Here is a 56466-nt window from a genome sequence, read left to right on the forward strand (position 1 = left end):
ACCCCCCCCCGGCCCCGTGGCCGCCTGCCCCCGCGGCCACCAAACCCCCCGCGTTTCCGGGGGGCGGCCGCCCCGTCGTCGTGCCATGCCGCCGTGCGTGCGGCCGTCCTCGTCCGCGTCAGTGGACGACCGTGAAGCTGCGCCAGGGCAGCCTGTCCGGGGCGATGGTGTCGGCGCTGTTGGTCGCCACGTACGTGGAGACCCGCCCGCTGCAGTCCCGGGTCGGGTACAGAATGATGTCGACCAGCGTGTTGTTCTCGATCCTCTTCACGCCGGCGGGCGCAAGCCGGTGGCAGCCGTTGACCGAGGGGCTCGTCACCGTGACGAGCACGTCGCGTTGGGTCTCGTACGTGATCGTGCCCACGGCGCTGCGGCCGAGGTCGGAGCAGCCGGCGACGGCGAGGGGCAGGAGCGCGGCCGCGGCGGCGAGGCCGAGGCGCCGATGAGTGGACATGGCGGATCCTCGTCTGTGTGCTGGGTCGGGACGGGTCGGGACTCCTGGCCACCATGTCGCGCCCGGTACGGCCTGTCACGCGGTGCTGGGCCGCCCGGGCTACGCCGCGTCACCGGCCGTTGTCAGTGCTCGCCCGTATGGTCGGAAGTCCAAGTCGTCGATCCGTCGCGGACCGGGAGGTGAGCAGGTCATGAGCCCCGCATGGCACAGCTGTGCCGCCGTCTTCCTGCCCGCCGCGCTGCCGCGCGAGGGACGGGTCGCCTTCTGGTCGCCCGACGGCAGCGCCCTGCCCGAGCCTCCGGACGGCACCGGGACCCGCACCGAGATCACGGTCGCCCGCCGGCACGGCAACGGGGCCCGAGGCCGTACCGTCCCCGCCGTCGTCCTGCCCGTCGGCGAGGCCCTGCCGCGGCTGGTCGCCGCCCGCCGGCATCCGGCCGCCCACCCTGCCGCGGCCTGCTGGGGCGCCGCCGCCCTGCACGCCCTGCAGCTCACCGCCCGGGGCCGGCTGCTGCCCGGACTGACCGCCGACGACCTCGACGCCTGGCGGGCCGGCCCGCTCGACCCCGCCGACATCGCCCACCTGCGGGCTGTTGCCGCGGCCATGCCGTACGAGGCGCACGCCGTGCCCGTCCCCGGGACGGGCCCGCTGCGGCTGCCCGACCCCGAGGCGCTGGTCCGCGCCTTCCTCGACGCCGTCGCCGACACGCTGCCGCGCAGCCCGGCGGCCGCCCACGCCGCGGGCCGGCCCTTCGCCGCCCCGGAGCCGCAGCATCTGCCCGGCGCCCGCGCCTGGGCGGCGGAGGCCGCGGCCGGGATGGACGCCGGGGTCCGGGTGTCGCTGCGGCTCGACCTGTCGGGTTTCGAGCTCTTCGACATCGCGGAGGAGGGCGGCGAGGAGCGCCCGGCGGCCGCCGCGCTGCTCCAGGTGCACAGCCTCGCCGACCCCACCCTCGTCATCGACGCGGCCGCCCTGTGGACGGGCCGGGGCGACGAGGCCTTCGGGCCGCGCGCCCGGATCGACGCGGTCCTCGCGCTGCGCCGCGCCGCCCGCGTCTGGGCGCCGCTCGCCCGGCTCCTGGACCGGGACGTCCCCGACGTCCTGTCCGTCACCGAGGACGAGCTGTACGAACTCCTGGGCCCGGCCGCGGCATGGCTCGCCGACGCCGGGGTCGCCGTGCACTGGCCTCGCGAACTGGTCCGCTCGCTCACCGCGACGGCCGAGGTCCGCCCCGCCCGGTCCGCGCCCGGCTCCGCCACCGACGGGACCTCGTTCTTCGAGGGCACGGAACTGCTCCGCTTCGACTGGCGGCTCGCCCTGGACGGCGACCCGCTGACCGAGCAGGAGATGGACGCGCTCGCGGAGTCGCACCGTCCCGTCGTCCGGCTCCGCGACCAGTGGGTGGTCGTCGACCCCGCCCTGGTCCGCAAGGCCCGCAAGCGCGAACTGGGCCTGCTGGAGCCGGTGGACGCGCTCGCCGTGGCCCTCACAGGCACGGCCGAGGTCGACGGCGAGACCGTCCCCGCGGTGCCCGTCGGAGCGCTCGCCGAGCTCCGGGACCGGCTCGCGGCCGGGCCCGGCACGGTCGCCCAGCCGGCCGGCCTGGACGCCACCCTGCGCGACTACCAGCTGCGCGGCCTCGCCTGGCTGGACCTGATGACCTCCCTCGGTCTCGGCGGCTGCCTCGCCGACGACATGGGGCTCGGCAAGACCGTCACCCTCATCGCCCTGCACCTGCGCCGCGCCCGCAGCGCCCCCACCCTCGTCGTCTGCCCGGCGTCGCTCCTCGGCAACTGGGAGCGCGAGGTGCGGCGGTTCGCCCCCGGCGTCCCCGTCCGGCGCTTCCACGGCGCCGAGCGCTCACTCGACGGCCTCGACGGCGGCTTCGTCCTCACCACGTACGGCACCATGCGCACCAGCGCGGCCGAACTCGCGGCGCGGGACTGGGGGATGGTCGTCGCCGACGAGGCACAGCACGTCAAGAACCCGTTCTCTGCGACGGCCAAGGCCCTGCGCACGATCCCCGCACCCACCAGGGTCGCGCTCACCGGCACTCCCGTGGAGAACAACCTCTCCGAGCTGTGGGCGCTGCTCGACTGGACCACCCCCGGACTCCTCGGCCCCCTCAAGGCGTTCCGCGCCCGGCACGCCAGGGCGGTGGAGAACAACGAGGAGATCGAGCACCGGGAGGCCGTCGAACGGCTCGCCCGGCTGGTCCGGCCGTTCCTGCTGCGACGCCGCAAGTCCGACCCCGGGATCGTGCCCGAACTGCCGCCCAAGACCGAGTCCGACCACCCCGTGGCGCTCACCCGGGAACAGGCCTCGCTGTACGAGGCGGTGGTCCGCGAGACCCTGGGGCGGATCGAGGACGCCGAGGGCATGGCCCGCCGCGGCCTGGTGATGAAGCTGCTCACCTCCCTCAAACAGGTCTGCAACCACCCCGCCCAGTACCTGAAGGAGCCCGCGGCACGCGGTGGTCACCGGCTGGCCGGCCGCTCCGGGAAGCTGGCCCTGCTCGACGAGCTGCTCGACACGATCCTCGCCGAGGGCGGCTCCGTCCTGGTCTTCACCCAGTACGTGTCCATGGCACGGCTGCTCTCCGAGCATCTGGCCGCCCGCGGCATCACCGCCCAGCTCCTGCACGGCGGCACGCCGGTGGCCGAGCGGGAGCGGATGGTCGACCGCTTCCAGTCCGGCGAGATCCCGGTGTTCCTGCTGTCGCTCAAGGCCGCGGGCACCGGCCTCAATCTGACCCGCGCCGGCCATGTCGTCCACTTCGACCGCTGGTGGAACCCGGCCGTCGAGGACCAGGCCACCGACCGCGCCTACCGCATCGGGCAGACCCAGCCGGTGCAGGTGCACCGACTGGTCGCCGAGGGCACGGTCGAGGACCGCATCGCCGAGCTGCTGCGCTCCAAGAAGGCCCTGGCCGACGCCGTCCTCGGTTCCGGCGAGGCGGCGCTGACCGAGCTGACCGACCGTGAGCTGGCCGACCTGGTGTCCTTGAGGAGGTCGTCGTGAACGCCCGCCGCTTCCCCGCCGAGCGCCGCGTCCCGGCCGGCCGGCCCGGCGCGGCGAACCGGTCCGGCCCGGCCGCCCGCCACGACGACCGGCGCCGCACCTTCCCGCCGGTGCCCCCGCGCGCCGCCCCCGACGGCCGCTTCGCCGCCACGTGGTGGGGCAACGCCTGGGTGGAGGCCCTGGAGGACACCGCCCTCGACCCGGCCCGGCTGGCCCGGGGCCGGGCGTACGCGGGCCGCGGCCAGGTCGACGCGATCACGGTCGCGCCCGGCCGGGTCGTCGCGTACGTGCACGGCAGCCGGCCCCGCCCGTATCGCACCGAGATCCGGCTGCGCGTCCTCGGCGACGACGACTGGGAGCGGTTCCTCGACACGGCCGCCGACCGCCCCGAGCACATCGCCGCCCTCCTCGACAAGGACGTGCCGCACGCGCTGGCCGCCGTCGCCGACCTGCTGCCCGCGCCCGGCGACCTCGTCCCCGACTGCTCCTGCCCCGACGACGGCTTCCCCTGCAAGCACGCCGCCGCCCTGTGCTACCAGGCGTCCCGGCTGCTCGACGAGGACCCGTTCGTGCTGTTCCTGATGCGCGGCCGCGGCGAGCAGGAGCTCCTTGCCGCGCTCACCCGGCGCAACGCGGCACGCTCGGCCGCCGAGAGCACCACCGCGGCCCCCGAGATGCCCACCCTGCCGGCCCGCTCCGTGCTCCCGCCGAGCACCGGGGGACGCGCCCTGCCGCCGCTGCCCGAACCGCTGCCGGCACCCGCGCAGCCCGGCCGCCCGCCGCTCCCGCCGCCGGACCGGGACGCCCCCGACCCCCTGGCCCTGGACCTGCTCGCCACCGAGGCCGCCGCCCGGGCGTACGCCTTCCTCGCCACCGGCACGGACCCGGTGGCCGCACTCAGCCCCTGGCAGGACGCCGTCCGGCTGGCCGCCGCGCACCCCGGCTCGGGCCTCACCGCCTCCACCCGGGCGCTCTACCGCGACCTCGCCGACGCCCTCGACCGCACCCCCACCGATCTGGCCCGCGCGGTCGCCGCCTGGCGGCAGGGCGGCGCGGCCGGACTGGAGGTCCTGGAGGAGCCCTGGGATCCGCCCGCCGGGCCCTTCGACCGGGCCAGACCCGCGCTGCTCGCCGCCGACCTGCCCGCCTTCCGGCCCTGGCGCAACCGGCTGTCCACCCGCACGCTCCAGCTCCGCCTCGGCCGCGACGGCCTCTGGTACGGCTACGAGTCGGACGCCGACCGCGAGGACTGGTGGCCCCGGGGCGACCCCGACGCCGACCCGGTCGGCGCCGTCACCGCGCTCATGGGCCGCTGACGGCCGCGCCCCGCCCGGCCGCGCCGCCGTGCTCGTACGCCCAGCGCGTCAGGGTCCGGAAATCGGCCTCCCGCAGGCCGCGCCGGGGATGGATCCGCAGCAGCAGCGCCGGGGCGTCGTGGCGCGCGGCCACATACGTCTCGTCGCGCCGCGTGATCATGTCGTCGACCCAGGCGAACGGCCGCCCCGCGGCCCACTCCAGGAGCGGGCGGGTCTTCCAGTACAGGCCGTCGTCGTTCTTCGCGAACAGCTCGGGCCATTCGATGACCGGCAGGTCGGAGGGCAGCCCGACGACCGGGGCGATCATCTCGTTCGCCTCGTGCATCCAGGTGGTCGCCCAGGCCAGTTCGTACGGCAGCGTCCGCAGCCGCGGCCCGTGCGCCGGGTTGAGCACCACCTTCAGGCCGCGCCGCAGCCGGCGGGACCCGGGGGCCTGCCGGGACGACCAGTTCGACGGCCGGAGGCGGTGCGCGGTGTAGCCGCGCAGTCGGGGGAGCCGGGCCGCGTACGGATTGAGCGGCCCGTCGACGTCGAGGAGGAGGAGCGGACGGTCGGTCATGCCAAGAGCGTTACCCCGAACGGCCCTCGACAAGTCCCCGGACGGCCGCGCTCGGCCCCGTGACCACGGGGTGCGGGCACGAAGGGGTGCCCCGTCACGATCAACTCCACTCCACCCGTTCGGGTGAAACCGGCGACGGGCCTCATCCGGACGCCCGCGGTGGGCGTTATTTCCGGTACGGGCGCATGCCCGTGCATACCTCCGGAAGGCAGGAAGCCATGAGGCAGATTCGCCGAAGTGGTCTGGCCACACTGATGGTCACGGGCGGCGCGCTCGCCCTCTCGGCGGGCTACGCACACGCCGACTCGGCCGCTGAAGGCGCAGCCGTCGGCTCACCGGGCGTCGGCTCAGGCAACGCGGTCCAGCTGCCGGTGCACGTCCCGGTCAACGTCTGCGGGAACACCGTCAACGTCGTCGGCGTGCTCAACCCGGCGTTCGGCAACGGCTGCGCGAACGGCTCCGGCGGCTCGCACGCCGCCGGCGGTGGCGCCGGGGCCCACAAGGACCTGCCGGGCACCACCCGGTCCGGCGGCGGGCAGGCCGGTCACGGCGGCCAGAACGGCCACAGCGGCGGCGGGCACCAGGGCGGTTCGACGAACGGCGGCGGCGCGAACGCCGACGGCGTCGCGAAGGGCTCGCCCGGGGTCCTCTCCGGGAACGGGATCCAGCTGCCGGTCGACCTCCCCGTGAACGTCAGCGGGAACTCGGTCAACGTCGTCGGCATCGGCAACCCCGCGTTCGGCAACAGCTCGGTCAACGGTCCGGTCACCCCCGAGACCCCCGAGGAGCCGGCCGCCCCCGGCGAGCCCGAGCCCGCGCCCGGCAAGAACATCGTCGTGCCGCCGGCCCACGAGCCGCATGGGGAGACCGAGGAGCTCGCCGAGACCGGCGCGAACCTGGCCGGCTACGGCATCCCCGCGAGCGCGGCGCTGCTGCTCGGCGGCGCGATCCTCTACCGCCGCTCCCGCACGGCCGACGCCCGCGTCTGACGCCCCGGTCGGACGCACGCGTGTGACGCCCGCGTCCGACCCCCGCGCCCCTTCCCGGGGGCGTCGGCGTTCACCCCCGCCAGGCCCGGAGCACCGTGTCGATGACCGGCGCCACCCTCGTCCGGGCCTGGTTGCGGGGCACGCCCCGCATCAGCAACGCGTCGTACTCCGTGTCCACATGCCGTACCGACGCGCGTACCGCGGCCGTGACCGCACCCCGGTCCAGGGACCGGCCCGCCGCGGTCCGCCCCACCCGGCCGCTGCCGCGCTGCGAGGCGTGCGCCGCGATCTCGGCGACCCGGTCCTCGGGGCAGCGCGGGAAGAGCCGCCGGATCTCCGCGGCCAGCGTCTCCCGCACCCGCACGTCCTGGGCCGCGCGCCGCACCGCGTCCCGCGCCCGCCGCCGCGCCCGGGCCTCCGCGTCGGCCAGACAGGCCTCCTCCGCCGCGGCCAGCGCGGCCTCCTCCACCAGCAGGCCCTGCCGCTCGTAGCGGGTCCGCCGCCGGTTGTGCCGTACCACCAGCGCCCACAGCTCGCTCGCCTCGCGCGCCCGGCGGGTGAGGGCCGTGTCGCCGTGCGGCAGGAAGACCAGATGGCCGAGGTCGGCGCAGTCCAGACAGAGCGGCGCGTTGAACTCCAGCACCATCCGCTCCAACGGCCCCGCACCGCACTCGGTACAGCGCCGGCGGCGCAACGGCTCGACGACGACGGGCGCGACGAGCTCCATGACGGCCTCCCTCGCTCGGCGGACTCCGCTCAGCGCACCCCGGGCGCGGCGGCCTCGATGAACAGCGAGATCGCCTCCTTGGCCTGCGCCCCGCGGTTCGCCCGTTCCTCCTCGTCGGCCGCCTCGTGGATGCAGTTGGTCACCTCGTAGGCCTGCTCGGCCAGTTGACGGGTCTTCGGATCGTCGCAGACCAGCTGGACCCGGAAGAGTGCCTGGCTGGCGGCGCGCCGCCGCGCGTACGAGGTGTAGCGGGCCGCCTCCGCCGTCTCCGTGCCCGGCACCTCGAGCGCCCGGAACCAGCGGTCGTTCTGGCTGTGCCGGTAGTCGACCAGTGCTCCGGCGAAGGAGCTGTACGCGGTGATCCGTTCCTGGCGCAGCTGCTCGTCCCGGGCGAGCACCGCGGAGCGCTCGGTGGTCCGGCTCTGGAACCAGTGCGTGGCGGCGACGCCGAGCAGGGTTCCGAGGACGGCTATCAGCGCCGCATCCATGTCTGCGTACTCCTTCGACTCGGTCGGGCACGATCCTGCGATATTCGTTCGAGGCGTCGCCCGCGGACGCGTTAGGGTCGGTCGCGTGGCAACGAAACTCAATCAGATCATCGCAGTTGAGAAGGGCGTCAAGTCCAAGGCTCAGCAGGACCTGACGGCCGCGCACCAGGGACTGCAGAAGCCCGCGCTGCTCGCCGGCATCGCCCGGACCTACCAGCCCAAGGACGAGGAGGGCGAGCAGCTGCCGCCCGAGTCGACGCTGGTGCAGCTGAAGGCCGAGGAGGTCCTGAAGGACACGGCCAGGACGCTCACCCGGCTGTTCGATGTGACCGCCACGAAGGACTGGGCCAACGGCGAGGCCCGCGCCGATGTCGTCGTCGACGGCCGGGTCGTGATCGGCCAGGCGCCCGTCTCGTATCTCCTGTTCCTGGAGAAGCAGTTGGCGGAGCTGATGGCTTTCATCCGCAGGCTGCCGGTGCTCGACGCGGCCGAGTCGTGGACGCAGGACCCGTCCACCGACGCCTGGAAGACCGAGGCGGTGCGCACCGTCCGGACGAAGAAGGTGCCGCGCAACCACGTCAAGGCCGAGGCCACGGACAAGCACCCGGCGCAGGTCGAGGTGTACTACGAGGACGTGCCCGTCGGGTACTGGACGACCGTGAAGTTCTCCGGCGCGCTGCCCGCCCGCCGGGTCAACGAGCTGGTGGACCGGGTGGAGAAGCTCCAGCAGGCCGTGAAATTCGCCCGCGAGGAGGCCAACTCCACCGAGGTCGTGGACCAGCGCGTGGGCGACGCCGTCTTCGGCTACCTGTTCGGGTAGCCTCATGAACTCCCCGGCCGTGCAAGGCGGTCGGGGTGCGCGAGGAGCGCAAAGCTGAAACTGAAGCTTGTCGTGAATCCGCGGCCCCGTCGACCGGGGGCGCGGTCAGACTCAGACTCTTGCTCCAGACTCAGCATTCGCCGTTCATCGCCGGACGACCGGGCCCGGGCCCGAACGTCGAGTTGCTGGTTCGAATCCAGCCCGCGGAGCTCGATCCGCGGTGGCCCAAAGGAAGGGCGCGGCGTCATCAGACTGACCCGGAGCCGCATGCCGTCCGGCGTGTGATCGTGAACGGCATCCACAGGGCTCGGGGGTTGGCTACGCCCCCGGGCCCGCTCCTTTTGCGGTGCTACTGCTTGTAACCGCTCAGGAAGCGGCCGATGCGGCTGATCGCGGCGTCGAGGTCGTCGGCGTACGGCAGGGTGAGGATCCGGAAGTGGTCCGGCCGCGGCCAGTTGAAGCCGGTGCCCTGCACGACCTGGATCTTCTCGCGGAGCAGCAGGTCCAGCACGAACTTCTCGTCGTCGTGGATCGGGTGCACCTTCGGGTCGAGCCGGGGGAAGGCGTACAGCGCGCCCTTCGGCTTGACACAGGAGACGCCGGGGATCTCGTTGAGCTTCTGCCACGCCTTGTCGCGCTGCTCGTACAGCCGGCCGCCGGGGGCGGTGAGCTCATGGATGGACTGCCGGCCGCCGAGCGCGGCCTGAATGGCGTACTGGGCGGGGGCGTTGGCGCACAGCCGCATGGAGGCGAGCATGGTGAGCCCCTCGAGGTAGCTCTTCGCATGCTGCCGCGGGCCGCTGACGACCAGCCAGCCCGAGCGGAAGCCCGCCACCCGGTACGTCTTCGACAGGCCGCCGAAGGTGAGCACGACGAGGTCCGGGGCGAGGGAGGCGGCCGGGTAGTGGACGGCGTCGTCGTAGACGATCTGGTCGTAGATCTCGTCGGCGAAGACCATCAGTCCGTGCCGCCGGGCCAGGTCGAGGATGCCCTCGACGATCTCCTTCGGATAGACGGCGCCGGTGGGGTTGTTGGGATTGATGATCACGACGGCGCGGGTCCGGTCGGTGATCTTCGCGGCCATGTCGTCCAGGTCCGGATACCAGTCGGCCGACTCGTCGCACAGGTAGTGCACCGGCTTGCCGCCGGCCAGGGCGGTGACCGCGGTCCACAGCGGGAAGTCCGGGGCGGGGATCAGGACCTCGTCGCCGTCCTCCAGAAGCGCCTGCACGGCCATGGAGACCAGCTCGGAGACGCCGTTGCCGAGGAAGACGTCGTCGACGTCGACGTCCGGCAGTCCCATGGCCTGGTAGCGCTGGGCGACCGCGCGGCGGGCGGAGAGGACGCCTCGGGAGTCGGTGTAGCCGTGCGCCCTGGGGAGCATCCGGATCATGTCCTGGACGATCTCCTCGGGGGCCTCGAAGCCGAAGAGCGCGGGATTGCCGGTGTTGAGGCGCAGGACGCTGTGGCCCGCCTCCTCCAGGGCGTTGGCGTGCTCGATGACCGGGCCCCGGATCTCGTAGCAGACCTCGCTGAGCTTGCTCGACTGCCGGAACTCCATGCGACTGCCTCCCCAAAAGTGCTGTTGCTTGGTTTTACCAAGTTCGGGCTTGGAAAGTCCAACGACAATCTGTCTAGACTGCGTCCCATGCCACGTCAGCCCAGCCGGCCCCGCCGCCGGAGCTACGACCAGTACTGCGCCGCCGCCCGAGCCCTCGACGCCGTCGGCGACCGCTGGACGCTGCTGATCGTCCGTGAACTCCTCGCCGGGCCACGCCGCTACACCGATCTGCACGCCGATCTGCCGGGCGTCAGCACGGACATGCTGGCCGGACGGCTCAAGGACATGGAACGCGACGAGCTGGTGACGCGCCGCCGGCTCCCCGCGCCGGTCTCCGCGTCCGTGTACGAACTCACCGAGCGGGGGCGCGCCCTGCTGCCCGTGCTGCGCGCCCTCGCCGAGTTCGGCGCGCCCGACCTCGGCGAGCCCCGGCCGACGGACGCCGTCCGCGCGCACTGGTTCGCCGTCCCGCTGCTGCGGGCGCTGGAGGGGACGCCGGGACGGGTGGTCCAGGTGACGCTGGACGCAGGGGAGTTCCACGTACGTGCCGGGGACGAGGGGCCGGCGTACGGCGACGGCCCGGCGGCCGACCCCGACGCGTACCTGCGCACGGACACCGCCACCTGCCGGGCGCTGGCGAGCGGCGAGCTGAGCCTCGCGGAGGCGGTGGCGGCGGGCCGCGCCGAACTCACCGAGCGGGTGAGGAGCGCATGACCGCGGCCCGGGACCTGTGGGCGGTGCTGCCGCCGGAGGTGCGCGAGGAGGTCGACGCCTGGGTCGTCCGCCGCGGCATGGTGCAGGCGATCCACGTCGTCCGCTCCTCGCGCGAGGGCGCCGGGACGGGCATCCACGCGGGCGTGGATCTCGTCGCCTGGCGCATGGAGGTGCTCGGCGACCGGGTCGAACCGCTGCCCGCCGACGACCTGGAGACGCTGGCGGGCCGGGCCCGAGAGCTGCCCGGCGGGCCGCCGGCCGCGCTCAGGCTGGAGTGGGACGGGGACTCGTGGGGCTGGATGCTCGTGCTCCGTGCGGTACTCGACGCCGGGGACGACCGGCCGCCGGTCCTCGCGGTGTGGCGGGGTACGGACTGGGCGGAGCCGCCGGCGACCGCCGCCGCGCTCGCCGGGCGGCTCGGGGTGCCCCTGCACGGTCCGGGTGACGACGGACCGGCAGGATGGGACGGGTGAGATTCGAAGCGATCACCTGGGCGCGGCTGACCAAGGCCGTCGCCGGACGCCTTGACGCCGCCGAGCCCGGCGACGGCAGCGCGTGGCTGAAGGTCGGGATCGACGGCGCACCCGCAGCGCCGACCGGGGAGACCGCGGAGCGGATCGCGCACGCGCTGCGGCTGCGCGGCCGTTCGGTCCTGGTCGTCGGCACGGACGGCTTCCTGCGGCCCGCCTCGCTGCGGTTCGAGTACGGCAAGCAGGACCCGGACGCGTACTACAGCGGTTGGTTCGACACCGGGGCGCTGTGGCGTGAGGTGTTCCGCCCGCTGGAGGCGGGCGGCACGGGGCGGGTCCTGCCCGACCTGTGGGACCCGGTCAAGGACCGTGCGACCCGCAGCCCGTACGCGGAGCTACCGGCCGGCGGCGTGCTGGTGCTGCACGGGCCGTTTCTGCAGGGGCACTGGTTCCCCTTCGACCTGACGGTCCATCTGCGGCTCTCGCGCGGCGCGCTGGCCCGCCGCACCGAGGACGCCTGGACCCTTCCGGCATTCCAGCGGTACGAGGACGAGGTCGCCCCCGCCGACTCCGCGGACGTCGTCGTCCGCACCGACGACCCCCAGCACCCGGCATGGAGCGGCCTCCCGTCCTGACGGCGGGCTGCACCCCTCTGACGGCGGGTTGCACCCCTACGGTCTCCCTCTACGGTCTTCCTCTACGGTCTCCCTCCCACCCTCCCCACCGCCTCCGCTCCCGCCCGGCAGCCCGCCTCCGCCGCCGCCGACGGGGCGGCGCCGCTCAGGCGGGCGGCGAGGAACGCGCCCGTGAAGGCGTCGCCCGCGCCGGTGCTGTCGACCGCGCGGGCGGAGGGCGCGGTGACACGGGCGGTCACCTCGCCCGACTCCGCGACCAGCGCGCCCGCCGCGCCCAGGGTCGCCGCGACGAGCGGGAAGCGGCGGCTCAGGGCGCGGGCCGCGGCCTCCGGCTCGTCCAGGCCCGTGAGCAGGCGGGCCTCGTCCGCGTTGGGAAGCAGCACGTCCACGCCCTCCGCCGCGGCGAGGAAACGCGCCACCCCCATCTCCTTCAGAAACCCCGCCGACGCCGGGTCGACGCTCACCGGGACGCCCGCCGCCCGCGCGTCGCGCAGCGCGGCCCGCACCGCGCCCCGGCTGGTGCCTCCGAAGAAGAGATACCCCGACAGGTGAAGGTGGCCCACACCCTCCAGCAGAGTTGGCGACCAGTCGCCAACCGCCAGCCGCAGCGCCGCCCCGCTGTCGGTGAGGAACGTGCGCTCGGCCGTCGGGTCGACCAGCGCCATCACCGTGGCCGTCGGGGCGGTCCCGTCGACGACCAGCAGCGGCCGCACACCCGCCCCGCGCAACGCGTCCTCGTGCCAGGACGCGTCCCGGGCCCCGACCCGCCCGAGCAGCCGTACGTCACGGCAGCCCGAACGCGCGGCCCAGCAGGCCGCGTTGGCGCCGGCACCGCCCGGCAGCGTACGGATCTCGGCCGCCGTGTCGGTCCCCGGCGCGAGCGGCTCGCGGTGCCGGGCCACCACGTCGGTGACCACGTCCCCGACGACGAGCAGCGCCCCACCCGTCACGCGTACGCCGCCGCGATCCGTGCCGCCAGCCGCACGTTCCCGCGCACCGCCGCCAGGTTCGCCTCGAGGGATGCCCCGGCGGTGTGCGTCATCAGGTACTCCAGCAGGAACGGCGTCACCGCCTGCCCCGTGATCCCGCGCTCCGCGCAGGCGTCGAGCGCCGCGCCGAGGACCCGGTCGTGCACCCCCGGGTCCAACTGCCGGTCCTCCGGCACCGGATTGGCCACGATCAGCGCCGCGTCCGGGCCGCCCAACCCGTCCTGGGCGCGCAGCACCGCCGCGACCTCCTCGGGGGAGTCCAGCGTCCAGTCGACCGGCTCGCCCGACGACGTCAGGTAGAAGCCGGGGAACCGGTCCGTCCGGTAGCCCACCACGCCCACGCCCAGTGTCTCCAGGCGCTGCAGCGTCGCCGGTACGTCGAGGATCGACTTCACCCCCGCGCACACCACGGCGATCGGTGTCCGTGCGAGCAGCCGCAGGTCGGCCGACTCGTCCTGGGTCTCGGTCCAGCCGCGGTGCACCCCGCCCAGGCCGCCGGTCGCGAAGACGCGGACACCGGCCCGCGCGGCCAGGAACGCCGTCGCGGACACCGTGGTCGCCCCGCTGGCGCCGGTCGCCAGCGCCGGCGCGAGATCGCGGTGCCCCAGTTTGCGCACCGAGGGATCCGCCGCGACGCGCTCCACCTGTTCTTTGCCCAGGCCGACGAAGGCCGTGCCGTCGAGGACGGCGATCGTCGCGGGGACCGCGCCGCCCTCCCGTACCAGCGCCTCCAGTTCCTCCGCCACGGCGAGATTACGCGGCCGGGGCAGGCCGTGCGCGATGATCGTCGACTCCAGGGCGACGACCGGCCGCCGAGCGGCCAGCGCCTCCCGCACTTCTTCGGACAGTACGACTGTGGTCTCAGGCATGTCCCATCCCTGGCGCGGTCGATCACCCCGCAAACCTCTGCCGTGCCGCGCCGTCCGAAACCTCAGCCGCAGCCCGGCAGCCGACCTCAGCCGCAGCCCGGCAGCCCCGGCAGCCCGTCCGAGCGCACCACCTGGATCACCGCCCGCGCCCCGGCCGCCTTGGCGTTCCCCTCGCTGTACGCCACCGCGAGCGAGCCGCCGGCGCCCTGCGCGTACCCGTACGGCGGCGTGATCCGCGTGTACGAACCGGCCGTCGGCTCCAGGGCGTACGAGGTCTCCGGGGTGCGCCAGGTGACCAGCCGGCCGTTGACCCGGACCTGGTCGACGCCGTCCGCGCCGGGGGAGCCGGTCACGGCCGCCACCGGCCGGGCGTCGCCGGTCCGCCACACCATCAGCCGCTGCTCCGCCTCGCCGGCCACCCAGGCCCAGGTCGTGCCGTCGGAGGCGACCGCGCGCACGTCCCGCAGCGCGGCGATCGGCGCGGGCAGCGCGGCCGGCCGCAGCGACACCCGGTCCACCGCCGTCAGCCGGGTGCCCGCGCCGGCCGCCTCGCGCCAGACCAGCAGCCGGCCCGCGGCGAACGGCGCGTCCAGTACGCCCGTGTGCACCGACCGCCGCGGGCCCCCGGCGGCCGGGACCGCGTACACGGTCGCCCGCCCGTCGCCGACGCCCTGCGCCCAGAAGACCGTGGCGTCGCGCAGCACCGGCCGCGGCAGCGGGCCCGGCCGGTCCGCACGGGCGAGCCGACGCGCCGCCCCCGTGCGGGAGTCCCACGCGTACAGGCTCCACGGGCTGTCGAGGGTCCGGCCCTCCAGGACCGCGAAGACGGCGTGCCGGCCGTCGAAGTCGGCGGCGAGCAGCTGGTGTTCGACCGGGTCGGCGAGGGTGAGCAGGGTGCGGGGCGGTGCGCCGCCGGCGAGCAGCGCGGCCCGCCGCCGTCCGTCCTCGGTGAGCTGGACGGCCGTCCAGCCGGGCCCGGCGTCCGCGAGCACCGCCCGCGCGCCGCCGGGGGTGCGCAGCGCGCCCGCGTCGAGGGCGGCCCGCCAGGCGGCCGGCAGCGGGACCTCGCAGGCGTCGGCGAGGGTCCGCGGGGTCGCGAGCGGGCGCGGCGGCGGTGCGGGATCGGGCCGCGGCGCCGGACCCGCCGGGGCGCACCCCGCGGCCGGGGCGCCCGCGAGGAGCAGCGCGGCCGCCCACAGGACCCGGCGGCTACCAGACGTAGCCACGGCCGCCCATGATCGTGGTGATGGTGTCGGAGGAGATCCGTGCCGACTTGGGGACGCCGCCCGCCCACGAGATGACGCTCGTGCTCACCCCGCCCACCGGGTCGAGGTAGTTGACCTGGCCGGCCGCGGTGTCGGTGTTGTAGCCGTCGATCGAGACCCAGTGGAAGATCTCGATGTTCGGGTGGCCGACGAGGTGCGGGCCGCCGGGCACCTCCCAGGCGTTGCCGGCGATCGCGTAGTCGTTGTCCGTGTTGTGCGTGATGTGGGCCTTGAAGTTGGCCTTGTCGGTGGACGTCGGGGTGTACGGCAGTGCCTTCGGCACGTAGCCGGAGCCGGGGAGGCGCTGGTTGAGCGCGTCGGCCATCGGATAGCCGGTCGGGTTCGGGACGTTGATGTTGATGCCGTACCAGGCGGTGCCGCCGGTCGTGGTCTTGAGCAGCGTCGCGGCGTCCTGCTGGGACCGGCCGGCCACCTCGTCGCGGGCGGACTGGGTGATGACGAGGGTCGCGGGGCCGCACCAGTAGGAGGTCTTCTGCGACTGGTGGACGCCGCCGGAGAGCTTGTACCCGGCGAGTGCGCGGACCGGGGCGGTGCGCAGCCGGTCGTACGCTCTCGCCGCCTCGGCCTGCTTCTTCGCGGACAGCGCGCGCTGCCCGGCGGTGAGGCGTTGTGCGGGGAGACGGTCGTGCGCGGCCTTGTACGCGGCGCCCGGCGTGGGCTCGGCGGTCGCCGCCGTCGCGGGGGTTCCGAGGGCGGCCGCGAGGAGCAGTGGGGCGGCCAGGGCGGTCGTACGGGCGAGGGGGGAGGTCATCGCGGGCTCCAGCAGGTGTGTGGGGGAGCTGAGAGAGGCCTTCGAGAGGGGGCTCTGACCGCGAGTTTGACCTGTGCACGCCATGAACGGCAGGGCTGCGGCGGCCCCGCGACGAGCAACATTGGGCGTACCAAAGGCGCTCGCCGCGACCTGCGCCGTCGCCGCTCGGCACCACGCGCGGCGGGCGCTGTTTTCGGCCGCGAGGGCTCGAAACGGCGGTTTGCCGGGGCTGCGGAATCCGTGGCTCCCACGCGAGGCGGACGGGCGCGGACGGGGCGGGCCGCGCGATGACCAGCCGGGGTGCGGCGCGTGCCCGCCACGGAATCCGTAGCCGTGTGAACCCGCAGGTCGGAGGGGTCGGTTCGGGGTGCCGCCCCGGTGCGCGGCGGCCGGTTCGCCCGGCTACAGTCACCCGCCATGACGACACACGATCAGCAGTCCTTCGCCGTGCACATCCCCGACGCCGAGCTGGAGCCGGAGCCCCTGGACCCGGAGCAGATCGTCTCCGGAGACCCGGTGGTGACCGGCAAGGTGCTCTGGGAGTCCGCGGACGGCAAGCAGGTGCGCGGTCTGTGGCAGATCACCCCGGGCGTGGTGACCGACACCGAGGCCGACGAACTGTTCGTGGTGGTGAGCGGGCGCGCCACCGTCGCGATCGAGGGCGGCGGCACGCTGGAGCTCGGTCCGGGCGTCGCGGCTGTCATGCGCGGGGGCGAGCGGACCACGTGGACGGTCCACGAGACGCTCCGCAAGGCGTACCACATCAACCTCTGAGCGGCCCCGGCCCGCTGCGTCGGGGGCCCTCCCCGGCCCGCTGCCTCAGGCGTCCTTCGAGGCGGTCCTCCGGGTCGCGCCGCGCAGGACGAGGGCCGCCATCGGGAGCAGCAGGCACGCCCCGAGGGCGTTCAGCCAGCCGTAGCCGGCCTTGGCCATGATCAGACCCGCCATCAGGCCGCCCAGGCCCGCGGCGGTGTTCATGATGGTGTCCGACAGGCCCTGGACGGCGGCCCGGGCGGCCTGCGGCACCGAGTCGGTCAGCAGCGCCGAGCCCGAGACGAGGCCGGCCGACCAGCCGAGCCCGAGCACGAACAGGCCCGCCGCGGTCTGGGCGTGGCTCGGGCCCGCCGTGCCCGCGAGCATCGCCGCGCCGGCCAGTAGCCCGGCCGAGAGGCCGATCACCGACAGCCGGCCCACCCGGTCCGCCAGCCAGCCCATCACCGGCGAGAACGCGTACATGCCGGCGATGTGCCCGCTGATGACCAGACCGATCAGCTCGATCCCCGCACCGTGGTGACCGAGCGCCACCGGGGTCATCGACATGATCGACACCATCGTCGCGTGCGAGGCCGCCACGGTGACCAGGGCGAGGCGCGCCCGGGAGGACTCCCGTACGGCCTTCAGGCCGGCCTTGAGCGAGCGCTCCTCCTCCGCCGCCGCGCCCTCCGTCGCCCCGGCGAGGGAACGCGCGGTCAGGAGCGGGTCGGGGCGCAGCAGCACCGAGACCATGACGGCGGCCAGCAGGAAGACCACCGCGGCCCACAGGAACGGCCCGGCCGCCATGGGGATGCCGAGTCCGGCGACACTCTTCCCGGCCGGGGCGGCGATGTTCGGCCCGAGCACCGCGCCGATCGTCGTCGCCCACACCACCGTGGAGATCGCCCGGGCGCGCCGCTCCGGCTCCGCCAGATCGGCCGCCGCGAAGCGCGCCTGGAGGTTCGCCGAGGACGCCCCGCCGAAGCCCACCATGCCCGCCAGGAGCAGCGGGAAGCTGCCCAGGGCCGCGCCCAGCACCACCACGCCCGCGCCGGCCGCGCCGACCAGATACGCGAGCGTCAGCCCGGCCCGCCGCCCCCGCGCGTTCATCAGCGAGGCCAGCGGCATCGCGAGCAGCGCCGGCCCGGCGACCGTGGCCGTGGACGCGACCCCGGCCAGCGCCTCCGTGCCGCTGACCTCCTTGGCCAGCAGCGCGGCGAGCGCGACGCCGATGGCGATCCCGAGGCCGCCGAGGATCTGGCTGGCGATCAGGACGGCGTGCACCCTCCGGCGCAGGGCCGGCAGTTCCTCGGGCGTGACGGGCCGGGGCTTCGCGCCCCCGGGTATGTCCGCGGGAGCGGCGGTGTCAGTGGCATCAGGCGTGTTGGTCACTGACGCAGTGTGCCAGCCGGGCGACGGCGAGGGAATGCCTACCCCGTAGGGGTATTCGCTCGATGCGTCCTCCGCCGGCCCGGTTCAGAACAGCGGCTGCGGCAGTACGCCCTCCAGCGCCAGAAGCCGCCGCTTGGTCTCCAGGCCGCCCCCGAAGCCGCCGAGGCCCCCGTCGCTCTCCACCACCCGGTGGCACGGCACCACCACCGGGAGGGGGTTGCTGCCCATCGCCGCCCCGACCGCCTGCGCGGCGCCCGGCTGCCCGACGCGCTCCGCGAGCTCCCCGTAGCCCACGACCGTGCCGTACGGCACCCCCGACGCCAGCTCGCGCAGCACTTGACGGTTGAAGCCGGTCGTCAGCGACCAGTCCAGCGGCAGGTCGAAGGTCTTCAGCTCGCCCTCGAAGTACGCGGCGAGCCGGCGTATCGGCTCCGCGAGCCGGCCCGTCGCCGATTCGACCGGCTCCGCGCCGAGCCGGGCCCCCAGCCGGGCCGGCAGCCGCTCCCGCACCGAGGCGTCGGCGTGGAAGGCGACGCTCACCAGCCCCTGCCCGGTCGCGGCCAGCAGCAGCGGGCCGATGTCGCTGGGCACGACCGTCCACTCCACACGCGGCGACTGCACTTCGCTGTCCATGCCGACCACCGTACGACCGGCCACTGACAGCCCGCGCGGACCCGCCCCGGCTCAGCCCCCGGCGACGGCGTCCGCGACCACGTCCGGGCGGTCGGTGATGATCCCGTCCACGCCGGCGGCGGCCACCCGCCGCGCGCCCGCCGCGTCGTTCACCGTCCATGTGGTGACCCGCAGCGGCACGCCGTGCGGGCCCTTGAGGGCCTGCACGGCGGCCACGTAGTCGGCGGTGACCGTGGCGTGGGAGGGATTGATCTGGTCGGCGAAGGCGGCGTACGCGGGCAGGTCGGCCATGGCGGGCGTGCCCAGGAAGCCGGTGACGACGTCCGGCCGCTGCGCGTGGACCGCCTTCAGCGCGGCCGCCCCGAAGCTCTGCACGACCAGCCCGTACCGCACGTGCCGCCGTTCCAGCCAGCCCTCCTGGCCCAGGACGCGCAGCGTGTCCGCCTCGATCCCCGGGTACAGCTCCGGATTCTTGATCTCCAGGAGCAGCTTCTGGCCGTTGGCGTCCACCCGGTGCAGGTACTCGCGCAGGGTGGGCACCCGCGCGCCCGCCCAGCGCCCGCCGAACCAGCTGCCCGCGTCCAGTGTGGCGATCTCGGCCGCCGTGAAGTCCCGCACGCGCCAGGGCGCCCGGCCCGGGTAGCGCTGCTCGACGTCCGTGGTGCGGGCCAGGGTGTCGTCGTGGACGACGACCAGCTCGCCGTCCCTGCTGCGCTGGACGTCGTTCTCCACCCACTCGGAGCCCAGTTCCCGGGCCAGGTCGACCGCGGCGAGGGTGTTCTCCGGGGCGTACGCGGAGGCGCCGCGGTGGGCGATCACCAGGGGCAGGACGCGCGCGCTCTGCACGGCGGGGCGGGTCGCGGAGTGTCCGGGGGCCAGCAGGGCGCCGACGCCCAGCAGCGCGGCGGCGGCCGTGGCGGCGGTCGGGGCGACGGGACGTGCGGACATGACGGCTCCTCGCGTCGGTCGGGCGCGGCGGTCAGTACAAGTCGGGCGGCAGCGGAGGGGCTGCAGAGGGACGGCGGTAGAGACGGCGGAGGTTGAACAGCGGACGAAAATGAGCCTGGCAGACCATCGGCAACACAGGGCGGGCGGAGCCTGGCCGGAACATGAACGGAACCGCCCAGACCGCATCAGGACGCAGTCTCGGCCCAGGTGAATCCCCCCGCACATGTTTGCCGGCCGCAATGAGCGCCATAATCTCGCCCGGGCAGGGGGACGCAGCCGGTCCGGCGGTTTTCGGCCGTTGGGCCGTTCAGGGGTGGGAGGACACACACTCATGCAGGGCACGGTCGACGGATTCAGCTATGGCCTCGTCACGCCCGTGGCCGCCTTTCTCATGGCGTGCCTCGGAGGAGCCCTGGGGCTGCGCTGCACCACCAGATCCCTGCGTAACGGCGACAGCTTCAAGGCCGGCTGGCTGGCCCTCGGGGCCACCTCCATAGGGACCGGCATCTGGACCATGCACTTCATCGCGATGATGGGCTTCTCCGTGCGGCGCGTCCCGATCGGCTACGACCGCCCGATCACCTTCGCCAGCCTCGCCGTCGCCATCGTCATGGTCGGCATCGGCATCTTCATCGTCGGCTACCGGGGCGCCACCGCGCTCGCTCTGGTCACCGGCGGCACGATCACCGGCCTCGGCGTCGCCACCATGCACTACCTGGGCATGGCCGGAATGCGGTTCCAGGGGCGGGTGGAGTACGACACCCTCACCGTTGCCCTGTCCGTGCTGATCGCCGTCGTCGCGGCCACCACCGCCCTGTGGGCCGCGGTCTCCGTGCACGGCTTCGCAGCCAGCCTCGGCGCCAGCCTGGTCATGGGGCTCGCGGTCAGCGGCATGCACTACACCGCCATGGCCGCCGTCCGCGTCCACGTGCACGGCTCCCCGCCGCCCGGCACCGGCGACACCGCGGCCTCGCTGCTGCTGCCCATGCTGATCGGCCCCGCGGTCTTCCTGGTCCTTGCCGCGGTCGTGGTGATGTTCGACCCGCTCCTCGTCATGGGCGAGCCCGACTGGCAGAAGCCCTCCGGCCGCCCCACTCCGCCCCGGCCCAAGATCCCCGCCCCCGCCTACGGCGAGCCCGCCGGCCGGACCTCCCGCCGGCCCTCCGCCCGCACGGCGCGCCGCGACGGACACCACCCCCAGGACTGGTGACCCCGGGCCCAGGACCCGGTGGCGCCGGGGCAGCGGGCCGATCCGCGCCCGGCTGTCAGTGGCGGGTCGTACGGTGGGTGCATGCGGCCCGTTTCCCAGATCGAACGCACGGTGGCGCCCTTCGAGGTCGTCAGCCCCTTCAAGCCCAGTGGCGACCAGCCCACGGCCATCGACGACCTCGAGCGGCGCATCCGCGCCGGTGAGAAGGACGTCGTGCTGCTCGGGGCCACCGGCACCGGCAAGTCGGCGACCACCGCCTGGATGATCGAGCGCCTCCAGCGCCCGACGCTCGTCATGGCGCCGAACAAGACGCTTGCCGCCCAGCTGGCGAACGAGTTCCGCGAGCTCCTGCCGAACAACGCGGTCGAGTACTTCGTCTCGTACTACGACTACTACCAGCCCGAGGCGTACGTCCCGCAGTCGGACACCTACATCGAGAAGGACTCCTCGATCAACGAGGAGGTCGAGCGGCTGCGCCACTCCGCGACGAACTCGCTGCTCACCCGGCGCGACGTGGTCGTGGTCGCCTCCGTCTCCTGCATCTACGGCCTCGGCACCCCGCAGGAGTACGTGGACCGGATGGTCCGGCTCAAGGTCGGCGAGGAGCTCGACCGGGACCAGCTGCTGCGCCGCTTCGTCGACATCCAGTACACCCGCAACGACCACGCCTTCACCCGTGGCACCTTCCGGGTCCGGGGCGACACCATCGAGATCTTCCCGGTCTACGAGGAGCTCGCCGTCCGCATCGAGATGTTCGGCGACGAGATCGAGGCGCTGTCCACCCTCCACCCGCTCACCGGCGAGGTCATCAGCGACGACAGCGAGCTGTACGTGTTCCCCGCCAGCCACTACGTGGCCGGACCGGAGCGCATGGAGCGGGCGATCAACGACATCGAGCGCGAGCTGGAGCAGCGGCTCGCCGAGCTCGACAAGCAGGGCAAGCTCCTCGAGTCCCAGCGGCTGCGCATGCGCACCACCTACGACATCGAGATGATGCGTCAGATCGGCTCCTGCTCCGGCATCGAGAACTACTCGATGCACTTCGACGGCCGCGAGCCCGGCTCCGCGCCCAACACCCTCCTGGACTACTTCCCCGAGGACTTCCTGCTCGTCATCGACGAGTCCCACGTCACCGTGCCGCAGATCGGCGCGATGCACGAAGGCGACGCCTCCCGCAAGCGGACCCTCGTCGACCACGGCTTCCGGCTGCCCTCCGCGCTCGACAACCGCCCGCTGAAGTGGGAGGAGTTCCAGGAGCGGATCGGCCAGACCGTGTACCTGTCGGCCACCCCCGGCACATACGAACTCTCCCGCGGCCACGGCTTCGTCGAGCAGATCATCCGCCCCACCGGCCTCGTCGACCCCGAGGTCGTCGTCAAGCCCACCGAGGGCCAGATCGACGACCTGGTGCACGAGATCCGGCTGCGCACCGAGCGGGACGAGCGGGTGCTGGTCACGACCCTCACCAAGAAGATGGCCGAGGACCTCACCGACTACTTCCTGGAGCTCGGCATCCAGGTCCGCTACCTGCACAGCGACGTCGACACCCTGCGCCGCGTCGAGCTGCTGCGCGAGCTGCGGGCCGGCGAGTACGACGTCCTCGTCGGCATCAACCTGCTCCGTGAGGGCCTCGACCTGCCCGAGGTCTCCCTGGTCGCCATCCTCGACGCCGACAAGCAGGGCTTCCTGCGGTCGGGCACCTCGCTGATCCAGACCATCGGCCGCGCGGCCCGCAACGTCTCCGGCCAGGTCCACATGTACGCGGACACGATCACCCCGGCGATGGACAAGGCGATCGACGAGACCAACCGCCGCCGCGCCAAGCAGATCGCGTACAACGAGGCGCACGGCATCGACCCGCAGCCGCTGCGCAAGAAGATCAACGACATCGTCGCGACCATCGCCCGCGAGGAGGTCGACACCGAGGAGCTCCTCGGGACGGGCTACCGCAGGAACAAGGACGGCAAGGCCGCCAAGGCCCCGGTGCCCTCGCTCGCGGCACACACGCCGCAGAAGGCCAAGGCGGGCGCCAAGGGCGGCACCCTCGACCTCGGCGAGCGTCCCGTCGCCGAACTGTCCGCGCTCATCGAGGAGATGACGGAGCGGATGCGGGCCGCCGCCGCGGAGCTGCAGTTCGAGATCGCCGCCCGGCTCCGCGACGAGGTGGGGGAGTTGAAGAAGGAGTTGCGCCAGATGAAGGAGGCGGGACTCGCCTGACCGTTCCACCCGCCCGGCGCGTGCGGTGTGTTGCAAGACCGACACAAAAACGGCCCTAACTGCTGCGGTGTCAGTGCCCCTGCGTAGGGTGCTGACAACCGCATGCGGAAGGCTGCCGCGGGGGCGGCGCACGTACGGCGGAAACGCAACGAGAGGGGACAGCGCGTGACGGTCAACATGACCAAGGGGCAGGCCATCAACCTGGAGAAGAGGGACGGGGGCAGCCTCAGCTCGGTGCGGATGGGCCTCGGCTGGCAGGCCGCGCCGCGTCGCGGGCTGTTCGGCTCGCGCACCCGGGAGATCGACCTGGACGCCTCGGCGGTCCTCTTCGCCGACAAGCAGCCGGTGGACGTGGTCTTCTTCCGTCACCTCATCAGCGAGGACGGCTCGGTCCGGCACACCGGCGACAACCTGGTCGGCGGCGCTGGCCAGGGCGGGGACGACGAGGCCATTCTCGTCGACCTGCAGCGGGTGCCGGTCCACATCGACCAGATCGTCTTCACGGTGAACTCCTTCACCGGCCAGACGTTCCAGGAGGTGCAGAACGCCTTCTGCCGCATCGTCGACGAGACGAACGGCCAGGAGCTCGCCCGCTACACCCTGGACGGCGGCGGCCAGTACACCGCCCAGATCATGGCCAAGGTCCACCGGGCCGGCAGCGGCTGGCAGATGACGGCCCTGGGCAACCCGGCCAACGGCCGTACCTTCCAGGACCTGATGCCGGCGATCCTGCCGCACCTGTAAGCAGGACGGCAGTCGTATGAAACAGCTCCCGGAGGCAGCGGCCCCCGGGAGCTGTCCCGCATGGCCTCCCTGCACCACCCAGGGCACATCCGAGCATCCGAGCACATCCGAACCACAGCTTCGAGGGGACACACGCCGATGACGGCCGAGCTGGTCCGGGGGCAGAACCACCCCTTGCCCGACACCCGACTGGAGATCCGCGTGTCGGCCGGTCACCCCGTCGTCGCCGGCGCCACGCTCGCCGACGAGGGCGGCCGCGTGGCCGGCGTCGAGTGGATCGCCCACCCCGGCTCCCCGTCGCTGCCCGGCGTGGAGGTCTCCCAGCAGGCAGCCGCCGACCACCGCCTCGCGGTGGACCTGGAGGCGATCCCCGCCTCGGTGCACCGCGTCTCGCTGCTGCTCGCGCTGCCCGTCGGCGTCGGCGGCCCGGGCCGCTTCGGCGCCCTCGCCGCGCCGTTCGTCGCCGTCACCGGTCTCGACGGCGCCGAGGTCGCCAGCTACACCATCACCGGACTCGACGCCGAGTCCGCGGTCTACGCCCTGGAGCTGTACCGCCGCCAGGGCGCGTGGAAGGTCCGCGCCGTCGGCCAGGGCTACGAGGGCGGCCTCGCGGCCATGCTCGCCGACCAGGGCCTGGCGGGCTCGGCCGAACTGGCCGGCACGATCCTGGACGCGGTCGCCCGCGGCCTCGCCCGCTCGGTGTCCGCCCCGCCGCCGCGCGTCCCCGAGGCCGAGCGGGTCCGCCACTCGACGCCCGCCGCCGCGCCGGACCCGACGTCCGGCGGCCGGCCCGCGGCCCCGCCGCCCCCCGCGCCCGCGTCGCCGCCGCCCGCACCCGCCGACCCGCCCGCCCAGGGCCCCGCGGGCGGCACCGGCGCCGGCGGCCCCATCGACTACGCGCACCCGCGCCGCCGGCCCGCCGCCCCGGCCCCGCAGCCCGCGAACCCGCCCGCCGGTTCGCCGCAGGGCCCTCGGGTCCCCGTCGCCGGCGACGCCAACGGCTGGTCCATGGAGGAGCGGCTCTACAACCAGGTCTGGGGCATGTTCGAGGACCTGGCCCGCACCACCGCCGCGTACCGCAGCGCCTGCGACTTCGCCGAGTCCCGGATGGACCAGGAGCTCGACCGCGTCCTGTCCGACCCGCGCAGCCGCATCGGCGGCCAGGGCGACGCCGCCCGCGCCGAGGCCCGCACCAAGCACGACGAGCTGACCGGCCGGGCCCGCGAGGTCCTGGACCGCGACCTCGCCCAGCTGGCCGCCGAGTCCGCGGTCGTGGAGCCCGCGCTGCCGGCCGCCTTCGCCGGCTGGGACAACCCGGTCTGGCACGCGTACCGCGTCCCGATGGAGATCCCCATGGCCCTGCGCCTGGGCGATCTGCACCTGCCGGAGCAGACCGATCTGCGCATCCCCATGCTCGTGCGGCTGCCGCTGGAGCGGGGCCTGTGGGTGGACAGCGGCCGCGGCCGCTCGGAGGCGGCCAACCTGCTCGACGAGGGCACGCTGCGCCGGCTCGCCCTGGACACCGCCGTCGCGCTCGCCTCCCGGCTGCTCGCCGTCTACCCGGCCGGCGACTTCACCGTCCACGTCGTCGACGCGGCGGGCTCCGGAGCCGCCTCGCTCGCCCCGCTCGTCGAGACCGGCGTGCTCGCCACCCCGCCCGCCTCCGGTCCGGCCGGCGTCTCCGCCGTCCTCGCCCAGCTGACCGACCGCGTGGACCTGCTGCAGATGGCCGCACGGGCCGGCGCGGCCGACGCGCTGCCGCCCGGTCTGGTCCCGGGCGAGCAGCTGCTGATCGTCCACGACTTCCCGCACGGCTTCGACGACCGTGCGGTCACCCAGCTGCGCTATCTCGCCGACGAGGGCCCGTCCGTCGGCGTGCACCTGATGATGGTGGCCGACCGGGACGAGGCCAGCGCCTACGGTCCGCTGCTCGACCCCATGTGGCGCAAGCTGCTCCGGCTCTCCCCGGTCGCGGACGACCACCTCGCCGACCCGTGGGTCGGCCATGCCTGGACGTACGAGCCCCCGCTGGTGCCTGAAGGCAGCCGGATCCTGTGGCAGGTGCTTGACCAAGTCGCCCACGCCCGACGGGAATGGGGGCGCTGACCTGGCCTCTTGGCAGCCCTTTACCCTTCCCTTTACCTTCCCTTGGTCTTTCGGGTAACCTTCCGGGAGCGGAGGGGAGTACTCCCCGTGTGCGGCGTTCCCGTCAATACGGACCGATGACCTGAATCGGTCCCGGGGCGCCGGCCCGGAATCACCCGGGTGGAAGAGACCTCCGGCAGCGACGACGCTGATGACGAGCCGTACGACGCCGGAGGCGCAGTGGACGTATCCCCGACCCTTTGGGCAGTGACCATTCTCGGTCTCGCCGCCCTGATCGCGATCGACTTCTTCATCGGGCGCAAGCCCCATGACGTGTCGGTCAAGGAAGCCGGAATCTGGACGGTCGTGTGGATCGTCCTGGCCGCGCTGTTCGGCCTGGGCCTTTGGGCCTTCGGCGGCAGCCAGCCGGCCGGCGAGTTCTTCGCCGGCTACATCACCGAGAAGTCGCTGAGCGTCGACAACCTCTTCGTCTTCGTCCTGATCATGGCGAAGTTCGCGGTGCCGTCCCACCTCCAGCAGCGCGTACTGCTGGTCGGCGTGATCATCGCCCTGGTCCTGCGCGCGATCTTCATCGCCGCCGGCGCGGCGATCATCGCCAGCTTCTCCTGGGTGTTCTACATCTTCGGCGCGTTCCTGATCTACACCGCCTGGAAGCTCGTCCAGGAGGCCCGCAAGGGCGACGAGGAGGACGACTGGGAGGAGAACCGCCTGCTCAAGTCGATCGAGAAGAAGTTCGGCGTCGCCGACCGGTACCACGGCACCAAGCTGTTCATCCAGGTCAACGGCAAGCGGGTGCTGACCCCGCTGATGGTGGTCATGCTCGCCATCGGCACCACCGACCTTCTCTTCGCGCTCGACTCGATCCCGGCGATCTTCGGCCTGACCCAGGACCCGTACATCGTCTTCACCGCCAACGCCTTCGCCCTGATGGGTCTGCGTCAGCTGTACTTCCTGATCGGCGGCCTGCTGAAGAAGCTGGTCCACCTCAGCTACGGCCTGTCGGTGATCCTCGGCTTCATCGGCGTCAAGCTGGTGTTGCACGCCCTGCACGAGTCCGGGGTGCACGTCCCGGAGATCTCCATCCCGTTCTCGCTCGCCTTCATCGGCGGCGTCCTGGTCATCACGACGATCACCAGCCTGATCGCCTCGAAGAAGCAGGAGAAGCTGGAGAAGCAGGCGGAGCTGGAGAACCAGAAGAACCAGCAGACTCCGGAGAACCAGGATTCTCAGGCGGCCGAGGGGGACCAGACCCCGAAGGCCGGCGTCGACGCCTGACCGCACGCCACCCCCAGGAGCCCGCACCGGCCGATCAGGCCGGTGCGGGCTCCGGTGCGTCCTCCGTCTTCTCGGCGGCGGGCAGGGTCTCCGGCAGCAGCGCGAAGCAGCCCAGGCTCAGCAGCGCCACCAGCGTCAGATAGCCCGCCACCGCCCACGGCGGCCCCGAGCCCGCACGTTCCGCCACCGCCGTCGCCACGATCGGCGTCAGCGCCCCGCCGAGCACCCCCGCCAGGTTGTAGCCGACCGCCGCTCCGGTGCAGCGCACCCGCGGCTCGTACAGCTCCGGCAGATACGCGGCGACCACCGCGAACATCGTGATGAACGCGAGCATGGAGCCCAGGAAGCCCAGGAACATCAGCAGCGGCTGCGCGGTGTGCAGCAGCCCCACCATCGGGAACGCCCACACCGCCGAGGCCGCGCACCCCGCCAGGCACAACGGCCGCCGCCCGTACCGGTCGCCCAGCATCGCCGCGAACGGCGTCACCGCGCCCTTGACCGCCACCGCCGCCATGATGCAGCCCAGCATCACCGTGCGGCTCACCCCGAGCCGCTCCGTGCCGTACGCCAGCGCCCATGTCGAGACCGTGTAGAACACCGCGTACCCGACGGCCAGCGCCCCGGCCGTCAGCAGCACCAGCCGCCAGTGCCCGCGCGCCACCTCCGCCAGCGGCGCGCTCGCCCGCTTCCCGGCCTGCGCCAGCTCCGTGAACTGTGGGGTCTCCGCCAGCGAGGAGCGCAGCAGCAGCCCGCCCGCCGCGAGCAGCCCCGCCGCCCAGAACGGCACCCGCCAGCCCCACGAGCGGAACTGCTCGTCGCTCAGGGCGGCCGACAGGGCCAGCATCACCCCGTTCGCCAGCAGGAAGCCCACGGCCGGACCGATCTGCGGGAAGCTCGCCCAAAGGCCGCGCCGCTTCGCCGGAGCGTGCTCGGCCGTCAGCAGCACCGCCCCGCCCCACTCCCCGCCGAGCCCCAGGCCCTGCAGGAAGCGCAGCACCAGCAGCAGCGCCGGGGCGGCGATGCCGATCGAGGCGTACGAGGGGACGCAGCCGACCGCGACCGTGGCGCAGCCGGTCAGCAGCAGCGAGGCGAACATGACCGGCCGCCGCCCGTACCGGTCGCCGATGTGCCCGAACAGGGCGGACCCGATCGGCCGGGAGAGGAAGCCGACCGCGAAGGTGCCCAGCGCGGCCAGGGTGCCGGCCAGCGGCGAGAAGGTGGGGAAGAACAGGGGGCCGAGCACCAGCGCGGCCGCCGTGCCGTAGACGAAGAAGTCGTAGAACTCGACGGCCGTGCCGGCGAGCGAGGCGGCGGCGAGCCGCCCCATGGAGGGCGCGCCCGGCGGCGCCGTGGCGGGGGGAGAGGAGTGCATGCCGCGCCAACTACCCGGGCCGCTCCCCGGTTACGGGGGCGTACGGAAGCGCGCGGCGCCGGGCCGCGCGCTCCCTTTCGTCCGGGGCGCTCCCCGTCGCCGGAGGGCTACCAGCCGCGCTCGTGCCACTCCGGGAGCTTCGGCCGCTCGTCGCCGAGCGTGGTGTCGTTGCCGTGGCCCGGGTACACCCAGGTCTCGTCCGGCAGCACGGCGAAGAGCTTGGTCTCGACGTCGTGGATCAGGCTCGCGAACGCCTCCGGGTCCTTCCACGTGTTGCCGACCCCGCCCGGGAACAGGCAGTCGCCGGTGAAGACGTGCGGGTGGCCGTGCGGGTCGTCGTAGACCAGGGCGATCGAGCCGGGCGTGTGCCCGACCAGGTGGCGGGCGGTGAGCTCGACCCGGCCGACGCGGATCGTGTCGCCGTCCTCGACCCGGACGTCGGTGGTGACGGGGATGCCGTCCGCGTCGTGCGCCCCGGCGTACGTCGTGGCGCCGGTGGCGCCGACCACCTCGGCCAGGGCCTGCCAGTGGTCGCCGTGCCGGTGGGTCGTGACGACGGACGCGATGCCGTCGTCGCCGATCAGGGTGAGCAGGGTCCGCGGCTCGGCGGCCGCGTCGATGAGCAGCTGCTCGCCGGTCGCCCGGCAGCGCAGCAGATACGCGTTGTTGTCCATCGGACCGACCGCGACCTTCGAGATCATCAGACCCGTCAGCTCGTGCACGTCCGCGGGTCCGCCGACCTTCACCGCTCCGCTGTACGTCATGGAATCAGCCTATAGCGGGGGGAGCTCGGGGAGACCGTCGCCGGAGACGACGCCGAGGTGGGCGCCCTTCTCGCCGCGGCCCGACAGCCAGCCGAGCAGATCGGCGAAGGAGCCCTCCAGGACGACGGGGGCGCCCTCGGTGCCGCCGGTGGTCCAGCTCGGCCCGCCCGTGTAGGACCGGAGCGTCACCGGCGGCACGTCGGAGCGGCCCGACCAGCGGTCGGCGAGGAAGGCGATCTCGCGCTCGGTGAACTCGTCCGGCAGGTCCTCCAGCTCGTACCCGACGCCGAGGTCCACATGGTGCAGGTCCACCTCGACCCAGCGGCGGAAGGGGATGCGGGCGGCGTGGTCGGTGACGCCGTTGCGCAGCTCGACGAGGCGCTCCCAGTCGCCGGGCTCGGTGCCCACGGCCAGGAAGCGTCCGGCGCTCTCGCGCAGGTCGGCGAGGTGGACGTCGAGCGGGCGGCCGGCGTCGCGCTGGATGTCGGCCTCGCGGGTCGCGGCGTCCTTGTACATGGGCAGGCCCCGGAGCACGTTCACGAGGGCGTCGGCGTTGCGGGAGACATGGGCCAGGACGTGGCCGCGGGTCCAGCCGGGGAGCCGTGACGGCTCGGCGAGCGCCGCGTTGTCCAGGGCGGCGGCCGCGTCGATGAGCCGCTGGGTCGCCTCGCGCACGGAGGCCAGGTCGCGTACATGGTCGATCATGGCGCCGACCCTAGCGCTGCCCACTCGTTCGGGTGAAGCAGGCGAAGAGTGCGCGGAAATCGAATGTGCGTGCTATAGGCTCGACGGAAGCATCCGGCATCCTTGGTTGTTGGGTGTTCAGGCACATCCGCTCTCTCAAGAAAGGTGCGGACCGGCGTGGCCGACCGTCTCATCGTTCGTGGCGCTCGCGAGCACAACCTCAAGAACGTCTCGCTCGACCTCCCGCGTGACTCCCTCATCGTCTTCACCGGGCTCTCGGGGTCGGGCAAGTCGTCGCTCGCGTTCGACACGATCTTCGCGGAGGGGCAGCGCCGTTACGTCGAGTCCCTCTCCTCGTACGCCCGGCAGTTCCTCGGCCAGATGGACAAGCCGGACGTCGACTTCATCGAGGGGCTGTCGCCGGCCGTCTCGATCGACCAGAAGTCCACTTCGCGCAACCCCCGCTCGACGGTCGGCACCATCACGGAGGTCTACGACTACCTCCGGCTGCTGTTCGCCCGCATCGGCAAGCCGCACTGCCCCGAGTGCCGCCGCCCCATCTCCCGCCAGTCGCCGCAGGCCATCGTCGACAAGGTCCTGGAGCTGCCCGAGGGCAGCCGCTTCCAGGTGCTCTCCCCGCTGGTCCGCGAGCGCAAGGGCGAGTTCGTCGACCTCTTCGCCGACCTCCAGACCAAGGGCTACAGCCGCGCCCGGGTCGACGGGAAGACGATCCAGCTCAGCGAGCCGCCCACGCTGAAGAAGCAGGAGAAGCACACGATCGAGGTGGTCGTCGACCGCCTCACCGTGAAGGACTCCGCCAAGCGCCGGCTCACCGACTCCGTCGAGACCGCCCTCGGCCTGTCCGGCGGCATGGTCGTGCTCGACTTCGTCGACCTCCCCGAGGACGACCCCGAGCGCGAGCGGATGTACTCGGAGCACCTGTACTGCCCGTACGACGACCTCTCCTTCGAGGAGCTGGAGCCCCGCTCCTTCTCCTTCAACTCGCCCTTCGGCGCCTGCCCGGACTGCACCGGCATCGGCACCCGCATGGAGGTCGACCCCGAGCTGATCGTCCCGGACGAGGAGCGCTCCCTCGACGAGGGCGCCATCCACCCCTGGTCGCACGGCCACACCAAGGAGTACTTCGGCCGGCTCATCGGCGGTCTCGCGCAGGCGCTCAACTTCAGCACCGACATCCCGTACGCCGCCCTCCCGCAGCGGGCCAAGAAGGCCCTGATGCACGGGCACAAGACCCAGGTCGAGGTCCGCTACCGCAACCGGTACGGCCGCGAGCGGGCCTATGTCACCCCCGCCTTCGAGGGCGCGGTCTCCTTCGTCAAGCGGCGCCACAGCGACGCCGAGAGCGACTCCAGCCGCGAGCGCTTCGAGGGCTACATGCGCGAGGTGCCCTGCCCCACCTGTGAGGGCACGCGCCTGAAGCCGATCGTGCTCGCGGTCACGATCATGGACAGGTCCATCGCCGAGGTCGCGGCGATGTCGATCAGCGAGTGCGCCGACTTCCTCGGCGGCATGACCCTGGACGCCCGCGACAAGAAGATCGCCGAGCGGGTGCTGAAGGAGGTCAACGAGCGACTGCGGTTCCTGGTCGACGTCGGCCTGGACTACCTCTCGCTCAACCGCGCCGCCGGCACGCTCTCCGGCGGCGAGGCCCAGCGCATCCGGCTCGCCACCCAGATCGGCTCCGGCCTGGTCGGTGTGCTGTACGTGCTCGACGAGCCGTCCATCGGCCTGCACCAGCGGGACAACCACCGGCTCATCGAGACCCTGGTCCGGCTCCGCGACATGGGCAACACGCTCATCGTCGTCGAGCACGACGAGGACACCATCAAGGTCGCCGACTGGGTCGTCGACATCGGCCCCGGCGCCGGCGAGCACGGCGGCAAGGTCGTCCACTCCGGCCCGCTGAAGGAGCTGCTGGCCAACAAGGAGTCGATGACCGGGCAGTACCTGGCCGGCAAGAAGGCCATCGCCACGCCGGACATCCGGCGGCCGGTGGACCCGACCCGGCAGCTGACCGTGCACGGCGCGCGGGAGAACAACCTGCGGGACATCGACGTGTCGTTCCCGCTCGGCGTGCTCACCGCCGTCACCGGCGTCTCCGGCTCCGGCAAGTCCACCCTGGTCAACGACATCCTCTACACCCACCTGGCGCGCGAGCTGAACGGCGCGAAGTCGGTGCCCGGCCGGCACACCCGGGTCGACGGCGACGACCTCGTCGACAAGGTCGTGCACGTCGACCAGTCGCCCATCGGCCGCACCCCGCGGTCCAACCCGGCGACGTACACGGGCGTCTTCGACCACGTCCGCAAGCTCTTCGCGGAGACGATGGAGGCCAAGGTCCGCGGCTACCTGCCGGGCCGGTTCTCCTTCAACGTCAAGGGCGGCCGCTGCGAGAACTGCTCCGGCGACGGCACCATCAAGATCGAGATGAACTTCCTCCCGGACGTCTACGTCCCGTGCGAGGTCTGCCACGGCGCCCGGTACAACCGGGAGACCCTGGAGGTCCACTACAAGGGCAAGTCCATCGCCGAGGTCCTGGACATGCCGATCGAGGAGGCCCTGGACTTCTTCGAGGCCGTCCCGACCATCGCCCGGCACCTGCGCACGCTCAACGAGGTCGGCCTCGGGTACGTCCGGCTCGGCCAGTCCGCGCCCACGCTCTCCGGCGGCGAGGCGCAGCGCGTCAAGCTCGCCTCCGAGCTGCAGAAGCGCTCCACCGGCCGCACCGTCTACGTGCTCGACGAGCCCACGACCGGTCTGCACTTCGAGGACATCTCGAAGCTGATCAAGGTCCTGTCGGGCCTGGTGGACAAGGGCAACTCGGTGATCGTCATCGAGCACAACCTGGACGTCATCAAGACCGCCGACTGGGTCGTCGACATGGGCCCCGAGGGCGGCAGCGGCGGCGGCCTGGTCATCGCCGAGGGCACCCCGGAGGAGGTCGCCTCGGTGCCGGCCAGCCACACGGGCAAGTTCCTCCGGGAGATCCTGGGCGCGGACCGGATCAGCGACGCGACCGTCCCGGCCGCCCGCAAGGGAGGCTCGGCCGCGAAGAAGACCGTCAACTCGACGGCGGTGAAGAAGGCGGTCCCGGCCAAGAAGACCGCGGCCAAGAAGGCGGTGACCGCCAAGACCGCCGCGAAGAAGACGACCGCACGGGCCCGCAAGGCCTGAGGTCAGGACGGGGCGCGTGGGCGGGGCGTTGGGCCCCTCCGCCCACGCGCCCGTACCGCCCGCCGCCCCTAGAGCGCCGGCGGGGAGCGGAGTTCCGTCGCGTACGGGGGCTCCGCGCCCGGGCGGGTGCACGTCAGCGCGGCCGCCTCGGCGGCGTACCCGAGCACGTCCCGCCAGGCGTCCTCGCCGAGCGCCGCCGGCTCCTGCGGGCTGCGGCCCGCCAGGGCGTGCAGCAGAGCCGCGTTCACCGTGTCGCCCGCGCCGATGGTGTCCGCGACGGCCACCGGCACGCCGGGCACCGAGACGGTCAGCGTGCGCGTGTACACGGTCAGGCCCGCCGCGCCCCGGGTCAGCACCACCGCCGCAGGGCCGGCGGCCAGCCACTCCTGCGGAGCACCGCCGAGCCAGCGCGCGTCGTCCTCGGAGAGCTTCAGCAGCGACACGTACGGCAGCCAGCGCCGGAACCGCGCCCGGTAGGCCGCCGCCTCCGGGATCAGCGCGGCCCGGACGTTCGGGTCGAGCAGGGTCAGCGCCCCGCGCCCCGCCTCCCGCCGCAGCAGCGCCTCGTACGCGCTCGCGCCCGGCTCCAGGGCCAGTGACAGCGTCCCGAAGGACAGCGCCCGCACCGTGTCCGGCAGCCGCTCCGGCAGCGTGAACAGCCGGTCCGCCGTACCCTCCGCGTAGAAGCCGTACCCGGCGGAACCGTCCGCGCCCAGTGTCGCCACGGCCAGCGTCGTCGGCTCCGGACCGCGCTGCACCAGATCGGTCCGCACCCCCGCGGCGTGCAGCCCGTCCATCAGCGCCTCGCCGAAGCCGTCCGTGGAGACCCGCGAACAGAAGGCCACGTCCGCGCCGAGCCGCCCCAGCGCCACCGCCGTGTTGTACGGCCCTCCGCCGCGCCGCGGCACCAGAGGGTCCAGCGGCCCGGGCGGAGCGGCGGCGGTCCCGTCCGGGACCAGGTCGATCAGGGACTCACCGGCGACGACGATCACGTACCGGAACGTAGCCCATCCCTCCCGGCCCGGGACAGCCCGGCCGCCGGCCCCCACAGGCCCGCCGGTATCGTCGGATCGGTCACCGCTGGTGCCCTCTTGCCCCGATCCGCCATGCCCCGATCCTCACCGTGGAGCGCCCATGTCCGGCCAGACCCCCGACCGCCGCACCGTACTGAAGGGGGCCGCCCTCGCCGGCGCCGCCGGGCTCGGCGTCGCGGCCTGCTCCACCGAGTCCAAGCTGGGCCATGCCAAGACCCCCACCCCGACCGCGCCGGTCGACCTCGGCGCGGCCTCGGAGGTCCCGGTCGGCGGCGCGAAGCTCTACCGCGAGCAGCGGCTCCTGGTGCACTGCCCGGCCCAGGGCACGTACCAGGCGTACAGCGCCCAGTGCACCCACGCCGGCTGCGTGCTCGACAAGATCGAGGACAACGAGGGCAACTGCCCCTGCCACGGCAGCCGCTTCGACGTGACCACCGGCAAGGCGCTCAAGGGCCCGGCGACCGTCCCGCTGCCCGCCGTCCCGGTCAAGGTCGTCGACGGAAAGCTGATCGCCGGCCCGGACGCGTAAGCCCGGCCGGCGGCGCCCAAGCCCCGCCGCCGACGCCCAAGCCCCGCCGCCTTCACTGCGCCAGGTACCGCGTCGTCCTCACTGCGCCAGATACCCCCCGTCCACCGGCAGGATCGCCCCCGTCACGAAGCTCGCCTCGTCCGAGGCCAGGAACAGGATCGCGGCGGCGACCTCCTCGGGGGCGCCGAAGCGGCCCATCGGATGGGCGCGGGCCACCTTCTCCAGGTACTCCGGACCGCCCGGCTCGACCCGGGCGGCGGCCACCCGCTCGGTCTCGATGGTGCCGGGGGCCACCGCGTTCACCCGGATCCCGCGCGCCGCCCACTCCACCGCGAGGTGCTTGGTCAGACCGCTCGCGACGAACTTGGCCGGTCCGTAGACCGCCTGGCGGGCCTGGCCGGCCATCCCGGAGACCGACGACGTGCACACGATCGCGCCGCCGCCGTCCTGAGCGGCCATCGCCTCGATCGCGTACTTGCAGGTCAGGAACATGCCCCGGCCGTCGACGGCCATCACCCGGTCCCAGTCGCCGGCGGTCGCCTCCAGCACGTCCAGGAGCGGGATCACCCCCGCGTTGGCGACCAGGACGTCGATCCGGCCCCAGCCCTCCACCGCCGCCGCGACCATCCGCCGCGCGTCCTCCTCCCGCGCCACGTCGCCCACCACGGTCACCACCCGGTCGCGCCCGCCGAACAGCGCGTCCAGGCGCTCCCCGTCCAGGTCCGCCGCGACCACCCGCGCGCCTTCACGGAGGAAGCGCTCCGCCGTCGCCCGTCCGATTCCGCTGGCCGCGCCGGTGATCACGCACGCCCGGTCCGCCAGCCGTCCCGAAGCCTCGTTCGTCATGCCCGGGCAACGAGCGACGGGGTGCCCGGGCAACGTCCGAGGGCGGCCCGGAGTGTCGGCGCCCGCCAGTAGGGTGGGGCCCATGGCCGACCCGTCCAGCTACCGCCCCAAGCCGGGAGAGATCCCCGACTCGCCGGGGGTCTACAAGTTCCGCGACGAGCACCGCCGGGTGATCTACGTCGGCAAGGCCAAGTCCCTGCGCCAGCGCCTCGCCAACTACTTCCAGCCGCTGGCGAGCCTGCACCCGCGCACGGCCACCATGGTCACCACCGCCGCCTCCGTGGAGTGGACGGTGGTCTCCACCGAGGTCGAGGCGCTTCAGCTGGAGTACTCCTGGATCAAGGAGTTCGACCCCCGGTTCAACGTCAAGTACCGGGACGACAAGAGCTATCCCTACCTCGCCGTCACGCTGAACGAGGAGTACCCGCGCGTCCAGGTCATGCGCGGCCAGAAGAAGAAGGGCGTGCGCTACTTCGGCCCGTACGCGCACGCCTGGGCGATCCGCGAGACCGTCGACCTGATGCTCCGCGTCTTCCCCGTCCGCACCTGCTCCGCCGGGGTGTTCCGCAACGCCGCCTCGGCCGGCCGGCCCTGTCTGCTCGGCTACATCGGCAAGTGCTCCGCGCCCTGCGTCGGCCGGATCGACCCCGAGGAGCACCGCGAACTGGCCGAGGAGTTCTGCGACTTCATGGCCGGCCGGACGGGCACGTACCTGCGCCGCCTGGAGAAGCAGATGGCGCTGGCGGCCGAGGACATGGAGTACGAGAAGGCCGCCCGGCTCCGCGACGACATAGCGGCCCTGCGCCGTGCCATGGAGAAGAACGCGGTGGTCCTCGCCGACGCCACCGACGCCGATCTGATCGCCCTGGCCGAGGACGAGCTGGAGGCCGCCGTCCAGATCTTCCACGTCCGCGGCGGCCGGGTGCGCGGCCAGCGCGGCTGGGTCACCGACAAGGTGGAGGCCGTCGACACCGCGGGCCTGGTCGAGCACGCCCTGCAGCAGCTGTACGGCGAGGAGCGCGGCGACGCGGTCCCCAAGGAGGTCCTCGTCCCGGCCCTGCCCGAGGACGCCGACGCCGTGGGGCAGTGGCTCTCGGAGCGACGCGGCTCCCAGGTGTCGCTGCGCGTCCCGCAGCGCGGCGACAAGAAGGACCTGATGGCCACCGTCGCGCGCAACGCGCAGCAGGCCCTGGTGCTGCACAAGACCAAGCGCGCCAGCGATCTGACCACCCGCTCCCGGGCCCTGGAGGAGATCGCCGAGGCCCTCGACCTGGACTCGGCGCCGCTGCGCATCGAGTGCTTCGACATCTCGCACCTCCAGGGCGAGGACGTGGTGGCGTCCATGGTCGTCTTCGAGGACGGGCTGCCGCGCAAGGGCGAGTACCGCCGCTTCCAGATCAAGGGCTTCGAGGGGCAGGACGACGTCCGCTCCATGCACGAGGTGATCAGCCGCCGCTTCAAGCGCTATCTGGCGGAGAAGGAGAAGACGGGGGAGTGGGCCGTCCCGCTCGACGGCGAGGCCCACGACAACGACGGCGAGGGCCCGGCGCGGTCCGGCGAGGTCCCCGCCCCCGGCGAGGGCCGGGACGAGGACGGCCGGCCCAAGCGCTTCGCGTACCCGCCGCAGCTCGTCGTGGTCGACGGCGGGCAGCCTCAGGTGGCCGCCGCCCGCCGGGCCCTGGACGAGCTCGGGATCGACGACATCGCGGTCTGCGGCCTGGCCAAGCGGCTGGAGGAGGTCTGGCTGCCGGGCGACGACGACCCGGTCGTGCTGCCCCGCTCCAGCGAGGGGCTGTATCTCCTCCAGCGGGTGCGTGACACGGCTCACGATTTCGCCATCCGCTATCAGAGGCAGAAGCGGAACAAGAAGGTCCGCAGCAGCCCCCTGGACGACGTCCGGGGCCTCGGCGAGACGCGCAAACAGGCGTTGATCAAGCATTTCGGCTCGGTGAAGCGGCTCCGACAGGCGACAATCGAGCAGATCTGCGAGGTTCCCGGCATGGGCCGCAAGACGGCCGAGGCCGTCGCCGCCGCTCTGGCGCAGGCCGCCCCGGCCGCGCCCGCGGTGAACACCGCGACAGGAGAGATCATGGAAGACGGGGGCAGCACGGAATGACCGAGCACGACCGAGTAGACGGAGCAGGAGACGTGAACACGGGCACGACGAAGGAGCCCGGCGAGGCCGCCGACGCGGCCATCCCCGAGCTGGTGATCATCTCCGGCATGTCCGGCGCCGGCCGGTCCACCGCGGCCAAGTGCCTGGAGGACCTCGGCTGGTTCGTCGTCGACAACCTGCCGCCCGCGCTGATCCCCACCATGGTGGAGCTCGGCGCCCGCTCCCAGGGCAACGTGGCCCGGATCGCCGTCGTCGTGGACGTCCGCGGCCGGCGCTTCTTCGACAACCTCCGGGATTCCCTCGCCGACCTCGACGCCAAGCAGGTCACCCGGCGGATCGTCTTCCTGGAGTCCTCCGACGAGGCGCTGGTCCGGCGCTTCGAGTCGGTCCGCCGCCCGCACCCGCTGCAGGGCGACGGCCGGATCGTCGACGGCATCGCCGCCGAGCGCGACCTGCTGCGCGAGCTGCGCGGGGACGCCGACCTCGTGATCGACACCTCCAGCCTCAACGTGCACGAGCTGCGCGCCAAGATGGACGCCCAGTTCGCCGGCGACGAGGAGCCGGAGCTGCGGGCCACCGTCATGTCCTTCGGGTTCAAGTACGGCCTGCCGGTCGACGCCGACCTCGTCGTCGACATGCGCTTCCTGCCCAACCCGCACTGGGTCCCCGAGCTGCGCCCCTTCACCGGGCTCAACCCGGAGGTCTCGAACTACGTCTACAACCAGCCCGGCGCCAAGGAGTTCCTGGACCGCTACACCGAGCTGCTCCAGCTCATCGCCGCCGGCTACCGCCGCGAGGGCAAGCGGTACGTGACCATCGCCGTCGGCTGCACGGGCGGCAAGCACCGCTCCGTCGCCACCGCCGAGAAGCTCGCCGCCCGTCTCGCCGCGGAAGGGGTCGAGACCGTCGTCGTCCACCGGGACATGGGGCGAGAGTGAAGCCGTACCGTCGGCGTACGTCCACCCTGTCGGTACGTACGCTCCGCAGGCGCGGCGCCCAGCCGAAGGTCGTCGCGCTGGGCGGGGGCATGGGCCTGTCCGCCTCCCTCGCCGCCCTGCGCCGGATCACCGGGGACCTCACCGCGGTGGTCACGGTCGCCGACGACGGCGGCTCCAGCGGCCGGCTCCGGGAGGAGCTCGGCGTGCTGCCGCCCGGCGACCTGCGCAAGGCGCTCGCCGCGCTCTGCGGGGACGACGACTGGGGCCAGACCTGGGCCCGGGTCATCCAGCACCGCTTCCAGTCGCAGGGCGAGATGCACGGCCACGCGGTCGGCAACCTGCTGATCGTCGCGCTGTGGGAGCAGCTCGGCGACCCCGTCCAGGCGCTGGACCTGGTCGGCCGGCTGCTCGGCGCGCAGGGCCGGGTGCTGCCGATGTCGGCGGTGCCGCTGGAGCTGCGCGCCCTGGTGAGGGGCCACGATCCGGCCCGCCCGGACGACGTGGACACCGTGCGCGGCCAGGCGACGGTGGCGCTCACCCCGGGCGAGGTGCAGTCGGTGCACCTGGTGCCGAACGACCCGCCGGCCGTGCCGGAGGCCGTCGCCGCGGTGCTGGACGCCGACTGGGTGGTGCTCGGCCCGGGGTCCTGGTTCTCCTCGGTGATCCCGCACCTGCTGGTGCCGGAGCTGTACGACGCGCTGGTCCAGACGAAGGCACGGAAGGTGCTCTCGCTGAACCTCGCTCCGCAGCCGGGTGAAACAGAGGGCTTCTCACCGCAGCGTCATTTGGAGGTTTTGGGGCGACACGCCCCTAAACTCGCCCTGGACGTGGTGCTGGCCGACGAGGCCGCCGTGCCCGACGCGACAGCAGGGGAGCCCCTGGTCGATGCCGCCAAGCGGCTCGGCGCCGCGCTCGAGCTGGCGCCCGTGGCCCGGCCCGACGGGGCTCCGAAGCACGATCCGGAGCTCCTGGCCGCCGCGTACGACCGTATTTTTCGGATGCATGGAAGGATCGGCCCATGGCGATGACGGCAGCGGTGAAGGACGAGATCTCCCGGCTCCCCGTCACCCGGACCTGCTGCAGGAAGGCCGAGGTCTCGTCGATCCTGCGGTTCGCGGGCGGGCTGCACCTGGTGAGCGGCCGGATCGTGATCGAGGCGGAGCTGGACACGGCGATGGCGGCCCGTCGGCTCAAGCGCGACATCCTGGAGATCTTCGGCCACAGCTCCGAGCTGATCGTGATGGCCCCCGGCGGGCTGCGCCGCGGCTCGCGGTTCGTGGTGCGCGTGGTGGCGGGCGGCGACCAGCTGGCCCGGCAGACCGGCCTGGTCGACGGCCGCGGCCGGCCGATCCGCGGGCTGCCCCCGCAGGTGGTCTCCGGGGCGACCTGCGACGCCGAGGCGGCCTGGCGCGGCGCGTTCCTGGCGCACGGCTCGCTGACCGAGCCGGGGCGCTCCTCCTCGCTTGAGGTCACCTGCCCGGGCCCGGAGGCGGCGCTGGCGCTGGTCGGGGCGGCCCGGCGGCTGTCCATCGCGGCGAAGGCCCGTGAGGTGCGCGGGGTGGACCGCGTGGTGGTCCGCGACGGTGACGCCATCGGCGCGCTGCTGACCCGGCTCGGTGCCCACGAGTCCGTCCTGGCCTGGGAGGAGCGGCGGATGCGCCGCGAGGTCCGGGCCACCGCCAACCGGCTGGCCAACTTCGACGACGCCAACCTGCGCCGCTCGGCCCGTGCGGCGGTCGCCGCCGGGGCGCGGGTGCAGCGCGCCCTGGAGATCCTGGCCGACGAGGTGCCCGAGCACCTCGCGGCCGCGGGCCGGCTGCGGATGGAGCACAAGCAGGCCTCGCTGGAGGAGCTGGGCGCGCTCGCCGACCCGCCGCTGACCAAGGACGCGGTGGCCGGCCGGATCCGCCGGCTGCTGGCGATGGCCGACAAGCGGGCCACGGACCTGGGCATCCCGGGGACCGATCACAATCTGACGGAGGAGCTGGACGACAGCCTGGTCGGCTGAGACCCGGCGGAACAGCACGCCGTACGCTGCCGGTGCCCTTCGACGGGGCGCCGGCAGCGGCGTTTCCGCCCCCTGGCGCCACCGTCCCGGAACCCCCGCGTCCGTTCGCATGAAGGTGCCGCCGCGCCCGTACGCGTTCTTGACATGATCATGAACTGTCATGAGCCTGGCGTCTGTTGACTTTCGTGGCAGACGACTGCAAGGGGGGCCAATGAGACGAAGGGCGAGAGCGATTCTCGCGGCGGCGTCACTTTTGATTGCCGGACTGGCCGTGGCACCGGCCGCCGGAGCGGCGCAGAACGACGGGGACGACGACGGGCTCTCCGTATGGCGCGCCCAGGTCACCAGGGAACAGGTGCCGCTGCTCCTCGAAGCCGGCACCGACGGACACGAACTCACCGAGCAGGTCCCCGAGCGGGGCACCGCCACCGTCGAACTCCACCTCTCCGACCGGCAGGCCGGACAGCTCCGCGAGAAGGGCGTCGACCTCGCCCGGCACACCCTCTCCGCACAGTCCCGGCAGCGCGTCGCCGCCGCGGGCGACGGCGTCTTCCGGCCGTACGGCGGCCCGGACGGCCTCAAGCAGGAGATCCTGGCCACCGCGCGGGCGCACCCGGCGCTCACCAAGGTCGTCTCCCTCGGCAAGAGCCTCAAGGGCCAGGACATCCTCGCCCTGAAGGTCTCCAAGAACGCCGACAGCGTCCGCGACGGGACCAAGCCCGCCACGCTCTACCTGTCCAACCAGCACGCCCGCGAGTGGATCACCCCGGAGATGACCCGGCGGCTGATGCACCACTACCTCGACGGCTACGGCAAGGACCAGCGCCTCACGAAGATCGTCGACTCCACCGAACTGTGGTTCGTGCTCTCCGCCAACCCGGACGGCTACGACTACACCCACGCCCCCGACGGCGACCGCCAGTGGCGCAAGAACCTGCGCGACAACAACGGCGACGGCCGCACCGGCCCCGGCGACGGAATCGACCTCAACCGCAACTTCGCCTACAAGTGGGGCTACGACAACGAGGGTTCGTCGCCCGACCCGGCCGACGAGACCTTCCGCGGCCCCGGCCCCATGTCCGAGCCGGAGACCCGCGCCCTGGACGCCTTCGAACGCCGCATCGGCTTCCAGTACGGCATCAACTACCACTCCGCCGCCCAGCTGCTGCTCTACGGCGTCGGCTGGCAGGTCGCCACCGACACCCCCGACGACACCGCGCTCAAGGCGCTCGCCGGCACCCCGCAGAACTCCGCCGTCCCCGGCTACCGCCCGCAGGTCTCCTCCGAGCTCTACACCACCAACGGCGAGGCCGACGGACACGCGGCGAACGTCAACGGGATGCAGATGTTCACCCCGGAGATGTCCACCTGCGCCACCGTCTCCCGCATCGATCCGAACGACGCCTGGGAGCCGGCGGACTGCGCGTCCGTCTTCACCTTCCCGGACGACGAGAAGCTGATCCAGCAGGAGTTCGCCAAGAACATCCCGTTCGCTCTGGCCGTCGCCGAGTCCGCCGTACGGCCCGACGCCCCCGTCTCGCCCGTCGGCATGCCCGCCGCCGAGCTCACCCCGGACGCCTTCACCACCTCCTACGCCCGCGGCGGCGACCAGGAGGTCCGGGTGACCGCCCGGAAGTCGCTGCGCGACAAGCAGCTCAAGTACCGGATCAACGGCGGTCGTACGCACTCCGAGGACCTGGAGCGCTGGAAGGGCGGCGAGGTCTACGGCGGCGAGGACAACCTGTACTACGACCGCTACCGGGCCGAGGTCGAGGGGGCCCGCCCCGGCGACTCCGTCGAGGTCTGGTTCACCGCCCGCGGCCGCGACGGCGCCCGCGCCTCCTCCGCCCCGTTCACCTACAAGGTCGCCGAACGGCCGCGCGGGGACGTCCTGGTGCTCGCCGAGGAGGGCGGCGCGGCCGCCGCACAGCACACCGCCGCGTACGTGCAGGCCCTCGCCGCGAACGGCCGGGGCGCCGCCGTCTGGGACGTGGCGACGCAGGGTGCGCCGCACCCCCTCGGCGTCCTGGACCACTTCCGCACCGTCGTCTGGTACACCGGCGCGGAGCGGCCCTCCGGACCGGTCATGCTGGCCGTGCGCGACTACCTCAACGAGGGCGGCAAGCTCGTCAACGCCGGTGAGAAGTCCGGCGGTCTCGTCGACATCGGCCGCGCCGACTCCAACGACTTCGCCCAGTACTACCTCGGCGCCTTCCACCGCGCCGGACTGAAGAACGCCGGCTCGTTCGCCGGATCGGGTGGTTTCGCCGGCGCGAAGGCGACGCTCGGCCCCGCCGCCGGCAACCCGCTGGACAACGCCGGCGCGTACACCGTCACCTCCGACACCCTGAACCCGAGGGAGTTCCCGCACTTCCGCAGTGCCTCCGGCGGCGACTACCCCGGCGTGCGCACCCCGTTCGAGCCGTACGAGGGCACGTCCTTCGCGGCCGCCCGGCACGCCGACAACGCCTGGATGCGGCTCAGTCGCACCGTCGACCTCACCTCCGTCGACGCCGCGGCGAAGCCCGCCCTGCAGTTCCAGGTCAGCTACGACACAGAGGAGGGCTACGACAACCTCGTCGTCGAGGCCCGCACCGCCGGCCAGGACGACTGGACCACGCTGCCCGACGCCAACGGCGGCACCTCGGACGCCGCCCCGGCCGACTGCGGCGAGGGCTACTACGTCCGCGGCCACCCCTTCCTCGCCCGCTACCTCACCGTCGGCCAGGACGGCTGCGCCACCACCGGCACCAGCGGCTCCTGGCACGCCTTCACCGGCTCCTCCAACGGCTGGCAGCAGGCGTCGATCGACCTGAGCGGCTACGCCGGCAAGCAGGTCGAGCTGTCGATCTCGTACATCTCCGACCCCGGCACCAACGAGATGGGCGTGTTCGTCGACGACACCAGGCTCGTCATCGGGGGCACGGCCACCGGCGCCGAGGGCTTCGAGACCTCGCTCGGCGCCTGGTCCGTACCGGGTCCGCCGTCCGGCAGCCCGGGCAACGGCAAGGACTGGGCGCGCTCTCCCGGCCTCTTCCACTCGCAGGCCGCGGTCACCACCCGGGACACCGTTCTGCTCGGTTTCGGACTCGAACACGTACTGCGCACAGATGAGCGCAGCGCGCTCATGAGAGAGGCGTTCGAGGTCCTGCACGGCTGAGCGGACGCCCGCACTTTTGATCACGGTGAGTGATCAGGACGAAAGCCGCGTCATGGCCCGAACCCGCCGGTAGCAACGGGCCATGGCGCAATTTCAAGGGTTCCGACCTGTACGCGATGTCACTCTCAGGCGTTGGGGGAGGTAGGGTCGGAGGCGGTCGGGGACATCCCTAAAAAAGAACTCGCCGGCGTCTAAACCCGGCGTACTCTCACGAGGAGATCGGTTCGTGACGATCCGCGTAGGCATCAACGGCTTCGGCCGCATCGGTCGCAACTACTTCCGCGCGCTCCTTGAGCAGGGTGCCGACATCGAGATCGTGGCTGTCAACGACCTGGGTGACACCGCGACCACCGCTCACCTGCTGAAGTACGACACGATTCTGGGCCGCCTCAAGGCCGAGGTGACCCACACCGAGGACACCATCACCGTCGACGGACACACCATCAAGGTGCTGTCCGAGCGCAACCCGGCCGACATCCCCTGGGGTCGGCTGGGCGTCGACATCGTCATCGAGTCCACCGGCATCTTCACCAAGCGCGAGGACGCGGCCAAGCACCTCGCCGGCGGCGCCAAGAAGGTCCTCATCTCGGCTCCGGCCAAGGACGAGGACATCACCATCGTCATGGGCGTCAACCAGGACAAGTACGACGCGGCTCAGCACCACGTCATCTCCAACGCGTCCTGCACCACCAACTGCGTCGCCCCGATGGCCAAGGTCCTCGACGAGAACTTCGGCATCGTCAAGGGCCTGATGACGACGGTCCACGCGTACACCAACGACCAGCGCATCCTGGACTTCCCGCACAAGGACCTGCGCCGTGCCCGCGCCGCCGCGGAGAACATCATCCCGACCACGACGGGCGCCGCGAAGGCCACCGCCCTGGTCCTCCCGCAGCTCAAGGGCAAGCTCGACGGCATGGCCATGCGCGTCCCGGTCCCGACCGGCTCGGCCACCGACCTCGTCGTGGAGCTCCAGCGCGAGGTCACCAAGGACGAGGTCAACGCCGCGTTCAAGAAGGCCGCCGAGGACGGCGACCTGAAGGGCGTCCTCGTCTACACGGAGGACCCGATCGTCTCCTCCGACATCGTCAGCGACCCGGCCTCCTGCACCTTCGACGCCTCCCTGACCATGGTCCAGGAGGGCAACTCGGTGAAGATTCTCGGCTGGTACGACAACGAGTGGGGCTACTCCAACCGTCTCGTCGACCTCACGGTCTTCGTGGGCGAGCAGCTCTGAACCGTCCAGAGCAAGGCATCTGATGTAAGCGCAGGGCTCGGGCAGTGCAAAGATGCACTGTCCGGGCCCTGCCCTGTGTGCTGCCCGTTCCGACCTGCAAGGAGTGCGTAACCCCATGAAGACGATCGACGAGCTGCTCGCCGAGGGCGTGGCCGGCAAGCGGGTGTTCGTCCGCGCCGACCTCAACGTGCCGCTGGACGGCGACACGATCACCGACGACGGGCGCATCCGCGCCGTGCAGCCCACGATCAAGGCGCTGGCCGAGGCCGGCGCCAAGGTGGTCGTCGCTTCGCACCTGGGCCGCCCCAAGGGCGCGCCGGATCCGGCCTTCTCCCTCGCCCCGGCCGCCGCGCGGCTCGGCGAGCTGCTCGGCGCCGAGGTGGCCTTCGCCACCGACACGGTCGGCGAGTCCGCCAGGGCCACCGTCGCCGGCCTCGCCGACGGCCGGGTCGCCGTCATCGAGAACCTGCGTTTCAACCCGGGCGAGACCTCCAAGGACGACGCCGAGCGCGACGCCTTCGCCGCCCAGCTCGCCGAGCTCGCCGACCTGTACGTCGGCGACGGCTTCGGCGCCGTGCACCGCAAGCACGCCTCGGTCTACGACCTCCCCGGCAAGCTGCCGCACGCCGCCGGCTCCCTCATCGCCACCGAGGTCGGCGTCCTGAAGAAGCTCACCGACGAGGTCCAGCGGCCGTACGTGGTCGTCCTCGGCGGCGCCAAGGTCTCGGACAAGCTGGGCGTGATCGACAACCTGCTCAAGAAGGCCGACCGCATCCTCATCGGCGGCGGCATGGCCTACACCTTCCTGGCCGCCAAGGGCCACGAGGTCGGCATCTCGCTGCTCCAGGCCGACCAGAAGGACAAGTGCCTGGAGTACCTGGCGGAGGCGGAGAAGCGCGGCGTGGAGTTCGTGCTGCCCGTCGACGTCCTGGTCTCCTCCGAATTCCCGGACCTCAAGACCAAGGCCCCGGCCCACCCCGACACCGTCGCCTCGGACGCCATCCCGGCGGACCAGGAGGGCCTGGACATCGGCCCGAAGACGCGTGAGCTGTACGCGGCCAAGCTCGCCGACGCGGGCACCGTGTTCTGGAACGGCCCGATGGGCGTCTTCGAGCACCCCGACTACGCGAACGGCACCAAGGCGGTCGCGCAGGCCCTGCTCGACTCGCCCGGTTTCACCGTCGTGGGCGGCGGCGACTCCGCCGCCGCCGTGCGCACGCTCGGCTTCGACGAGAACGCTTTCGGCCACATCTCGACCGGCGGCGGCGCCAGCCTCGAATACCTCGAGGGCAAGACGCTCCCCGGCCTCGCCGCACTGGAGGACTGATCCCCCGATGACGACCCGCACCCCGCTGATGGCGGGCAACTGGAAGATGAACCTCAACCACCTCGAGGCCATCCGCCATGTCCAGCTGCTCTCCTTCGCCCTGAACGAGAAGGACTACGACGCCGTCGAGGTCGCGGTCCTGGTGCCCTTCACCGATCTGCGGTCCGTCCAGACCGTGATCGAGGGCGACAAGCTGAAGCTGAAGTTCGGCGCCCAGGACCTCTCGCCGCACGACTCCGGCGCGTACACCGGCGATGTCTCCGGCGCCATGCTGGCCAAGCTGAACTGCACGTTCGTGACCGTCGGCCACTCCGAGCGCCGCGAGTACCACGCCGAGACGGACGAGCTGTGCAACGCGAAGGTGAAGGCCGCGTTCCAGCACGGCCTCACCCCGATCCTGTGCATCGGCGAGGGCCTGGAGGTCCGCAAGGCCGGCAACCAGGTCGCGCACACCCTCGCCCAGCTCGACGGCGGTCTGAAGGACGTCCCGGCCGAGCAGGCCGAGACGGTCGTGATCGCGTACGAGCCGGTCTGGGCCATCGGCACCGGCGAGGTCGCCACCCCCGAGGACGCCCAGGAGGTCTGCGGGGCGATCCGCGGCCGGCTGGCCGAGCTGTACTCGCAGGAGCTGGCCGACAAGGTCCGCATCCAGTACGGCGGCTCCGTGAAGTCGGGCAACGTCGCCGCGATCATGGCGCAGCCGGACGTCGACGGCGCCCTGGTAGGCGGCGCGTCGCTGGACGCGGACGAGTTCGTCAAGATCGTCCGCTTCCGCGACCAGTGACGCGACCAGTGAGTATGCGGTAGCGACGATCCGTCGTACTCTTGCGGGGGCCGCCGGGCTGTGCGCCTGTCGGCCCCCGTCGTACACATCCGAGAATTGCCAGGAAGTAGGGTCCAGCCGTGGTTATGGGGTTCTCGATCGCCCTGATCGTCTTCAGCCTGCTGCTGATGCTGCTCGTGCTGATGCACAAGGGGAAGGGCGGCGGCCTCTCCGACATGTTCGGCGGCGGTATGCAGTCGTCCGTGGGTGGCTCGTCGGTCGCCGAGCGCAACCTCGACCGCATCACGATCGTGGTCGGTCTGCTGTGGTTCGCGTGCATTGTCGTGCTTGCCCTGCTGATGAAGCTGGACGTGTAACTCCAATCACTGGACGCGCGTTGGGCCTTACGTAGACTGGTGCATCTTCGAGCACCATCACGCAGGGAGTTACGACCGTGGCAAGTGGCAACGCGATCCGGGGAAGCCGGGTCGGAGCGGGGCCGATGGGGGAGGCCGAGCGGGGCGAGTCGGCACCGCGCCTCCGCATCTCCTTCTGGTGCTCGAACGGGCACGAGACGCAGCCGAGCTTCGCCAGCGACGCGCAGGTTCCCGACACCTGGGACTGTCCCCGCTGCGGATTCCCGGCCGGCCAGGACCGGGACAACCCGCCGGACCCGCCCCGCACCGAGCCGTACAAGACGCACCTCGCCTACGTGCGGGAGCGGCGCAGCGACGCGGACGGCGAGGCGATCCTCGCCGAGGCTCTGGCCAAACTCCGCGGCGAGATCTGAGCAGCACACGGGCCCGGCCCGCGACGTGAAGTCGCGGGCCGGGCCCGTCCGCTTCGCCTCGCACGCCCGTCCGCTTCGCCTCGCACGCCCGTCCGCTTTGCCTCGCACGTCCGACCCGCCCGATCAACTAGGTTGGACGCAGCGGGGCAAGCAGGCACGAGAAGAAGTGGGCGATGTCCGAGATGAACACCAGGAGCAGGCTCGACCGGATGCCGGAGTGGGCCGCCCTCGCCAAGCACCGTGAGCAGCTGGGCGACACCCGGCTGCGCGAGCTGTTCGCCGCCGACGCCGACCGCGGCGCCGCGTACACCCTGCGCGTCGGCGAGCTCCACCTCGACTACTCCAAGAACCTGGTCACCGACGAGACCCTCGCCCTGCTGCGCGAGCTGGCCGCCGCCACCGGCGTCGCCGAGCTGCGCGACGCGATGTTCCGCGGCGAGAAGATCAACACCACCGAGGACCGCGCGGTCCTGCACACCGCCCTGCGCGCCCCGCGGGGCGCCGTCGTCGAGGTCGACGGCGAGAACGTGGTGCCCGGCGTGCACGCCGTCCTGGACAAGATGGCCGCCTTCGCCGAGCGGGTCCGCTCCGGCGCGTGGACCGGCCACACCGGCCGGCCGATCCGCAACGTCGTCAACATCGGCATCGGCGGCTCGGACCTCGGCCCGGCGATGGCCTACGAGGCACTGCGCGCCTACACCGACCGGAACCTCACGTTCCGTTTCGTCTCCAACGTGGACGGCGCCGACCTGCACGAAGCGGTCCGCGACCTCGACCCCGCCGAGACGCTGTTCGTCATCGCCTCCAAGACGTTCACCACCATCGAGACCATCACCAACGCCACCTCCGCCCGGGACTGGCTGCTGACGGGTCTGAACGCCGGTCAGGAGGCCGTCGCCAAGCACTTCGTGGCCCTGTCGACGAACGCCGAGAAGGTCCACGACTTCGGCATCGACACGGCCAACATGTTCGAGTTCTGGGACTGGGTCGGCGGCCGCTACTCGTACGACTCCGCCATCGGCCTCTCCCTGATGGTCGCCATCGGGCCGGAGCGCTTCCGCGAGATGCTCGACGGCTTCCACCTCGTCGACGAGCACTTCCGCACCGCCCCGCCGGAGGAGAACGCGCCGCTGCTGCTCGGCCTGCTCGGCGTCTGGTACGGCGCGTTCTTCGACGCCCAGTCGCACGCGGTGCTGCCGTACTCGCACTACCTGTCGAAGTTCACCGCGTATCTGCAGCAGCTCGACATGGAGTCCAACGGCAAGTCCGTCGACCGCGACGGCCGGCCCGTCGACTGGCAGACCGGACCGGTGGTCTGGGGCACCCCCGGCACCAACGGCCAGCACGCGTACTACCAGTTGATCCACCAGGGCACCAAGTTCATCCCCGCCGACTTCATCGGCTTCGCCCGGCCCGTCGCCGACCTGCGGCCCGGTCTGGTCGCCCAGCACGACCTGCTGATGGCGAACTTCTTCGCCCAGACGCAGGCGCTGGCCTTCGGCAAGACCCCGGACGAGGTGCGCGCCGAGGGTGTGGCCGAGGAGCTCGTCCCGCACAAGACCTTCCAGGGCAACCACCCCACCACCACGATCCTGGCCGAGGAGCTGACGCCGTCCGTCCTCGGACAGCTGATCGCGCTCTACGAACACAAGGTGTTCGTCCAGGGAGCGATCTGGAACATCGATTCGTTCGATCAGTGGGGGGTCGAGCTCGGCAAGGTCCTCGCCAAGCGGATCGAACCGGTCCTGCTCACCGGCGAGGGCGCGGACGCGCTGGACGGCTCCACCGCCGGCCTCGTCTCGGTCTACCGGACGCTGCGGGGCCGCTGAACCGTATGACCACCACGGGGGAGGACGAAGTGCAGGGCGACGTACGGCTGCGGCCGCCGAGGAACGAGCTCGACGGCCGGGCGGTCGGCTGGTGGCGGACCCAGCTGCTGATCACGACCGCCGTGCCGGTGGTGATCCTGGGCGTGCTCGGCGCGCTGATCGCGCCGGCCCGGTTCTGGCTGCTGCTGCCCGCGGCGGTGCTCGCCGCCGTGGGCCTCGCCTGCACCGCGTTCCTCCCCCGCTGGTGGTACCGGGTGCACCGCTGGGAGGTCACCGACGACGCCGTGTACGTGCGCACCGGGGCGCTCTGGCAGGAGTGGCGGATCGCGCCGATGTCCCGGATCCAGACCGTGGACACCGTGCGCGGCCCGCTGGAGCAGGCCTTCCGGCTCGCCACGGTGACGGTCACCACCGCCTCCTCCAGGGGCGCGATCCGGATCGAGGGGCTCGACCACGAGCTCGCCGCCGAGCTGGCCGAACGGCTCACGCTGATCACCGGAGACACGCCCGGGGACGCCACGTGACCGCCCTCGGCCCCGAGGGCACGGAGGAGGACTGGCAGCGGCTCGACCGGCGGACGCTGCTGGTCAGCGCCGCCGTCACGGGCGGAGTCGCCGCGGGCGCCGCCGTACCGACCGCGCTCGGCCTGGCGAGCGGGATGCCGCTCTGGCAGGCCGTGGTCTGGGTGCTGGCCGGCTCCGTCGTGATGATCGCCTGCGGCACCGCCGCCGACTACGTCCGCTGGCGGCGCACCCGCTACCGGATCGGCGCCGAGCGGGCCGAGCTGCACACCGGCCTGCTGCTCGTCACCCGCCGGTCGCTGGCCCGCGAGCGGATCCGCAGCGTCGACCTCACCGCCCATCCGCTGCTGCGGATACTCGGCCTGGTCAAGGTCCGCATCGGCACCGGCGAGCACTCCGGCGGCGAGTCCACCCTCGAACTCGACCCGGTCGCCCGGGCCGAGGGCGAGCGGCTGCGCCGGCTGCTGCTCGACCGGCCCGCGGCGGCCGGCGCGGACCCCGCGCACGACGGCCCGCTCGCCGCGCTCGACCCGGGCTGGATCCGCTACGCCCCGGTCTCCTTCGTCGCCCCCGCGCTCGGCGGCGCGGCGGCCGGAGCGGTGATGCAGGTCAGCGAGTGGTTCGGGGCCCAGGCCGCGGTCATCGACTGGGTGCGCGCCCGCTTCGAGGGCACCTCGATCCTCTCGATGATCACCGTGCTCGTGCTGGCCGCGCTGCTCGCCGGCACCGTCGGCGCGCTCGGCCTCTGGGTCGAGATGTGGTGGAACTACACACTGGAGCGCGAGCCCGGCGGCACCCTCCGGGTTCGCCGCGGACTGCTCACCGCCCGCTCGATATCGGTCGAGGAACGGCGGCTGCGCGGTGTGGAGCTGATCGAGCCGCTCGGCGTACGGACCTTCGGCGCCGCCCGGGTCGACGCGGTCGCCACCGGCATCGCCGAGGACGACGAGAGCCAGCACGCCGACCACAAGACCCTGCTGCCGCCCGCGCCCCGCACCGTCGCCGACACGGTCGCCGCGCAGGTGCTGCGCGAGTGCGTCGCCCCCACGAGCGCCCCGCTGACCGCCCACCCGCGCGCCGCCCGCGACCGGCGGGTCCGCTGGGCGCTCGGCTCGGCCGCCGTGCCCGTCGTCGTCCTCGCCGTCCTCGGCGTGCTGCTCGACGTCGGCGTGCTGGGGTACGTCGCCGGGGCCTGCGCCCTCGTCCTCACCCCGCTCGCCCTGCTCGCCGCCCGGGACGCGTACCGCAACCTGGGCCACGGCATCACGGGCGAGTACCTGCTGGCCCGCTCCGGCGTGCTGCGCCGCAGCACCGTCGCCCTCCAGCGCGGCGGGGTCATCGGCTGGACGGTCAAGCAGTCCTGGTTCCAGCGCCGCGCCGGCGTCCTCACCCTGACCGCGACCACAGCCGCCGGCGCGGGCGCGTACAGCGTCTACGACGCCGCCGCTCCGGAGGGCCTCGCCTTCGCCGCCGAAGCCGTGCCCGACCTGCTCGCGCCCTTCCTCGAGCGCACCCCTGATCCAGAGGGCTGAGCCCCGGCACGTAGCATGTTCCGCTCCTGCCGCGGCAGGACGCTCGTTGCACCGCCGAATGGAGCCGAACCTTGCGCACAGCGCTGCTCGAAACGCCCACGCCCGACGCAGCACGTACGGACGCGGCACGTGAGGGCGGGCGTGGTTACGGAGGACAGCTCCCGTCTCTGACGGGCATGCGATGGGCCGCCGCGCTCCTCGTGTTCCTCTACCACATACGGAACTTCGGCTATTTCGGCGGCGAGTACAGCGACCTCGTCAACTGGGCCTTCGGCTTCGGCAAGGTGGGAGTCACCTTCTTCTTCGTGCTGTCCGGGTTTGTCCTGGCCTGGTCCGCGCGGCCCGGCGACCGGGTCGTGGCGTTCTGGCGCCGCAGGCTCGCCCGGATCTATCCGGTCCATCTGGCCACCGCGCTCCTGGCGCTCGGACTCGCCTTCACCGTGCTGCCGGCCCTGAAGCCCCACGGGTACAGGGAAGTCGTCGCGAATCTCCTGCTGTTGAACGCATGGAAGATCGAGTGGTGGCAGGCGGTCAACCCGGTCAGCTGGTCCCTCGTCTGCGAGGCCTTCTTCTACGCCTGCTTCCCGCTCGTCTACGCGCTCGTGCGACGGATCGGCCCGCGCACCCTGACCGCCGTGCTCGTGGCCGCACTGGCCGTGGTGATGTTCCTGCCCAAGGTCAACACGCACCTCGACACCGGCATCGTGCTCTACAGCCTGCCGCTCGCACGACTGCCCGAGTTCGTGCTCGGCGTGGCCGCCGCCCGGCTCGTCCAGCTCGGCCGCTGGCGTGGTCCGGGCCTCGAAGGGGCGATGGCGGTCACCCTCGTCGGCTACTTCATGGCCCCGTACATCCCCGGCTCGTACGCGTCGACCACGGCGCTCGGTTTCACCCTGCTCATCGCGGCGGCGGCGGTCGCCGACATCGAGGGGCACCCGTCGATGTGGCGCGGGACCCGCCTCGTACGTCTGGGGGAGTGGTCGTTCTCGTTCTACATGGTGCACGTGCTGGTGCTGCAGCTGAGCGTGCCGCTGCTGGGGAGCAAGCCGCAGTTCGACACCCTGACGGCCCTGGGTGTCACCGCAGTGGCCTTCACGGTCTCCCTCGCCCTGTCCGCGGTGCTCTACCACGGTGTCGAACTCCCCGGCAGGCGACTGCTCCTGAGGAGTGCACGGCGCGGCTGAGACCCCGTTCACGCCGAAGGCCCGGACCCGCAGTCGCTGCGGGTCCGGGCCTTCTCGTGGGCCGGGGTTGTCAGGCCGAGGCCGGGGGGTACAGCTCGCGGGGCAGGGCCGAGGCGGCGGCCGCGTCCATCAGCCACAGGGTGCGGGAGCGGCCGTACGCGCCGGCCGCAGGGACCTGTACCTCGCCCGCGCCGGAGAGCGCGAGGGCGGCGGCCTTCGCCTTGTCCTCGCCGGCGGCGAGCAGCCAGACCTCGCGGGCCGCGCGGATCGCCGGAAGGGTCAGCGAGACCCGGGTCGGCGGCGGCTTCGGCGCGCCGTGCACGCCCACCACCGTCAGCCCGGTCTCCCGCACCCCCGGCGACTCCGGGAACAGCGAGGCGACATGGGTGTCCGGGCCCACGCCCAGCATCAGCACGTCGAACGACGGTACGCCGGCATGGTCCTCGGGACCGGCCGCGGCGGCCAGCTCCGCGGCGTACCCGGCGGCCGCCGCATCGGCGTCGGACCCGTACGGGCCGTCCGACGCGGGCATCGCGTGCACCCGCGCCGGGTCCAGCGGCACCAGGTCGAGCAGCGCCTCGCGGGCCTGGGTGACGTTCCGGTCGGGGTGACCCTCCGGCAGGAACCGCTCGTCGCCCCACCACAGGTCGAGCCGCGACCAGTCGACCGCGTCCCGGGCCGGGGCCGAACCGAGCGCCGCCAGCAGGCCGTTGCCGTTGCGCCCGCCGGTGAGGACCACCGACGCGGAGCCGCGGGCGGCCTGGGCGTCGACCACCTTGGTGATCAGCCGGGCCGCCGCGGCCTGTGCCATCAGCTCCTTGTCGCGGTGCACGACGAGCTGGGGAGTGCTCACTTGCCGGCCGCCTTCTTGGCCGGGGCCTTCTTCGCCGCGGCCGCCTTCGGGGCGTCGGCCGGAGCAGAAGCACCGTCCGCCGCCGGGTTCGGCGCATCCTCCTCGGCGAGGCGCGCCACTCCGTATCGCAGCGCCGACGCGTAGGTGTCGTCCGGGTCGAGGCGGCGCAGCTCCTCCGCGATCAGCTCGGCCGTCTCGCGGCGCTTGAGCGCCACCGCGCGGTCCGGCTGCCCCTGGATGGAGAGCGTGGCGAGCGAGCCGTCCGGCCGGTCGAGCACGATCGGCCCGCAGTCGGACTCCAGGCGTACGGACGTCAGCCCGGGGCCGGGCGAGACCAGGCGCTTCACCGGCACGTTCAGCCGGTCCGCCAGCCACATGGCCAGCAGCTCGACGCTCGGGTTCAGCTCCTCGCCCTCCACCGCGGCCGAGCCGACCTGGCAGACGACCTGGTCCAGCGCGGCGGCGAGCATCGAGCGCCACGGCGTGATCCGGGTCCAGGCCAGGTCGGTGTCGCCCGGGGTGTACGCCTCGCTGCGCGCGGCCAGCTCGTCGATGGGCTGCTCGCAGGCGTACGCGTCGGTGACGCGGCGCTGCGCCAGCGCGCCCAGCGGGTCGTTGGCCGGGTCGGTGGGCGCGTTGACCGGCCACCAGACGACGACCGGGGCGTCCGGCAGCAGCAGCGGCAGCACCACGGACTGGGCGTGGTCGATGACCTCGCCGTACAGCCGCAGCACAACCGTTTCGCCGGTGGACGCGTCCGCGCCGAGGCGCACCTCGGCGTCGAGCCGGGCCTTGGCCCGGTCGCGCGCCGAGCGGGCGGCGCGCTTGATGACCACCAGGGTCCGCGAGGGGTGCTCGCGGGACGCCTCGTTGGCGGCCTTCAGCGCGTCGTACTGGTTCTCCTCGTCGGTGACGATGACGAGGGTCAGCACCATGCCGATGGCCGGCGTGCCGAGCGCCCGCCGTCCGAGCACCAGCGCCTTGTTGATCTTGCTTGACGTGGTGTCAGTCAGGTCGGTCTTCATGGCCGGCGCCAGCTCCGTCCGTCTCGTGCGAGCATTTCGTCCGCCTCGACCGGCCCCCAGGTCCCGGACTGGTACTGGGCGGGCTTGCCGTGCTTGTCCCAGTACTGCTCGATCGGGTCGAGGATCTTCCAGGACAGCTCGACCTCCTCGACCCGCGGGAAGAGGTTGGAGTCGCCGAGCAGCACGTCGAGGATCAGCCGCTCATAGGCCTCCGGGCTGGACTCCGTGAAGGACTCGCCGTAGGCGAAGTCCATGGAGACGTCCCGGACCTCCATCTGCGTGCCCGGCACCTTGGCGCCGAACCGCAGCGTCACGCCCTCGTCCGGCTGGACCCGGATGACCAGGGCGTTCTGCCCCAGCTCCTCGGTCGCCGTGTGGTCGAAGGGGGAGTGCGGAGCGCGCTGGAAGACCACCGCGATCTCGGTGACCCGGCGGCCCAGGCGCTTGCCGGTCCGCAGGTAGAAGGGGACGCCCGCCCAGCGGCGGTTGTCGATCTCCAGCTTGATGGCCGCGTAGGTGTCGGTCTTCGACTTGGGGTCGATGCCGTCCTCCTGCAGGTAGCCGACGGCCTTCGCGCCGCCCTGCCACCCGGCCGTGTACTGCGCCCGCACGGTGTGCCCGCCCAGGTCCTCGGGCAGCTTCACCGCGCCGAGCACCTTGGTCTTCTCCGCAGCCAGCGCGTCCGCGTCGAAGGAGGCGGGCTCCTCCATCGCCGTCAGCGCGAGCAGCTGCAGGAGGTGGTTCTGGATGACGTCACGGGCGGCGCCGATGCCGTCGTAGTACCCGGCCCGGCCGCCGATGCCGATGTCCTCGGCCATCGTGATCTGGACGTGGTCGACGTACGACCGGTTCCAGAGCGGCTCGAAGAGGGTGTTGGCGAAGCGGAGCGCCAGGATGTTCTGGACGGTCTCCTTGCCCAGGTAGTGGTCGATGCGGAAGACCTGGTCCGGGGCGAAGACGTCGTGGACGACCTCGTTGAGCTCCTTCGCGGAGACCAGGTCGTGCCCGAAGGGCTTCTCGATGACCGCGCGCCGCCAGGACCCCGCGGGGGGTTCGGCGAGCTTGTGCTTCTTGAGCTGCTGGACGACCTTGGGGAAGAACTTCGGCGGTACCGAGAGGTAGAACGCGAAGTTGCCGCCGGTGCCCTGCGCCTTGTCCAGCTCGTCGACGGTGGACTTCAGCTGCTCGAAGGCGTCGTCGTCGTCGAAGTCGCCCTGGACGAAACGCATCCCCTGGATCAGCTGGTGCCACACCTCCTCGCGGAACGGGGTGCGGGCATGGGTCTTGACGGCCTCGTAGACCTCCTGCGCGAAGTCCTCGTCCTGCCACTCGCGGCGGGCGAAGCCGATGAGCGCGAAGCCCGGCGGCAGCAGACCGCGGTTGGCCAGGTCGTAGACGGCAGGCATCAGCTTCTTACGGGACAAATCGCCCGTGACACCGAAAATCACCAGGCCCGACGGCCCCGCGATACGCGGGAGCCGTCGGTCTGCGGCGTCACGGAGCGGGTTGGCTCCGTGGACTGCGCTCAAGGTGTTACGCCTCCGAAGGTGCGAGGCGGTCCAGCTCTGCCTCGGTGGACTTGAGCAGGTCGTTCCAGGACGCCTCGAACTTGTCGACGCCCTCGTCCTCGAGGAGCTGGACGACATCGTCGTACGAGATGCCCAGCTTCTCGATCGCGGCCAGTTCGGCACGGGACTGCTCGTACGTGCCGCGGACGGTGTCCCCGGTCACCACGCCGTGGTCGGCGGTGGCGTCCAGGGTGGCCTCCGGCATGGTGTTCACCGTGCCCGGGGCGACCAGGTCGACCACGTACAGGGTGTCCTTGTAGGCC

Annotated in this window: 50 protein-coding genes (1 of these 50 running past the window's edge); 29 read left to right on the top strand and 21 right to left on the bottom strand. The window is 72.7% G+C overall.

Translation table 11 applies throughout. The annotated features are described in order from the left end of the window. Window positions 1–118: 118 nt before the first annotated feature. Window positions 119–454 (bottom strand): hypothetical protein, encoded by a 336-nt coding sequence (locus ACGFMM_RS16920; protein WP_393647103.1) that lies wholly within the window; start codon window positions 452–454, stop codon window positions 119–121. A gap of 190 nt (window positions 455–644) precedes the next feature. Here ACGFMM_RS16920 and ACGFMM_RS16925 point away from each other — a divergent pair, with 190 nt between their 5' ends. Next, the gene (locus tag ACGFMM_RS16925; protein ID WP_393647104.1) at window positions 645–3476 is read left to right on the top strand and encodes a DEAD/DEAH box helicase; all 2832 of its coding nucleotides are present in this window, start codon (window positions 645–647) and stop codon (window positions 3474–3476) included. Further along, entirely contained in the window at window positions 3473–4792 is a 1320-nt protein-coding gene (locus tag ACGFMM_RS16930) for an SWIM zinc finger family protein (RefSeq protein ID WP_393647105.1), read from the top strand. Before ACGFMM_RS16925 ends, ACGFMM_RS16930 begins: the two co-directional genes overlap by 4 nt. On the opposite strand, the gene ACGFMM_RS16935 is transcribed toward ACGFMM_RS16930, so the two are convergent. Next, on the bottom strand, window positions 4779–5351 hold the full coding sequence (locus tag ACGFMM_RS16935) for a hypothetical protein (RefSeq protein WP_393647106.1): 573 nt from the start codon (window positions 5349–5351) through the stop codon (window positions 4779–4781). The two genes, ACGFMM_RS16930 and ACGFMM_RS16935, sit on opposite strands and share 14 nt — an antisense overlap. Before the next feature lie 218 nt (window positions 5352–5569). Between ACGFMM_RS16935 and ACGFMM_RS16940 the strand changes: the two genes are divergently transcribed. Beyond that, the gene (locus tag ACGFMM_RS16940; protein ID WP_393647107.1) at window positions 5570–6340 is read left to right on the top strand and encodes a chaplin family protein; all 771 of its coding nucleotides are present in this window, start codon (window positions 5570–5572) and stop codon (window positions 6338–6340) included. Window positions 6341–6410: 70 nt separating this feature from the next. Here the strand turns inward: ACGFMM_RS16940 and ACGFMM_RS16945 are convergent, their stop codons facing one another. Together ACGFMM_RS16945 and ACGFMM_RS16950 are read right to left on the bottom strand one after the other, a co-directional pair. Beyond that, entirely contained in the window at window positions 6411–7067 is a 657-nt protein-coding gene (locus tag ACGFMM_RS16945; protein ID WP_393647108.1) for a DUF2293 domain-containing protein, read from the bottom strand. A gap of 29 nt (window positions 7068–7096) precedes the next feature. Beyond that, complete coding sequence (locus tag ACGFMM_RS16950; RefSeq protein WP_393647109.1) at window positions 7097–7555, bottom strand: hypothetical protein; 459 nt, start codon at window positions 7553–7555, stop codon at window positions 7097–7099. Between the two features lie 85 nt (window positions 7556–7640). Between ACGFMM_RS16950 and ACGFMM_RS16955 the strand changes: the two genes are divergently transcribed. Continuing rightward, a complete protein-coding gene (locus ACGFMM_RS16955; RefSeq protein WP_393647110.1) occupies window positions 7641–8375 on the top strand; it encodes a hypothetical protein in 735 nt (244 codons plus the stop codon). Window positions 8376–8724: 349 nt separating this feature from the next. Here ACGFMM_RS16955 and ACGFMM_RS16960 read toward each other — a convergent pair whose 3' ends face one another. Next, complete coding sequence (locus tag ACGFMM_RS16960) at window positions 8725–9936, bottom strand: pyridoxal phosphate-dependent aminotransferase (protein ID WP_393647111.1); 1212 nt, start codon at window positions 9934–9936, stop codon at window positions 8725–8727. Between the two features lie 87 nt (window positions 9937–10023). On the opposite strand from ACGFMM_RS16960, the gene ACGFMM_RS16965 reads away from it, so the two are divergent. Genes ACGFMM_RS16965 through ACGFMM_RS16975 form a run of 3 tightly spaced genes read left to right on the top strand, consistent with a single transcriptional unit; the run spans window position 10024 to window position 11755 of the window. After that, window positions 10024–10650, top strand: coding sequence for a winged helix-turn-helix transcriptional regulator (locus ACGFMM_RS16965; protein WP_393647112.1), 627 nt, complete (start codon window positions 10024–10026; stop codon window positions 10648–10650). Continuing rightward, entirely contained in the window at window positions 10647–11123 is a 477-nt protein-coding gene (locus ACGFMM_RS16970; RefSeq protein WP_393647113.1) for a hypothetical protein, read from the top strand. The genes ACGFMM_RS16965 and ACGFMM_RS16970 overlap by 4 nt, the downstream gene beginning before the upstream one ends. Further along, the gene (locus ACGFMM_RS16975) at window positions 11120–11755 is read left to right on the top strand and encodes a uridine kinase (protein WP_393647114.1); all 636 of its coding nucleotides are present in this window, start codon (window positions 11120–11122) and stop codon (window positions 11753–11755) included. The genes ACGFMM_RS16970 and ACGFMM_RS16975 overlap by 4 nt, the downstream gene beginning before the upstream one ends. A 62-nt stretch (window positions 11756–11817) precedes the next feature. Here ACGFMM_RS16975 and ACGFMM_RS16980 read toward each other — a convergent pair whose 3' ends face one another. The 4 genes from ACGFMM_RS16980 to ACGFMM_RS16995 all read right to left on the bottom strand — a co-directional run bounded on the left by ACGFMM_RS16980 (window position 11818) and on the right by ACGFMM_RS16995 (window position 15650). Continuing rightward, window positions 11818–12705 carry a carbohydrate kinase family protein gene (locus ACGFMM_RS16980; RefSeq protein ID WP_393647115.1) on the bottom strand — a complete coding sequence of 296 codons (888 nt, stop codon included), beginning with the start codon at window positions 12703–12705 and terminating at the stop codon, window positions 11818–11820. Further along, on the bottom strand, window positions 12702–13613 hold the full coding sequence (locus ACGFMM_RS16985; RefSeq protein WP_393647116.1) for a pseudouridine-5'-phosphate glycosidase: 912 nt from the start codon (window positions 13611–13613) through the stop codon (window positions 12702–12704). Before ACGFMM_RS16985 ends, ACGFMM_RS16980 begins: the two co-directional genes overlap by 4 nt. A gap of 86 nt (window positions 13614–13699) precedes the next feature. Beyond that, complete coding sequence (locus tag ACGFMM_RS16990) at window positions 13700–14839, bottom strand: hypothetical protein (protein ID WP_393647117.1); 1140 nt, start codon at window positions 14837–14839, stop codon at window positions 13700–13702. Continuing rightward, entirely contained in the window at window positions 14823–15650 is an 828-nt protein-coding gene (locus ACGFMM_RS16995) for a hypothetical protein (RefSeq protein ID WP_393647118.1), read from the bottom strand. The genes ACGFMM_RS16990 and ACGFMM_RS16995 overlap by 17 nt, the downstream gene beginning before the upstream one ends. A gap of 417 nt (window positions 15651–16067) precedes the next feature. Here ACGFMM_RS16995 and ACGFMM_RS17000 point away from each other — a divergent pair, with 417 nt between their 5' ends. Beyond that, a complete protein-coding gene (locus ACGFMM_RS17000; protein WP_393647119.1) occupies window positions 16068–16424 on the top strand; it encodes a cupin domain-containing protein in 357 nt (118 codons plus the stop codon). Window positions 16425–16469: 45 nt separating this feature from the next. Here ACGFMM_RS17000 and ACGFMM_RS17005 read toward each other — a convergent pair whose 3' ends face one another. The 3 genes from ACGFMM_RS17005 to ACGFMM_RS17015 form a co-directional block, all read right to left on the bottom strand. Then, entirely contained in the window at window positions 16470–17750 is a 1281-nt protein-coding gene (locus tag ACGFMM_RS17005; protein WP_393647271.1) for an MFS transporter, read from the bottom strand. Between the two features lie 129 nt (window positions 17751–17879). After that, entirely contained in the window at window positions 17880–18428 is a 549-nt protein-coding gene (locus ACGFMM_RS17010; protein WP_393647120.1) for a methylated-DNA--[protein]-cysteine S-methyltransferase, read from the bottom strand. Window positions 18429–18479: 51 nt separating this feature from the next. Beyond that, a complete protein-coding gene (locus tag ACGFMM_RS17015; RefSeq protein WP_393647121.1) occupies window positions 18480–19376 on the bottom strand; it encodes a glycerophosphodiester phosphodiesterase in 897 nt (298 codons plus the stop codon). A 331-nt stretch (window positions 19377–19707) separates the two neighbouring features. On the opposite strand from ACGFMM_RS17015, the gene ACGFMM_RS17020 reads away from it, so the two are divergent. The 5 genes from ACGFMM_RS17020 to ACGFMM_RS17040 all read left to right on the top strand — a co-directional run bounded on the left by ACGFMM_RS17020 (window position 19708) and on the right by ACGFMM_RS17040 (window position 26928). Continuing rightward, complete coding sequence (locus ACGFMM_RS17020; protein ID WP_393647122.1) at window positions 19708–20586, top strand: MHYT domain-containing protein; 879 nt, start codon at window positions 19708–19710, stop codon at window positions 20584–20586. Between the two features lie 81 nt (window positions 20587–20667). After that, window positions 20668–22803 (top strand): excinuclease ABC subunit UvrB, encoded by a 2136-nt coding sequence (uvrB, locus tag ACGFMM_RS17025; RefSeq protein ID WP_393647123.1) that lies wholly within the window; start codon window positions 20668–20670, stop codon window positions 22801–22803. Between the two features lie 165 nt (window positions 22804–22968). Next, on the top strand, window positions 22969–23547 hold the full coding sequence (locus ACGFMM_RS17030; RefSeq protein WP_393647124.1) for a TerD family protein: 579 nt from the start codon (window positions 22969–22971) through the stop codon (window positions 23545–23547). 138 nt (window positions 23548–23685) lie between these two features. Next, window positions 23686–25653, top strand: a complete 1968-nt coding sequence (locus ACGFMM_RS17035) for a TerD family protein (RefSeq protein ID WP_393647125.1) — start codon at window positions 23686–23688, stop codon at window positions 25651–25653. A 219-nt stretch (window positions 25654–25872) separates the two neighbouring features. Continuing rightward, a complete protein-coding gene (locus ACGFMM_RS17040; protein ID WP_393647272.1) occupies window positions 25873–26928 on the top strand; it encodes a TerC family protein in 1056 nt (351 codons plus the stop codon). Between the two features lie 34 nt (window positions 26929–26962). Here ACGFMM_RS17040 and ACGFMM_RS17045 read toward each other — a convergent pair whose 3' ends face one another. The 3 genes from ACGFMM_RS17045 to ACGFMM_RS17055 all read right to left on the bottom strand — a co-directional run bounded on the left by ACGFMM_RS17045 (window position 26963) and on the right by ACGFMM_RS17055 (window position 29769). Further along, on the bottom strand, window positions 26963–28255 hold the full coding sequence (locus ACGFMM_RS17045; protein WP_393647273.1) for an MFS transporter: 1293 nt from the start codon (window positions 28253–28255) through the stop codon (window positions 26963–26965). A gap of 152 nt (window positions 28256–28407) precedes the next feature. Further along, window positions 28408–29064 (bottom strand): MBL fold metallo-hydrolase, encoded by a 657-nt coding sequence (locus ACGFMM_RS17050; protein ID WP_393647126.1) that lies wholly within the window; start codon window positions 29062–29064, stop codon window positions 28408–28410. A gap of 9 nt (window positions 29065–29073) precedes the next feature. Beyond that, window positions 29074–29769 carry a maleylpyruvate isomerase family mycothiol-dependent enzyme gene (locus ACGFMM_RS17055; protein ID WP_393647127.1) on the bottom strand — a complete coding sequence of 232 codons (696 nt, stop codon included), beginning with the start codon at window positions 29767–29769 and terminating at the stop codon, window positions 29074–29076. A 156-nt stretch (window positions 29770–29925) separates the two neighbouring features. Here ACGFMM_RS17055 and uvrA point away from each other — a divergent pair, with 156 nt between their 5' ends. Then, window positions 29926–32943, top strand: a complete 3018-nt coding sequence (uvrA, locus tag ACGFMM_RS17060) for an excinuclease ABC subunit UvrA (RefSeq protein WP_393647128.1) — start codon at window positions 29926–29928, stop codon at window positions 32941–32943. Between the two features lie 68 nt (window positions 32944–33011). On the opposite strand, the gene ACGFMM_RS17065 is transcribed toward uvrA, so the two are convergent. Continuing rightward, window positions 33012–33935 carry a carbohydrate kinase gene (locus ACGFMM_RS17065; protein ID WP_393647129.1) on the bottom strand — a complete coding sequence of 308 codons (924 nt, stop codon included), beginning with the start codon at window positions 33933–33935 and terminating at the stop codon, window positions 33012–33014. 142 nt (window positions 33936–34077) lie between these two features. Between ACGFMM_RS17065 and ACGFMM_RS17070 the strand changes: the two genes are divergently transcribed. Continuing rightward, window positions 34078–34506: a Rieske (2Fe-2S) protein gene (locus tag ACGFMM_RS17070; RefSeq protein WP_393647130.1), complete on the top strand. Its 429-nt coding sequence runs from the start codon at window positions 34078–34080 to the stop codon at window positions 34504–34506. Window positions 34507–34584: 78 nt separating this feature from the next. Here the strand turns inward: ACGFMM_RS17070 and ACGFMM_RS17075 are convergent, their stop codons facing one another. Next, on the bottom strand, window positions 34585–35352 hold the full coding sequence (locus ACGFMM_RS17075; RefSeq protein WP_393647131.1) for an SDR family NAD(P)-dependent oxidoreductase: 768 nt from the start codon (window positions 35350–35352) through the stop codon (window positions 34585–34587). 82 nt (window positions 35353–35434) lie between these two features. Here ACGFMM_RS17075 and uvrC point away from each other — a divergent pair, with 82 nt between their 5' ends. The 14 genes from uvrC (at window position 35435) to ACGFMM_RS17145 (ending at window position 52757) form a co-directional block, all read left to right on the top strand. Continuing rightward, entirely contained in the window at window positions 35435–37468 is a 2034-nt protein-coding gene (gene uvrC / locus ACGFMM_RS17080; RefSeq protein ID WP_393647132.1) for an excinuclease ABC subunit UvrC, read from the top strand. After that, window positions 37465–38406 carry an RNase adapter RapZ gene (gene rapZ, locus ACGFMM_RS17085; protein WP_393647133.1) on the top strand — a complete coding sequence of 314 codons (942 nt, stop codon included), beginning with the start codon at window positions 37465–37467 and terminating at the stop codon, window positions 38404–38406. The genes uvrC and rapZ overlap by 4 nt, the downstream gene beginning before the upstream one ends. Next, complete coding sequence (yvcK, locus tag ACGFMM_RS17090) at window positions 38403–39434, top strand: uridine diphosphate-N-acetylglucosamine-binding protein YvcK (RefSeq protein ID WP_393647134.1); 1032 nt, start codon at window positions 38403–38405, stop codon at window positions 39432–39434. Before rapZ ends, yvcK begins: the two co-directional genes overlap by 4 nt. Continuing rightward, complete coding sequence (whiA, locus tag ACGFMM_RS17095) at window positions 39425–40414, top strand: DNA-binding protein WhiA (RefSeq protein ID WP_393647135.1); 990 nt, start codon at window positions 39425–39427, stop codon at window positions 40412–40414. The genes yvcK and whiA overlap by 10 nt, the downstream gene beginning before the upstream one ends. 211 nt (window positions 40415–40625) lie before the next feature. Next, window positions 40626–43574, top strand: coding sequence for a M14 family zinc carboxypeptidase (locus tag ACGFMM_RS17100; RefSeq protein ID WP_393647136.1), 2949 nt, complete (start codon window positions 40626–40628; stop codon window positions 43572–43574). A gap of 226 nt (window positions 43575–43800) precedes the next feature. Then, window positions 43801–44811 carry a type I glyceraldehyde-3-phosphate dehydrogenase gene (gene gap / locus ACGFMM_RS17105; protein ID WP_393647137.1) on the top strand — a complete coding sequence of 337 codons (1011 nt, stop codon included), beginning with the start codon at window positions 43801–43803 and terminating at the stop codon, window positions 44809–44811. A gap of 115 nt (window positions 44812–44926) precedes the next feature. Continuing rightward, window positions 44927–46138, top strand: a complete 1212-nt coding sequence (locus ACGFMM_RS17110) for a phosphoglycerate kinase (protein ID WP_393647138.1) — start codon at window positions 44927–44929, stop codon at window positions 46136–46138. Window positions 46139–46145: 7 nt separating this feature from the next. After that, on the top strand, window positions 46146–46922 hold the full coding sequence (gene tpiA, locus ACGFMM_RS17115) for a triose-phosphate isomerase (RefSeq protein WP_393647139.1): 777 nt from the start codon (window positions 46146–46148) through the stop codon (window positions 46920–46922). A gap of 125 nt (window positions 46923–47047) precedes the next feature. Continuing rightward, window positions 47048–47278, top strand: coding sequence for a preprotein translocase subunit SecG (gene secG, locus ACGFMM_RS17120; protein WP_393647274.1), 231 nt, complete (start codon window positions 47048–47050; stop codon window positions 47276–47278). Between the two features lie 77 nt (window positions 47279–47355). Further along, window positions 47356–47691, top strand: coding sequence for an RNA polymerase-binding protein RbpA (locus ACGFMM_RS17125; protein ID WP_003957010.1), 336 nt, complete (start codon window positions 47356–47358; stop codon window positions 47689–47691). A 182-nt stretch (window positions 47692–47873) separates the two neighbouring features. Next, window positions 47874–49520: a glucose-6-phosphate isomerase gene (pgi, locus tag ACGFMM_RS17130; protein WP_393647275.1), complete on the top strand. Its 1647-nt coding sequence runs from the start codon at window positions 47874–47876 to the stop codon at window positions 49518–49520. Between the two features lie 5 nt (window positions 49521–49525). Continuing rightward, window positions 49526–50044, top strand: coding sequence for a PH domain-containing protein (locus tag ACGFMM_RS17135; protein ID WP_393647140.1), 519 nt, complete (start codon window positions 49526–49528; stop codon window positions 50042–50044). Next, a complete protein-coding gene (locus ACGFMM_RS17140; protein ID WP_393647141.1) occupies window positions 50041–51573 on the top strand; it encodes a PH domain-containing protein in 1533 nt (510 codons plus the stop codon). The genes ACGFMM_RS17135 and ACGFMM_RS17140 overlap by 4 nt, the downstream gene beginning before the upstream one ends. 176 nt (window positions 51574–51749) lie before the next feature. Further along, window positions 51750–52757 (top strand): acyltransferase family protein, encoded by a 1008-nt coding sequence (locus tag ACGFMM_RS17145; RefSeq protein WP_393647142.1) that lies wholly within the window; start codon window positions 51750–51752, stop codon window positions 52755–52757. A 70-nt stretch (window positions 52758–52827) separates the two neighbouring features. Here ACGFMM_RS17145 and pgl read toward each other — a convergent pair whose 3' ends face one another. The 4 genes in view from pgl to tal are tightly spaced (at most 4 nt apart) and all read right to left on the bottom strand, a layout consistent with a single transcriptional unit that may run on beyond the window. After that, window positions 52828–53610 (bottom strand): 6-phosphogluconolactonase, encoded by a 783-nt coding sequence (gene pgl / locus ACGFMM_RS17150; protein ID WP_393647143.1) that lies wholly within the window; start codon window positions 53608–53610, stop codon window positions 52828–52830. Continuing rightward, the gene (gene opcA, locus ACGFMM_RS17155) at window positions 53607–54635 is read right to left on the bottom strand and encodes a glucose-6-phosphate dehydrogenase assembly protein OpcA (protein ID WP_393647144.1); all 1029 of its coding nucleotides are present in this window, start codon (window positions 54633–54635) and stop codon (window positions 53607–53609) included. Before opcA ends, pgl begins: the two co-directional genes overlap by 4 nt. Next, entirely contained in the window at window positions 54632–56164 is a 1533-nt protein-coding gene (gene zwf / locus ACGFMM_RS17160) for a glucose-6-phosphate dehydrogenase (protein ID WP_393647145.1), read from the bottom strand. The genes opcA and zwf overlap by 4 nt, the downstream gene beginning before the upstream one ends. Window positions 56165–56168: 4 nt before the next feature. Continuing rightward, on the bottom strand, window positions 56169–56466 hold the 3' end of the coding sequence (tal, locus tag ACGFMM_RS17165; RefSeq protein ID WP_393647146.1) for a transaldolase. It continues 821 nt past the right edge of the window; the window shows 298 of its 1119 coding nt (coding positions 822–1119); its start codon lies beyond the right edge, outside the window; the stop codon is at window positions 56169–56171.

The sequence above is a fragment of the Streptomyces sp. NPDC048604 genome, from assembly GCF_043199435.1.
Lineage (GTDB): Bacteria > Actinomycetota > Actinomycetes > Streptomycetales > Streptomycetaceae > Streptomyces.

Coding starts and splice junctions, on each gene's coding strand:
- ACGFMM_RS16935 (WP_393647106.1), bottom strand. CDS start 5,351: ATGACCGACCGTCCGCTCCTCCTCCTCGACGTCGACGGGCCGCTCAAT.
- ACGFMM_RS16970 (WP_393647113.1), top strand. CDS start 10,647: ATGACCGCGGCCCGGGACCTGTGGGCGGTGCTGCCGCCGGAGGTGCGC.
- ACGFMM_RS17010 (WP_393647120.1), bottom strand. CDS start 18,428: ATGGACAGCGAAGTGCAGTCGCCGCGTGTGGAGTGGACGGTCGTGCCC.
- ACGFMM_RS16995 (WP_393647118.1), bottom strand. CDS start 15,650: ATGACCTCCCCCCTCGCCCGTACGACCGCCCTGGCCGCCCCACTGCTC.
- ACGFMM_RS17055 (WP_393647127.1), bottom strand. CDS start 29,769: ATGATCGACCATGTACGCGACCTGGCCTCCGTGCGCGAGGCGACCCAG.
- ACGFMM_RS17035 (WP_393647125.1), top strand. CDS start 23,686: ATGACGGCCGAGCTGGTCCGGGGGCAGAACCACCCCTTGCCCGACACC.
- ACGFMM_RS16965 (WP_393647112.1), top strand. CDS start 10,024: ATGCCACGTCAGCCCAGCCGGCCCCGCCGCCGGAGCTACGACCAGTAC.
- ACGFMM_RS17070 (WP_393647130.1), top strand. CDS start 34,078: ATGTCCGGCCAGACCCCCGACCGCCGCACCGTACTGAAGGGGGCCGCC.
- ACGFMM_RS16925 (WP_393647104.1), top strand. CDS start 645: ATGAGCCCCGCATGGCACAGCTGTGCCGCCGTCTTCCTGCCCGCCGCG.
- ACGFMM_RS16950 (WP_393647109.1), bottom strand. CDS start 7,555: ATGGATGCGGCGCTGATAGCCGTCCTCGGAACCCTGCTCGGCGTCGCC.
- opcA (WP_393647144.1), bottom strand. CDS start 54,635: ATGAAGACCGACCTGACTGACACCACGTCAAGCAAGATCAACAAGGCG.
- ACGFMM_RS17050 (WP_393647126.1), bottom strand. CDS start 29,064: ATGACGTACAGCGGAGCGGTGAAGGTCGGCGGACCCGCGGACGTGCAC.
- ACGFMM_RS16940 (WP_393647107.1), top strand. CDS start 5,570: ATGAGGCAGATTCGCCGAAGTGGTCTGGCCACACTGATGGTCACGGGC.
- ACGFMM_RS17045 (WP_393647273.1), bottom strand. CDS start 28,255: ATGGGGCGGCTCGCCGCCGCCTCGCTCGCCGGCACGGCCGTCGAGTTC.
- rapZ (WP_393647133.1), top strand. CDS start 37,465: ATGACCGAGCACGACCGAGTAGACGGAGCAGGAGACGTGAACACGGGC.
- ACGFMM_RS16945 (WP_393647108.1), bottom strand. CDS start 7,067: ATGGAGCTCGTCGCGCCCGTCGTCGTCGAGCCGTTGCGCCGCCGGCGC.
- ACGFMM_RS16985 (WP_393647116.1), bottom strand. CDS start 13,613: ATGCCTGAGACCACAGTCGTACTGTCCGAAGAAGTGCGGGAGGCGCTG.
- whiA (WP_393647135.1), top strand. CDS start 39,425: ATGGCGATGACGGCAGCGGTGAAGGACGAGATCTCCCGGCTCCCCGTC.
- ACGFMM_RS17100 (WP_393647136.1), top strand. CDS start 40,626: ATGAGACGAAGGGCGAGAGCGATTCTCGCGGCGGCGTCACTTTTGATT.
- secG (WP_393647274.1), top strand. CDS start 47,048: ATGGGGTTCTCGATCGCCCTGATCGTCTTCAGCCTGCTGCTGATGCTG.
- ACGFMM_RS17000 (WP_393647119.1), top strand. CDS start 16,068: ATGACGACACACGATCAGCAGTCCTTCGCCGTGCACATCCCCGACGCC.
- ACGFMM_RS17110 (WP_393647138.1), top strand. CDS start 44,927: ATGAAGACGATCGACGAGCTGCTCGCCGAGGGCGTGGCCGGCAAGCGG.
- uvrC (WP_393647132.1), top strand. CDS start 35,435: ATGGCCGACCCGTCCAGCTACCGCCCCAAGCCGGGAGAGATCCCCGAC.
- ACGFMM_RS17135 (WP_393647140.1), top strand. CDS start 49,526: ATGACCACCACGGGGGAGGACGAAGTGCAGGGCGACGTACGGCTGCGG.
- ACGFMM_RS17145 (WP_393647142.1), top strand. CDS start 51,750: ATGCGATGGGCCGCCGCGCTCCTCGTGTTCCTCTACCACATACGGAAC.
- ACGFMM_RS17015 (WP_393647121.1), bottom strand. CDS start 19,376: ATGTCCGCACGTCCCGTCGCCCCGACCGCCGCCACGGCCGCCGCCGCG.
- ACGFMM_RS17075 (WP_393647131.1), bottom strand. CDS start 35,352: ATGACGAACGAGGCTTCGGGACGGCTGGCGGACCGGGCGTGCGTGATC.
- ACGFMM_RS16960 (WP_393647111.1), bottom strand. CDS start 9,936: ATGGAGTTCCGGCAGTCGAGCAAGCTCAGCGAGGTCTGCTACGAGATC.
- pgi (WP_393647275.1), top strand. CDS start 47,874: ATGAACACCAGGAGCAGGCTCGACCGGATGCCGGAGTGGGCCGCCCTC.
- uvrB (WP_393647123.1), top strand. CDS start 20,668: ATGCGGCCCGTTTCCCAGATCGAACGCACGGTGGCGCCCTTCGAGGTC.
- ACGFMM_RS16920 (WP_393647103.1), bottom strand. CDS start 454: ATGTCCACTCATCGGCGCCTCGGCCTCGCCGCCGCGGCCGCGCTCCTG.
- ACGFMM_RS17020 (WP_393647122.1), top strand. CDS start 19,708: ATGCAGGGCACGGTCGACGGATTCAGCTATGGCCTCGTCACGCCCGTG.
- tpiA (WP_393647139.1), top strand. CDS start 46,146: ATGACGACCCGCACCCCGCTGATGGCGGGCAACTGGAAGATGAACCTC.